Below are 55,469 nucleotides of genomic sequence, written 5' to 3'. Positions count from 1 at the left end.
CGGGGCCCGTACGGAGGCGAGCCTGGCGAAGACGGCCGCCGAGGTCGATCCCGGCGGGACGAGCACCGCGTACCGGGGCACGGACATCCGCGACGAGGCGCAGTGCGAGGCGCTGGCGGGGCTGGCGCGGGAGCGGTTCGGGGGCCTCGACGCGGTGGTGCACGTGGCGGCGCTCGACGGCTACTTCGGCGGACTGGAGGACGCCGACTTCGAGTCCTGGCGGTCGGTGCTGGACGTGAACCTGCTGGGCACGCTGCGGATGACCCGGGCCTGTCTGCCGTCACTCAAGCGAGGCGGCGGGTCGGTGGTGTTCGTCGGGACGCAGTCGGCCGTGGCCGCCCCCTCGCAGGTGCGGCAGGCGGCGTACGCGGCGTCGAAGGGAGCGCTGACGAGTGCGATGTACTCGCTGGCCCGGGAGCTCGGGCCGCACCGGATCCGGGTGAACACGGTACTGCCCGGCTGGATGTGGGGGCCGCCGGTGCAGGCGTACGTGCAGTTCGCGGCCCAGTCGGAGGGCGTGCCCGAGGAGACCGTCCTGGAGCGGTTGACCGGGCGGATGGCGCTGCCCGAACTGGCCACGGACACGGACGTGGCCGACGCGGTGGTGTTCCTGGCGTCGGACCGGGCGCGGTCGATCACCGGGCAGTCGTTGCTGGTCAACGCCGGGGAGTTGATGCGTTGAGTTCATATAGGTGAACCAAGGCCATCACGTCGAACATTTTTGCCTCCCCTTGACCTTACCCTCACTTGTCGTGTTCACGCGGCAGCGCCCACGATGAGCGCCGGGCTGATCCCTGGGAGGGCGCACATGAACGGTCTCGACTGGGCCGTGCTCATCGGCTACTTCGCCGTGATGGTCGCGATCGGCGTCTGGTCGCACAAACGCGTCGACAACGTCAGCGACTTCTTCACCGCCGGCGGCAAGATGCCCTGGTGGCTGTCCGGCATCTCGCACCACATGTCGGGCTACAGCGCGGTGATGTTCACCGGGTACGCGGGCATCGCCTACACCTACGGCGTCACCTCGTTCGTCACCTGGTCCTTCCCCATCGCCCTCGGCATCGCCATCGGCTCGAAGCTGTTCGCCCCGCGCATCAACCGGCTGCGCTCCCGGCTCCACGTGGCCTCCCCGCTGGAGTACCTGAAGAACCGCTACGACCTGAAGACGCAGCAGGCACTGGCCTGGTCCGGGATGCTCCTGAAGATCGTGGACGTCGGCGCCAAGTGGGCCGCCATCGCCACCCTGCTGTCCGTCTTCACCGGCATCTCCCTCAACCAGGGCATCCTCATCACCGGCGGCATCACGGCGGTCTACTGCACGATCGGCGGCCTCTGGGCGGACGCGCTCACCGAACTCGGCCAGTTCATCATCCAGTTGCTGGCCGGCGTCGCCATGTTCGTGGCGGTGTCGGTACGCCTCGACGACCACGGCGGCTTCTTCGGCGTCTGGGACGCGCCCGAGCTCCAGGGCCATGAGAAACCGCTGGTCGGCCCGTACGGCACGGTGTTCCTGCTGGCGTTCCTCTTCATCAAGCTCTTCGAGTACAACGGCGGCATGCTCAACCAGGCGCAGCGCTACATGGCCACGCCGAACGCCAAGGAGGCCGAGCGGTCGGCCCGCCTCTCGGCGATCCTCTGGCTGGTCTGGCCGCTGGTGCTGTTCTTCCCCATGTGGATGTCGCCGCTGCTGGTCGAGTCGCAGAAGCCGGACGGCTCGGACTCCTACGCGCTGATGACCGAACAGCTCCTCCCGCACGGGCTGCTGGGCCTGGTCATCGTCGGTTTCTTCTCGCACACCATGGCCATGTGCTCCTCCGACGCCAACGCCATCGCTGCGGTGTTCACCCGGGACTGCGCGCCGGTGATCTGGGCGCGGGCCCGGGCCTGGAACCAGAGCCAGGGCCTGCGGGTCGCCCGGATCGCCACGGTCGTCTTCCTCGGCCTGTCCATGGCGGCGGCGACCCAGGTCGACTCCCCCGCGTTCAAGGACATCATCACGGTGGTCATCAAGTGGGTGGCCGGCCTGATGGGCCCGATGGCGATCCCCATGATGCTGGGCCTGCTGCGCGCGTTCCGCCGCTCCGGCCCCACGGCGGCCCTGGTCAGCTGGTCGATGGGGCTGCTCGCGTTCTGGCTGGTGAACTACCCGGTCAACTGGAACGTCGAGGGCGGCGTGCCGCTCCAGTACCAGGTGTCGATCCCGCTGGCGGTGTCGCTGGTGCTGTACGTCCTCGTCGGCTACATCCGGCCCGAGGACACACCGGAGCGGCTGGCGCTCATCGAGAAGATCAACACGGACGGCGACGGAACGGCGGCGGCCAGGGTCCCGGCACCGGCCGGCCCCACCGACGAGGTGGTGCGGACGACCGTCAAGGACTGAGACGACGGACGGGGGCCCGGGGCGACGGTCCGGGACCGAGCGGGCTCACGCTCTCGGATATCTGGCGAGCCAGCCCGGCGACGATCCTCCGGGCCCGTGCAGGGCGGGCCCCTGGGTCATCTCCATGGCGAAGTCGTCGGCCAGCTCCAGCATCGTGGGACGGCCCTCCAGCTCGGCCAGCCAGGCCGGGGGGAGGGCCGTCTCGCCGTGCAGGGCGCCCAGCAGGCCGCCGGTCAGCGCGGCGGTGGCGGCGGAGGGGCCGTCCTGGTTGACGGCGAGGCACAGCCCGTGCCGGACGTCGGCCGCGACCAGCGCGCAGTACACGGCGGCGGCGACGAGCCCCTCGGCCGTGCCCGCCCCGCTCAGCTCGGCCACCCGCTCCGGGCCGGGCATGCCCTGCCGCACGGCGCCCAGCGCGTGCTGCAGCGCATCCGACACGGGCTGGTGCCCCGGCCGGGCGGCCAGCAGCGCAAGGGTCCGCTGCGCGGCGGCATCGAGGCTCTCGCCCAGCGCCAGCGCATGCACGAGCACGGCGTACGCGCCCGCCGCGAGCGACGCCGTGGGATGGCCGTGGGTCTGCGCGGCGCACTCGACGGCGAGCTGGGCGACCAGCTGCGGCTCCCAGCCCACGAGCAGGCCGAAGGGGGCGGACCGGGCCGCGGGCTCGGGCCCGGCCTCACCGGGGTTCTTGGGCGCCTCGGGCGTCCCCATGGTCTCGTCGCCGAGTCCCAGCAGCAGGGCACGGCTCGGGTCCCGCCGCGCGTACAGCCACTCCTCCCGCGCCAGCCACCCGTCTTCCTTGCGGCGCTCGTCCGGCCCCCAGTCGCGCTGGGTCGCGGCCCAGCGCAGATACGCCCGGTGCAGGTCGGTGGGCGGGTGCCAGGCGCCGGTGTCCCGTCTGACCTGGGCCCGGATCAGCCCGTCGACGGAGAACAGGGTGAGCTGCGTGAGATGCGTGACGGCGCCGCGTCTGCCGTAGGCGGGGGCCAGGTCCACCAGGCCCTCCGCCCCGTGCGCCTCACGGATCCCCTGCATGGTCAGCCCGTCGACCGGCGTCCCGAGGGCGTCTCCCACGGCCACGCCGAGCAGGGTCCCCCGCACCCGGCTGCGGAAGTCCTGCTGCTCCGTACGGCCCCAGACGGCGCCGGCAGTCGCACCCACCTCGACCTCCCAGGGACCGTCCACACGTACGACGCCCAGCACTGTAATCGAACGGGACCGGTGGGCCCCCTTCGAGGACCGGCCCCTACGGCACCAGCTCCGCCCACACCGTTTTCGCCCCGGCCGGTGCGTCCGCCACCCCCCAGCGGTCCGCGTACGCCTCGACGATGCGCAGGCCCCTGCCGCCCTCCGCGTCCTCCTCCCCCGGGTCCGGGACGCGCGGGAGCCGGTCGCCCCGGGCGTCGGTGACCTCGAGACGGAGCGTGCGGTCGGCGGCCAGCTCCACCCGCAGCCGGAAGTCCCTGCCCGGGACGCGTCCGTGCCGGACGGCGTTGGACGCCAGCTCCGCGACCACCTGCGCGGCGGCCTCGTGCGGCTCGCCCCACTCGTCGAGCTGGCGTTCGGTGAGCAGGCGGGCCAGTCGAGCACCTCTTCGAGTGCTGGACAGCTGCACGCCGAAATGCCGGGTGGGCAGCGGGGTTCGCGTGGGGGATTTCTGACTCATGTCACCCAGCGTGCTCGTCCGTCCCTACCCTGAACAGCGACGGCCTCGGTACGGAGCGTGACTGTCCGGACGCGTTGCGGGGTCGTACGGCTCGTACGTCATGAGGGGAACGCGTGGAGGACGAGGAAGCGGCGGCCGTGCTGCGGACGGTCGGGCGGCAGATCAAGATGTGGCGCGAGGCCGCCGGGCTCAAGCAGACGGAGCTGGGCTCGGCCATCGGATACGGGGAGGAGATGGTCTCGTCCGTCGAGCGGGCCCGGCGCATCCCCAAGCCGGATTTTCTCGACAAGGCGGATGAGGTGCTGGGGGCGGGCGGCAAGATCTCCGCGATGAAGGAGGATGTGGAGAGGGCTCGGTATCCGAAGAAGGTGCGGGACCTCGCCAAGCTGGAGGACGAGGCCCTCGAACTCGGGGCTTATGACAACCACCAGATCAACGGGATGCTCCAGACACCCGAGTACGCCCACGCGTTGTACGCCATGCGCAGTCCTGCCTACACGGAGGACGAGATCGAGCGTCATGTCGCCGCCCGCATGGCACGGAAGTCGGTCTTCGACCGCCTGCCGCGACCGCTCATCACCTTTGTCCAGGAAGAGTCGACGCTTCGGCGGCCCATCGGGGGCAAAATGGTGCTGCGCCACCAGCTCGAACACCTATTGGAAGTCGCCGCGTTGCGGCACGTTTCGATCCAGGTCATGCCGATCAACCGCGAGGACCACGCGGGTATGGCGGGCCCGTTCCGGCTCCTGAAGTTCCAGGACGGCAAGACGCTGGGACACTGCGAAGCCCAGCTGCACAACCGCGTGATCAGCGATCCCAAGGACGCCCAGATCCTCGACATGCGCTATGGAATGATCCGGGCGCAGGCCCTCTCACCCCGAGAGTCCCTGGCCTTCATTGAGAAAGTTCTGGGAGACGAGACGTGACCACTGAACTCGCCTGGTTCAAGAGCAGCTACAGCAGCAATGACGGGCCCGACTGCGTCGAGGTCGCCATATCCTCGCCCTCCATCCACATCCGCGACTCCAAGAACAAGGACGGCGCCCGGCTGACGTTCACCGGCGGCGCCTGGTCCGAGTTCCTGGGGTTCACGGCAGAACGCTGACGTCCGCGAACCTCTCCAGCGCCCCGGGATCGAGTTCCCGGACGCGCGCCATGTCCGCCCTGGCCTCCTCCGGGTGCCCCATGGCCGTATGCAGCACGGCCCGGCGGCACAGGGCCCAGACGTAACCCGGCCGCGTTTCCACCGCCCGGTTCAGATCGGCCAGGGCCTCCGCGTGGCGGCCCAGGCGGGCCAGGGACTCGCCCCGGCTCGCGTAGGCCGACGTGTACGCGGGGTCCAGGGCCAGTGCGATGTCCAGGTCGGCGACCGCCTCCTCGTCGCGGCCGGCGGCGCGCAGCGCGTCGCCGCGTTCGCAGCGGGCCCACGGCCAGTCCGGGATCTGCTCCAACGCCCGCCCGAGGTAGGCCAGTTGACGCCGGGAGTCGCCCAGTGCCCGCCACACCCGGGCGCGGCGGGCGAGAGCCCAGGCGTAGTCCGGGTCGAGGTCCAGCGCACGGTCCAGGTCGGCCAGGGCCGCGTCCAGGTCCCCGGCCCGCTCGTACGTGGCGCCCCGGGAGGCCCGGGCGAACGCGGAGGCGGGGTCGAGCCGTACCGCCTCGGTCAGGTCCCGGAGCGCCTCGGCGTCCCGCCCGGCGATGCGGTGGTGCTCCCCGCGCAGTGCGAGTTACCAGGCGTTGCCCGGGTCCAGTGCGACGGCCCGGTCCAGGTCGGCGATGGCCCCGTCGTGGTCGCCGAGGTCGCCCCGGATGCCGGACCGGTGCCGGTAGGCGAGGGCCAGGTCCGGATCGAGCGCGACAGCCTCGTCGTACTCGGCCAGGGCCTGCGTGTACGCGCCCTCGCCGCGCAGTTCGTCGCGGTCGTCATTCTCGCTCAACTGCCGCGGGATACAACGGAAAGCGGTGCGCGGGGAGAATGATCGTCATGGCCACCTCCACTTCACGCGGCACGCTGTCGCTCGCCGCCACCCTGCTCACCGCGACCATCGCCCTCTACATGGCGCTCGTCGCCTTCGGGAACATCACCGACTTCGGGACCAACCAGCAGTTCGTCCGCCATGTGCTGGCCATGGACACCACGTTCAAGGACGAGGACCTGATGTGGCGGGCCGTCACGAGCCGCGGGCTGCAGGACGCCGCCTACGTCGGGATCATCGTCTGGGAGACCGTCGCCGCGCTGGTCCTCATATACGGCAGCTGGCTGTGGGTCCGGCGCGACGACCTGCGGGCCCGGCGGATGTCCACGTACGGGCTGCTGATGGTGATGCTGCTGTTCGGGGCCGGGTTCATCGCGATCGGCGGCGAGTGGTTCTCGATGTGGCAGTCGGAGGACTGGAACGGGCTGGACGCGGCGACGCGGATCTTCCTGTTCAGCGGGGTCGTGCTGATCGTCAACCAGTTGTCGGGCCCGCGGACGCAGACCCCCGCTACCTGACGACGGTCACGGTCGTGCCGACCGTGCCGAACGCCCACAGGGCCGTGCCGTCCGCCTTCCGCATCCTGACCCCGCCGGTCCTGGTGCCGGAGGCGGCGGGCGGCGGCGAGGCCCCGTCGACCGCGTTGGAGAAGGCGACGGAGACCCCGTCCTTCGCCGCGAAGTACAGGATGTGCTCGATCTGGACGCCGTCCGACCCGGTCGTGGCCGGGTTGCGTGAGGACACGGTGTAGCGGCCGGGGTCGGGGCTGACCGAGCCGGGCCAGACGGTGAACGTCCGGCGGGCCGCCTCGCTCGCGTCGACCAGCCACACCCGCTTCTCGCCCAGGGAGTAGACGACGCGACGGCCGGTGCCGGAGCCGTCGGGCACCCGCGCCGGGGCCGAGGCCGTGGGGGTGGGCTGCGCCGAGGCCGTGCTGCTCGGCTCGGCCGAGGTGGCCGTGGGGTGCGAGCCCTGGTCCGCCCGCACACCCAGGACCGTCACCGCGGCTATCGCTCCCACGGTCAGCCCGGCCACCCAGGCCCACGAAGGAAGTCGGGCAGGCACCGGCACGCATCTCCTCAGTCACGGGACCCCGCAGCGAAGCGGGGTTCCGATCATCGTACTGCGCACCCGCCGCCCCCCGGATCCCTCAGGGGCCCCCGGCGGCCTTGCGGACCGGGACCGGGCCCGTGCCCGCGCCGCGGGCGGCGTAGCGCGGGGTGCGCAGGGGGGCCGGGTAGGAGAGGTGCACCAGGCGGGTCTGTTCCTGGCGCATGTGCATGAGTGATTCGAGGATGTAGCCCACGAGCAGGACCAGGGCCGCGATGGTCATGATCGCGGCGGCGAGGATCGCCGTGGGTACCCGGGGCACGGTGCCCGTCTCGACGAACTCGGCGATGACGGGGATGCCGAGGATGAGCGAGACCAGGGCGAGGACACCCGCGAGCACGGTGTGGACCAGCGAGGGGCGCTCGCGCCGGGCCAGGTCGAGGATGACCCGCAGGATGCGCCAGCCGTCCCGGTAGGTGCGCAGCTTGCTCTCGCCGCCGGCGGGCCGGACCCGGTAGTCGGTGAGGACCTCGGCGGTGGGCAGCCGCAGGTGCAGCGCGTGGATCGTCATCTCGGTCTCGGTCTCGAACTCGCGGGCCAGTGCCGGGAAGGACTTCACGAAGCGCCGTGAGAAGACCCGGTAGCCGCTGAGCATGTCGGTGACGTCGTTGCCGAACAGGGCCCGCACGGCCCCGGTGAGCAGTTTGTTGCCGACCGCGTGCCCCGCCCGGTAGGCCCCGTCGACGGTCACCCGGCGGGCGCCGACGACCTGGTCGTAGGGGCCTTCGAAGAGCAGGTCCACCAGGTCCCGGGCGCGGGAGGCGTCGTAGGTGTCGTCGCCGTCGATGATGAGCAGCGCGTCGGCGTCGACGTCGGCGAAGGCACGGCGGATGACGTTGCCCTTGCCCTTGCGGCTCTCCTGCCGGACGATCGCGCCGGCCGCCCGGGCGACCTCCACGGTCCGGTCGGTGGAGGCGTTGTCGTACACGTAGACGACGGCTTCGGGCAGGGCCGCGCGCAGGTCGCGGACGACCTTGCCGACGGCCGCCTCCTCGTTGTGGCACGGCACGACACACGCGATCGTCGGTTCCACGACCACTCCTCACTCGACCGGTTCCTCACACCGTCAGCACCTCATACATCAGCACCTCACATAGTCGGACATCATGCGATATGAGCGCGCCTGACCGGATGGGGCACGCCGGGTCGCTACGCTCGCCGTGTGCCGGTCCTCGAGTCTGTGACGCTGCGTGCGCGTGACGCCATCCAGGGCATCTGGCGCGAGGCCGCCAAGTTCGGTGTCGTCGGAGTCCTGGCCTTCGTGGTCGACAACGGCGGGTACAACCTGCTCGTCTTCGGCCTGCCCGGCGGCGCGGCGGGCGGGGTGATGCGGAGCACTCCCGTGCAGGCCTCCGTCGTCGCGACGGCCGTCGCCGCGCTCTTCAGCTGGGTCGGGAACCGCTACTGGACCTACCGCGGCCGGCACCGCGAGAAGGTGGCCCACGAGCTGGCGCTGTTCCTCGTCGCGAACGGGGTCGGGCTCGCCATCACCGCGGGCACGGTCTTCGCCTCCCGGCAGTTGCTCGGGCTGGACTCGGCGCTCAGTGACAACACCGCCCGCATCACCGGCTGGGTCCTCGCGACCCTGTTCCGCTTCTACGCCTACCGGCGCTTCGTCTTCGTCGCCCCCCGGCCGGCCGGCCCCGACCGAACCCTTAACATCCGGAATATGGGACAAACGGGATGGATGCGGCGAGAGCGGCAGCACTGGACCTGGGGGCTGGCCGCCGTCGCCGCGGTCTGCTGGCCGGCCACGGTCCTCGTCTTCGCCCCCGGATATCTGAGTCCCGACAGCCTCGACCAGTTACGGCAGGCCCGGGGCATGACACCGCTGACCGACTGGCACCCGCCCGTGCTCGCCCTGGTGTGGCGGGCCCTCATCGCGGTGACCGGCTCGATCACGTCCATGCTGGTCCTGCAGTCCTTCGTCTTCTGGGCGGCGCTGTGGGTACTGGCCCGCTGCGTGTGGCGGCTGACCGCGAGCCGGGGCGGTTCGCTCGCCGTGCTCGGTCTCGGGCTGCTGCCGTACGTCCTGACCTTCGTCGGGGTGGTGTGGAAGGACGTGCACGCGGCGTTCGCCCTGCTCGCCGCCTGCGCGGTCGCCTTCACCGGCCTGCTGCTGCGGGACCGCGACCCCCGGAGCGCCGTGCGCTGGGGCCTGCTCGGGCTCGGCGTGCTGTTCCTCGCCTACGCCATGCTGGTGCGCAAGAACGCCTTCCTCGCCGCGATCCCCGTCTTCGTCATGCTGGTCCTCGCGCTGTGGGGCGCCCCCCAACGCCGTACGTGGGTGACGTGCACGGCGGCCCTCGCGGCCGCGCTCGTCGTCCCCGCCGCCGCCATCTCCCTGTTCGCCGCGCCGCTGCAGACCAAGCAGGGCGCGCAGATCATGCTCGACGACCTCGTCCACGTGCTGACCGTGGACGAACTGCGCTCGGCGGAGGTGTCACCCGCCCTGCGGGACCGGCTCGTGGCCTCCGCGCGGGAGTGCGAACGCGCCGGCGCCCTCTCCGACGCCTACTGGGCCTGCTACCGCCGACCGGCGGACGGGCTGCGCGGCGACTCGGGCGAGATCACGTCCCTGTGGCTGCGGGAGATGAGCGGGCACGTGCCGCAGTACCTCCAGTACCGGCTGCTGCTCTTCACGACCCTGCTGTTCGAGACCGACTACCCGTACAAGGCGGGGATCACCCGCAACGACCTGGGCGTCGAGGTGGCGCACCCGCGTCTGGAGGAGATGCTCGCCACGTACGTCAAGGGCACGGCACAGGACCTGCCGTGGCTGTTCCGCGGCTGGTTCTGGCTCGCCGTCGCGCTGGTGCTGACGATCCGTCCCGGCCGGGGCGTGTTCGCGATGCCCGTCCGGGCGCTGGGCGTCAGCTCGGCGGCCTACATCCTCGGCTATCTGCCGATCATGCCCGCGACGGACTACCGGTACGTCTACTGGCCGGCGATCGCCTGCTCCCTCGGCCTGCTGCTGCTCCTGCTGGGCCGGGGCAGGCCCGCGCCGCCCCCGACGGCCCCCGGCACCACGGCCGGCCGCACCCTGACGGCGCACGAGCCGGCGGACGCCGGGAGCCAGTAGGCCACCGGCCGGACGCGCACCGGCCGGACGCGCACCGGTCAGTCGAGCACCGGCAGCAGCTCCGGCAGATGCCCGTCCGACGCCGTCGCCGCCCGCTGCCGCTCCTCGGGGACCTCGCCGTAGAGGGTGTTCCGGGGCCGGGCCGGACGGCCCGCGGCGTCCGCCACGGCGATCAGGTCCTTCACCGACTTGTACGAGCCGTACGACGAGCCCGCCATGCGGGAGATCGTCTCCTCCATGAGCGTCCCGCCGAGGTCGTTCGCGCCCGAGCGGAGCATCTCGGCGGCGCCCTCGGTGCCGAGCTTCACCCAGCTGGTCTGGATGTTGGGGATGTACGGGTGCAGCAGCAGCCGGGCCATGGCCGTCACCGCGCGGTTGTCCCGCATGGTCGGGCCCGGACGGGCGATCCCGGCGAGGTAGACCGGCGCGTTGGTGTGCACGAACGGCAGCGTCACGAACTCCGTGAAGCCGCCGGTGCGCTGCTGGATGCCCGCGAGGGTGCGCAGGTGCCCGAGCCAGTGCCGCGGCTGGTCGACGTGGCCGTACATCATCGTCGAGGACGAGCGGATGCCCAGCTCGTGGGCCGTCGTGACGACGTCGATCCAGTCGGCCGCGGGGAGCTTGCCCTTGGTGAGGATCCAGCGGACCTCGTCGTCGAGGATCTCGGCGGCCGTGCCCGGGATGGTGTCCAGGCCCGCCTCCCTGGCGGCGGTCAGCCACTCGCGGATCGACATGCCGGTGCGGGTCGCGCCGTTGACGACCTCCATCGGCGAGAAGGCGTGCACGTGCATGCCGGGGACGCGTTCCTTCACGGCCCGCGCGATGTCGAAGTACGCCGTGCCGGGCAGGTCCGGGTGGATGCCGCCCTGCATGCACACCTCCACCGCGCCCACGTCCCAGGCCTGCTGGGCCCGGTCGGCGACCTGGTCGAGGGAGAGGGTGTAGGCGTCGGCGTCCGTGCGGCGCTGGGCGAAGGCGCAGAAACGGCAGCCGGTGTAGCAGACGTTGGTGAAGTTGATGTTGCGCGTGACGATGTAGGTGACGTCGTCGCCCACGGCGGACTTCCGCACGTCGTCGGCGACCCGGGCGAGGGCGTCCAGCGCCGGGCCGTCCGCGTGCAGCAGGGCCAGGGCCTCGTCGTCGGTGAGCTTCGTCGGATCGTCGGCGGCCGTGCGCAGGGCCTCGCGTACGTCGGTGTCGATGCGCTCGGGGGCCATGCCCGGGGCGGCGGCCTCGCGCAGGGCGCCCCAGTCGCCGTACACCTCGTCGAAGTCGTCCCGGCGGTCCGACGTACGGCCCTCGGTGTCGATGGAGCTGTGCAGGTCGGTGCGGCCGGACGCCGTGAAGACCTCCTCCGGCTCCTGCCACGGCAGGCCCCGCGGGAGGGCCTCGGGCCGGGCCAGGCCGGTCTCGGGGTCGGCCAGCGCGGCCACGTGCGGGCGCAGCCGCGGGTCCAGCCAGGGCTCGCCGCGCCGCACGAACTCCGGGTACACGCACAGCCGTTCACGCAGTTCGAACCCGGCCGCCCGGGACTTCTCGGCGAGCTGCTCGATCTGCGGCCAGGGGCGCTCGGGGTTGACGTGGTCGATGGTGAGCGGGGAGACGCCGCCCCAGTCGTCGATGCCGGCGCGGATCAGCCGCTCGTACTCGTCGTCGACGAGGTTGGGCGGGGCCTGGATGTTGCCGCTCGGGCCCATGAGGAGCCGGGCGACGGCCACCGTGGCGACCAGTTCGTCGAGTTCGGCGTCGGGCATGCCGCGCATCGCGGTGTCCGGCTTGGCGCGGAAGTTCTGGATGATCAGTTCCTGCACGCCGTGGTAGGCCCGGGAGACCTTCCGCAGCGCGAACAGCGACTCGGCGCGCTCCTCGTAGGTCTCGCCGATGCCTATGAGGACTCCGGAGGTGAAGGGGACGGACGAACGCCCGGCGTCCTCCAGGACCCGCAGGCGGACGGCCGGTTCCTTGTCGGGAGAGCCGTGGTGCGGGCCGCCCGGCTCCGACCAGAGGCGGGTCGCGGTGGTCTCCAGCATCATGCCCATGCTGGGCGCGACCGGCTTGAGGCGCTGGAAGTCGGTCCAGCTCATGACACCCGGGTTGAGATGGGGCAGCAGGCCCGTCTCCTCCAGGATCCGGATGGAGACGGCCCGGACGTAGGCGAGGGTGTCGTCGTAGCCGTGCGCGTCGAGCCACTCGCGCGCCTCCGGCCAGCGGTCCTCGGGCTTGTCGCCGAGGGTGATGAGGGCTTCCTTGCAGCCGAGGGCCGCGCCCTTGCGGGCGATGTCCAGCACCTCGTCGGGCGACATGAACATCCCGTGGCCCTCGCGGCGCAGCTTGCCCGGGACGGTGACGAACGTGCAGTAGTGGCACTTGTCCCGGCACAGCCGCGTCAGCGGGATGAAGACGGACTTGGAGTACGTGATGACTCCGGGCCGCCCGGCCGCCTCGAGGCCCGCGTCCCGCACCCGGGCGGCCGAGGCCGACAGGTCCTCCAGCTGCTCCCCCCGGGCCTGGAGCAGCACCGCCGCCTCGGCGACGTCGAGCGAGACGCCGTCCCTGGCCCGTTTCAGGGCGCGACGCATGGAGTTCTCGGTGGGGCCGGTTCCGGAGGTCGCGGGAGTCGTCATCCTCCGAGCATACGAGTGCGCTGATCAGGCTCGGGGAAGCCCCGTCAGTGAAAGGCCAGCCACCCGATGCCGACGGCCGAGGTGAGACCCGCGGCGGCTATCGCGGCCGGCCGGTTGCGGTGCAGGGTGAACCAGGCCAGCGCGGCGGTCACCAGCACGGCCGTCGTGCCGATCGCGGCGCGCAGCAGCCCCTGGCTGTAGCCGTACTCCGTGAAGTGACGCAGGAGCCAGGAAAACCAGACAAGCCTCAAGACACTCTCCCCCGGGGAATCAGTGAGCCGAACCCTCACACCGTTTCGCGCGCGGTGGTCAGCCGCGCACCGGTGTGCTCCCGGCCCGGTTGTTGACCCGCAGTTTAGTAGGGGGCACCAAACAGACTGACACGCAGGGGAGTTGTCAGAGGAGGTCGGCGAGGCCGTCCAGGGCCTTCAGCACCTCCGCCTCCCCCGCCGGGGGCAGCTGCGCCACGACCTCCTCGATGCCGAGGTCGGCGTAGTGGGCGAGCTTGCCCGCGGTGGGGTGGACGGCGTAGGGGACGACCTGGAGGGCCCCGGGGTCACGGCCGGCGTCGGCCCAGACGGTGCGCAGGAGCGGCAGGGCCTCGCCCAGGCCCCGGCCGCCGATCGGCAGCCAGCCGTCGGCGTACTCGCTGATGTGGGCGAACAGCCTGGGTCCGGCGGCCCCGCCGACGAGCGTGCGCGGGCCGGTGACCGGGCCGCGCGGCTCGCGCACGGGCTTCGGGAACGCGTGACTGGCCCGGACGCCGCCGAACTCCCCCTCGTAGCCGACCGGTTCCCGCGACCACAGGGCCCGCATCAGCGCCATCCGGTCCCGGACCAGCTCGCGCCGGGTGCTCCAGCGCACGCCGTGGTCGGCGGCCTCCTCGACGTTCCAGCCGAAGCCGACCCCGAGGGTGAACCGGCCGCCGGAGAGGTGGTCGAGGGTCGCGACCTGCTTGGCCAGGCCGATCGGGTCGTGCTGCGCGACGAGCGTGATGCCCGTGCCGAGCCCGAGCCGCCCGGTGACGGCGGCGGCCTGGCCGAGCGCCACGAACGGGTCGAGGGTACGGCCGTACTCGGGCGGCAGCTCACCGCCCGCCGGGTACGGGGTGGTCCGCTCGACCGGGATGTGGGTGTGCTCGGGCAGGTACAGCCCGGCGAAACCGCGCTCCTCCAGCTCCCGGGCGAGCCGGGTCGGGGTGATCGTCTCGTCGGTGAGGAAGATCGTCACGGCGATGCGCATGACGTATCTGTACCCGGAGGCGGCCCGAATGTCGATACCGACCGGTCGGACCTTCACCTGACCGGAGTGGGCGCCGGACGACCGACAGCCGGAACCTCCACCACGGCTCCCTGATGGCCACCGTCCAATTCCCCTGTCTTGCACGCCTGTTCACGGCTGACTACAAGGGTGCACACGCACCACCCCGCACCAACCGTGCCACGTCACCGACGACACCTGGGGAGCAGCAGCATGTGCGAGGACAGCCACGGCGGGCTCGGCCGGCGCGCCCTGTTCGTGACGGGAGCGGCGGCCGCGCTTACCTTGGGAAGCGTGAGCTTCGCTTCAGCGGGCGACGGGGACCAGGAGAGCAGGACCGTGCGCGGCACGCTGCCGCCCGGCTCCCCGGACTTCGTGTACGTGCCCGTCGAGGTCCCGGCCGGGGTCCGCGAGCTGAAGGTCGCCTACACCTACGACCGGCCGTCCGTCCCGGCCGGCACCGCGGGCAACGCCCTCGACATCGGCGTCTTCGACGAGCGCGGCACCGAGCCGGGCGGCCGGGGCTTCCGGGGCTGGTCGGGCGGGGCGCGCACGGAGTTCTTCGTACGGGCGGACGACGCGACGCCCGGCTACGTCCCGGGTCCGGTGCGCGAGGGCACCTGGCACATCGCGCTCGGCCCGTACACCGTCGCCCCGCAGGGCCTGTCGTACGAGATCACGATCACGCTGGCCTACGGGGAGCCGGGCGAGGCCGCCCGGCCGGTGTATCCGCCGCAGCGGGCGAAGGGCCGGGGGCGGGCCTGGTACCGGGGCGACTGCCATCTGCACTCCTGGCACTCCGACGGCCGCCGCACCCCCGCCGAGATCGGCGGCCTGGCCAGGGCCGCCGGCCTGGACTTCATCAACTCCTCCGAGCACAACACGCACGCGGCGCACGCCCACTGGTCCGACGTGGCCGGGGACGACCTGCTGGTCATGCTGGGCGAGGAGATCACCACGCGCAACGGCCACGTGGTGGCGCTGGGCACCGACCCGGGCACCTTCGTCGACTGGCGCTACCGGGCCCGCGACAACCGCTTCGGCCGGTTCGCGCGGCAGATCCGCCGGGCCGGCGGCCTGGTCGTCCCGGCCCACCCGCACGCCACCTGCGTGGGCTGCAACTGGAAGTTCGGCTTCGCCGAGGCGGACGCCGTCGAGGTGTGGAACGGCCCCTACACGCCCGACGACGAGGTGGCGCTGGCCGACTGGGACGGCATGCTCGTGGCGGCGGTGCGGGACGGGCGCGGCTGGCTCCCGGCGATGGGCAGCAGCGACGCCCACCGCTCCCCGGACGCGGTGGGCAGCCCCCAGACGGTCGTCCTGGCCGACGACCTCACCCGGGAGGCGATCCTGGAGGGCATCCGGGCGGGGCGGTCCTACGTCGCGGAGTCCGCGAGGGTCGCGCTGTCGCTGCGGGCGACCGGCGGACGCGGCGAGCACGCCGGCATCGGCGAGCGGCTCGCCGTCGGCCGCGACACCCCGGTCACCGTCCGCCTGGAGGTCACCGGCGCCCCGCGCTGCACGGTCCGCTTCGTCACCGACCAGGGCGTCCTGCACACCAGCGCACCGCTGCCGGTCTCCGGCTCCGGCGTGGTCGAGTGGCGGACGACACCGTCGTACGCGGCGTACGTACGGGCCGAACTGCGGCACGAGGCGGCCGCGGGACCACTGCCCGGGCCGCTGGCGGCGTTCACCAACCCGGTCTTCCTGGGGCGCGACTAGTCGGTGCCCGCCAGGTCGGCGACGACCGCCGCGTGGTCGGAGGGCCACACCCCGTCGACCGGGGCGTCGCAGGCCCGCCGGACGGACCGTACGTGGCCGAGTCCGCCGGGGCCCGGCGGGCCCACGTGGATGTAGTCGATGCGCACGCTGGGCTCCAGCGTGCGTGCCACGTACGGGTTGGCCGTGTCCCAGGTGGCGGAGGGGGCGGCCGGGTCGGCGTACTCCCAGGCGTCGAGGAGGACCTGCCCCGGCACGGCCGGGGCGGTCTTGCAGCCGCCGAGGAGGCGGACCTCGTCGGAGTCGGGCCAGGCGTTGAGGTCGCCGGTGACCACGGGCGGGAACGGGGTGTCGCCGACGTGCCGGGCGACGAACCCGGCGAGCGCGGCGGCCTGCCCGCAGCGGATCGCCGAGCCGTGCAGGACGGAGCTGAAGTGGGCGGTGAAGAAGGGCACTTCGTGGCCGGGGGCGGCCAGGCGGGCGTAGAGGGCGAGGCGGCCGTCGTCCGCTTCGGCCGGGGCGGGCAGCGCCAGCACGTCCTGGTCGACGACCGGCCATCTGCTCAGCACGGCGTTGCCTATACCGACCGTGGGGTCCCCGATCCGCCGCTGCCAGCGCTCCGGAGCGGGCGAGGCGCCCCAGGCCCAGTGCAGGCCCAGCTCACCCGCGAGCCACTCGGCGAGGTTCTCGCCGTCGGCCGCCCACACCTCCTGCAGTCCGACGACGTCGGGCCGCAGCTCCCGCAGGGCCGTGAGAATCGCCTTCTGCCGCGTCTGCCACGGCCCGAAGCGCCACCACAGGTTCCAGGTCACGATCCGCATCCGCAGCCACCCGCTCTCCTCGTTGCCGCGTGGGGGATCATTGAAGCAGGCCGCGTTGCACAATCCGTGTGAGCTTCGTGCGAAGGAGACCCGCCGACGATGTCCCGCCGCACCGACCTGAGGTTCCGCGCGACGACGGCCTTCCAGCGCCGTCTCAACCCGATCCTGCGCCGCCTCCCCTTCCAGACGGTCCTGGAGACGACGGGCCGCGTCTCCGGGCTGCCCCGCCGCACACCGGTGGGCGGGCGCCTCGTCGGCGGCTCCTTCTGGCTGGTGTCGGAGTTCGGCGAACGGTCGCAGTACGTGCGCAACATCAAGGCCGATCCGCGGGTGCGGGTGCGGATCCGCGGCCGGTGGCACGAGGGCACGGCGCATCCGATGCCGCAGGACGATCCGGTGGCACGGCTGCGGGGTCTGCCCCGGGTCAACAGCCTGGGGGTGCGGGCCCTCGGGACGAACCTGCTGACCGTGCGGGTGGACCTGGACGCCTGAGAGGTCTCAGCCCGGCCACACGATCGACTGCACCTCGCTGTAGGCGTGCAGGGCGTACGAGCCGACGTCCCGGCCCACACCGCTCTGCTTGAAACCGCCGAAGGGCGCCTCCATGTTCCGCCCGACCGTGTTGATCCCGACCCCGCCGGCCCGCAGCCGCCGGGCCACCCGGAAGGCCCGGGCCACATCGCCCGACCAGACGTAGTCGATCAGCCCGTAGTCGGTGTCATCGGCCAGCGCGATGCCCTCCTCCTCGTCGTCGAAGGGGATGACGACCACCACCGGCCCGAAGATCTCCTCACGGGCCACGCGCATGTCGCTGCCGCAGTCGGCCAGGAGCGTCGGGGCGACGTAGAAGCCGGTCGGCAGGTCGGGGCGTTGCCCGCCCGTCACCAGCACCGCCCCCTCCTTGCGGCCCAGTTCGACGTACGCCTCCACACGGTCGCGGTGCGCCGCCGAGATCACCGGCCCGACGACGGTGTCCGGCTCCCGCGGATCCCCGACTTTCAACCGCTGCGCACAGGCCGCCAGTCGCTCCACCAGCCGGTCGTACGTCCCGCGCTGGGCCAGTACCCGCGTCGGTGCCGTGCAGATCTGTCCGCTGTAGAAGGAGAAGGTGGTGCCGATCCCGGCCACGGCCGAGGCGAGGTCGGCGTCGTCGAAGACGAGCGCGGCGCCCTTTCCGCCCAGCTCCATCAACTGCCGCTTCATGCCCCGCCCGCACACCTCGGCGATGCTCCGTCCGACCGCCGTGGAGCCGGTGAAGCTCACCATGTCGACGTCCGGCGAGGCGACGGCGGCCTCGCCGACCTCCGTACGCGCGCCGCTGACCACGTTCACCACACCCGGAGGCACGCCGGCCGCCTCCAGCGCCTCGGCCATCCGGTAGACCGACAGCGGATCCTGCGGAGCCGGCTTCACCACGACCGTGTTGCCCATGGCCAGGGCGGGGGCGACCTTCCCGGCCGGGTTGGCCCAGGGGTTGTTGTACGAGGTGATGCAGGTGACGACCCCGACGGGCTGCCGGACGGCCAGGGCGCCCATCACACCCGCCTTCCCCATCGGCCCGGCCTCGTTGATCTGCGGGGGGACCGCCCACTCGGCGGGCTCCACCCGCGCATAGCGCCGGAAGCGGGCGGCGGCGACCCCGACCTGCATGGCGCGTGCGGTGCGCAGGGTCGCTCCGGTCTCGGCCCCGGCCAGCTCCGCGTGCTCCTTCAGCCGGGCGGCGATGAGCCCCGCCGCCCGGGCGAGCACCGCGGCCCGCTCCTCCGGCGCCGTGCGCGACCAGGGCCCGAAGGCCTCGCGGGCCGCGGCGCAGGCCGCCCGCACCTGATCCCGCGACGCCTCCGGCGCCCACCCGACGGTCCGCTCGGTCGCCGGGTCGATCACCTCGTAGTGCCCGCCGTCCGGCTCCACCCAGGAGCCGCCGACGAACAACGGCTGCCGTGCCGTCACCTCGTACTCACCGTCTGCGTGTCCCGCCCCGAGCGGAGCACCCGTCCCGGCACCGCCCCGCTCACCACGTCGTCCCGGATCGCCTCGACCCCGTTGACCCATACGGCCCGCACGCCCCGCGCCCGGGAGTCCAGCCGCGGGCTGCCGCCCGGCAGGTCGTGCACCAGGGTGGCCGGGCCCGCGTCGATCCGCTCCGGATCGAGCAGTACGAGGTCCGCGTGCCAGCCCTGCTCGATCCGGCCCCGCTCCCGCAGCCCGAAGAGCCGGGCCGGGTCGTCGGTCAGCATCTTCACGGCCTGCTCCAGACCGACCAGCCTCCGCCCCCGCAGGCAGTCCCCGAGGAACCGGGTCGTGTACGGCGCCCCGCACATCCGGTCCAGGTGGGCGCCCGCGTCGGACCCGCCGAGCAGCACGTCCTCGTGCTGCCAGGTCTCCGCGCGCAGCGCCCAGGACGCCGGGTCGTTGTCGGCCGGCATCGGCCACAGCACCGTGCGCAGGTCGTCGTGGGAGCAGATCTCCACCAGGCACGCGAAGGGCTCCTGCCCGCGCTCCTCGGCGATGTCCCCCACCACGCGCCCGGTCAGCCCGGCGTTCGCCTCGCTGTAGGTGTCTCCGACGACGTACCGCCCGAAGTTCGCGAGCCGCCGGAAGACCCCGGCCTCCTTGGAGTTGGCGCGGCGCAGCAGTTCGGCCCGCACGTCCGGGTCCCGCAGCCGCTCGATGCGCTCCGGCACGGGCAGCCCGAGCACCGGCCCCCAGCCGGGAATCAGATTGAGCGCGCAGAAGGTCCCCAGTGACATGTTCATCGGCGTGAGGATCGGCATGGTCAGCGCCACGACCCTGCCGCCCGCCTTCCGCGCCTGCTCGCTCGCGAGCAACTGCCGGGGCACCCGCTCGGGAACGGCCGCGTCGATCGTCAGCACGTTCCAGTTCAGCGGCCGCCCCGCCACCGCGCTCATCTCCACGAACAGATCGATCTCCGCGTCGCTGAACTGATCCAGACAGCCGGCGACGATCGCCTCGATCTGCGTGCCCTCGCACTCCCCGACGGCCCGCGACAGCGCCAGCAGTTCGGCCGGCTGGGCGTGCCGGGAGGCGACCGGCTGTCCGTCGCCGTCGGAGTGGCTGGTCGACTGGGTGGTGGACAGCCCCCACGCCCCGTCGTCCATGGCCTCCCGCAGCAACCGCACCATCGCGGCGAGCTGCTCCTGGCTCGGCTGCCCGCCCACGGCCTCGGGCCCCATCACGTACCGCCGCAGCGCGCAGTGCCCCACCATGAACCCGGCGTTGACGGCGATCCGCCCCTCCAGGGCGTCCAGGTACTCACCGAAGGAGTGCCAGCTCCACGGCGCCCCCTGCTCCAGCGCCACCAGCGCCATGCCCTCGACCCGGGACATCATCCGCCGCGTGTAGTCGGCGTCCTCGGGCCGCCCGGGATGCAGCGGCGCGAGCGTGAACCCGCAGTTGCCGCCGACGACGGTGGTGACACCGTGGTTGAGCGAGGGCGTGGCGTACGGATCCCAGAAGAGCTGGGCGTCGTAGTGGGTGTGGGGGTCGACGAAGCCGGGCGCGAGGACGAGACCGGTGGCGTCCTCGGTGGTGCGGGATTCCTGGGTGACACGACCCATGACGGCGATCCGGCCGTCTCGTATGCCGACGTCGGCGGTACGGCCGGGCGCACCGGTCCCGTCCACGACGGTCGCCCCTTTGATCACATGATCGAGCATGACCACTCAACTCCTCTGAGTACGTCGCCTTGAGGGGCGCGGGGCTGTGTCCCTGTACGGCTCCGCCGCGTGGGCGCGAACAGCCCCCCCACGGACCCGCACCCGCCGACGAACGCTCAACCACCCCGGCGGAACCGCGAAGTCCGGTGCACGGGATCCGTATCGATCTTGGGAATCACGTACTCCCCGACCAACCGGATCGTCTGCAGCGTCTCCTCCTTCGGCACTCCCACCGGCAACCCGAAACTCAACTGGTCCGCCCCGGCCCGCTCCCACCGCTCGCACTGCCGCAGCACCTCGTCCGGGTCCCCGCAGATCAGCAGCTCCTCCTCGATCAGCACCTCCACGAACTCCTCGGTGTACTCCGGCAACGTCTCCGGCCACACCGGGAACCCCTCGGGCCGGGGAAACGTGTCGTGGTACCGGAAGACCAGCGAGGGAAGATAGTGCAGCCCCCCGCTCGCCGCGATCCGCACGGCCTCAGCATGGGTCGGCGCACAGATCGCGGTCGTCGTCACCATCACGTTGTCGTTGACGAAGTCCCCGACGGGCTCCGCGTCCACGATCGCCGTCTTGTACTGCTCCAGCACCCACTCCATGTCGGAGACCTTCTGCACGCTGAAGCCGAGCACGCCGAGGCCCTTCCTCGCGGCCATGGCGTACGACGGCGGCGACCCGGCCGCGTACCACATCGCCGGGTGGGAACCGCCGTACGGCTTGGGCAGGACCTTCCGCGGCGGCAGCGACCAGTGCTTGCCCTGGAAGCCCTGGTACTCGTCCTGGAGCCACATCCTGGGGAACTCGGCGATGGTCTCCTCCCAGAGTTCCTTGGTGTGGTTCATGTCGGTCACCCCCGGCATGAACCCGAGGATCTCGTGGGATCCGGCGCCCCGGCCGCTGCCGAACTCGAAGCGGTTGCCGGTGAGGTGGTCGAGCATGGCGACCTTCTCGGCGACCTTCACCGGGTGGTTGACCGGGGCGAGCGGGTTGAAGATGCCCGAGCCCAGGTGGATCCGCTCGGTCGCGTGCGCCAGGTAGCCGAGGAAGACGTCGTTGGCGGAGAGGTGCGAGTACTCGTCCAGGAAGTGGTGCTCGGAGGCCCAGGCGTACTTGAAGCCGGACTTGTCCGCCTGGATGACGTACTCGGTCTCCTCCATCAGCGCCTTGTGCTCGGCGAGCGGGTCGGTCTCGGCCCGTTTGCCGACATATCCCTGAACGAAGATGCCGAATTCCAAGGAGGTTCACCGCCCCACGGTCGATTCTGACGGTACGTCAGATTATGGCTCCGACTGTTCCACCGGCCCCTGAGGGCGTCAATAGCTGATGGGGCGTCAGATGACATTGACCCCGGCCAGCCACCCGCCGTCGATCACGAACGGCTGCCCCGTGATGTACGAGGAGTCCTGCGAGGTCAGGAACAGCGCGAGCCGGGCCACCTCCTCGGGGCGGCCGGCCCTGCCCAGCGGTACGAGCTTGCGGTACAGCCGGTCGAGGCCCTTCGCCGTCCCCTCCGGATCGGCGTCCGGGTCGAGCCGGGCCGGGTTGGCCATCGCCGTGTCGATCGCCCCCGGGCAGACGGCGTTGACCCGTATCCCGCGCCCCGCCAGCTCCAGGGCCGCGACCCGGGTCAGACCGACCACGGCGTGCTTGGTCGCCGCGTAGGAGCCCACCGCGGCCATCCCGGTCAGCCCCGTGCAGGAGGCGGTGTTCACGATCGTGCCCCCGTCGGTCATCTCCGGGGCGACCGCCTTGATGCCGAGCAGGCAGCCCACCTGGTTGACCTGCACGACCTGCATGAACTCGTCGAGGGGGGTGTCGAGGAGGGAGTTGAAGCGCAGGATGCCGGCGTTGTTGACCAGCCCGTCGACGTGGCCGTAGGCGTCCTTGGCGACGGTGACGGCGGCCTCCCAGTCGTCCTCCCGGCCCACGTCGAGATGGACGTACCGCGCGCCGATCTCCTTCGCGAGGGCCTCGCCCTGGTCGTCGAGGACGTCCGCGAGGACCACCCGGGCGCCCTCGGCCGCGAACAGCCGGGCCTCCTGCTCGCCCTGGCCGCGTGCGGCGCCGGTGACGATGACGACCCGTCCGTCGAGCTTGCCCATGGGGTCTCCTCACAGCTCGGGGGCGACCTCGGCGCCGAACGCCGCAATCTGGTCGGTGAGTTCACTGCGGCTCCGGCTGCGGAACCGCACCTGGATCTGGTGCACGCCCATCGCCCGGTACGCCCGCAGCGACTCGGCGAGCTCCCGCGGACCCCCCGTGAGGGTCCGGCGCCCCACCTCCCAGCGGGGCGTGCCGGCGTACAGCGGCTCGGTGATGGCCCCCACGGTGAACGGGTCGCGCGCACCGGCCCGCTCGCGCAACTCCCTGATGCGGGCGATCTGCGCGGGCAGCCGGTCCCTCGGATCGCCCTGCGGCAGCCAGCCGTCGCCCTTGAGCGCGGCCCGTCGTACGGCGGCGGGCGAGGAACCGCCGACCCACAGGGGGACGGGGTCCTGGACGGGCCGGGGCCGCTGCCCGAGACCTTCGAAGGCGTACAGCTCGCCGCGGTGCTCGGGGAACTCGGCGGGTCCGAGGGCGGCGCGCAGGGCGTCGATCGACTCGTCCAGCACGGCCCCGCGCCCGCGGAAGTCGACGCCCAGGGCCTCGAACTCCTCCTGGACGTGCCCGGCGCCGACCCCGAGGACCAGCCGGCCTCCGCTCAGGTGGTCCAGGGTCGCGTACTGCTTGGCGGTGAGCAGGGGGTGCCGCAGTCCGACGATCGCGACGTGGCTGAGCAGCCGGACGCGTTCGGTGGCGGCGGCCAGGAAGGCGAGAGTGGCGACGGGGTCGTACCAGACGGTGCTCATCGCGGCGGCGAGCCGGCGGGGGATGCCGACGTGGTCGCAGCTCGCGAGGTAGTCGAACCCGGCCCGGTCGGCGGCGCGGGCGATCTCCAGCAGGTCCTCCGGCCCGGCGGCCGCCTCCCAGCCCTCGGCGTACAGGGTGCTCTGCGACTGGACGGGAAGCTGCATCCCGTACCGCAGGCTCACCGCGCACCACCGCCGGCGCCCGGCCACAGGCCCCCGGGCGTCAGCCCGAGCAGCTCGATGGCGTTGCCGCGCACGATCCGCTCGACCACCTCGGGCGCCAGGTGGCCCATCTGCGCCTCTCCGACCTCGCGGGACTTGGGCCAGGTGGAGTCGGAGTGGGGGTAGTCGGTCTCGTAGAGGACGTTGCCGACGCCGATGGAGTCGATGTTGCGCAGCCCGAAGGCGTCGTCGAAGAAGCAGCCGTACACGTGCTCGGCGAAGAGTTCGGACGGCGGCCGGTGCACCTTGTCGGCGACGCCGCCCCAGCCGCGGTTCTCCTCCCACACCACGTCGGCCCGCTCCAGGATGTAGGGGATCCAGCCGATCTGCCCCTCGGCGTACATGACCTTGAGGTTCGGGAAGCGCTCGAACTTGCCGCTCATCAGCCAGTCGACCATGGAGAAGCAGCAGTTGGCGTACGTGATGGTGGAGCCGACCGCGGGCGGGGCGTCCTCGGAGGTGGAGGGCATGCGGCTGCTGGAGCCGATGTGCATGGCGACGACCGTGCCGGTCTCGTCGCACGCCGCGAGGAAGGGGTCCCAGTCGTCGGTGTGGATGGACGGCAGTCCGAGGAAGGGCGGTATCTCGGAGAAGGCGACGGTGCGGACGCCGCGGGCGGCGTTGCGCCGGACCTCCGCCGCGGCCAGCCCGGCGTCCCACAGGGGGACGATGGGCAGGGGTATCAGCCGCCCGTGCGCGGCGGGGCCGCACCACTCCTCCACCATCCAGTCGTTGTAGGCCCGCACGCAGAGCAGGCCCAGCTCGTGGTCCTTCGCCTCGGTGAAGGTCTGGCCGCAGAAGCGCGGGAACGTGGGGAAGCACAGGGCGGACTGGACATGGTTGACGTCCATGTCGGCGAGCCGCGCGGTGACGTCGTAGGAACCCGGGCGCATCTGCTCGTAGGTGATGACCTCCAGCCGGATCTCGTCCCTGCCGTAGCCGACGGCGGTGTCGAGCCGGGTCAGCGGCCGCCGCAGGTCCTCGTAGACCCACCAGTCCCCGACGGGACCGTCGTCCCCGGCCTGCCCCATGACCGGTTTGAAGCGCCCCCCGAGGAAGGTCATCTCCTTCACGGGGGCCCGTACGATCCGCGGCCCGACGTCCCGGTACTTCCCCGGAAGCCGCTCCTGCCAGACGCCGGCGGGCTCCACGGTGTGGTCGTCCACGGAGATGATCAGCGGAAAGGTGCTGTCGTGGGTGTCCATGGCGCTCACGGTAGCGCTGATCTGACGGGGCGTCAGCTATGCGGTACTGGAGTGCCTGGGCCCCGGCCACCTCTCCGCACCCGGCAGGCCTCGGCGGCCTGTGGACAGCCCCGGACACACCTCGGCCGCGACGGCTCCCCCTCCGCGCCGCCGCGGCCGAACCCCGTGTTCCGGTGGCTTACTTCGTCGGCTTGAAAGGCTCCGACGTGGCGTGCAGGTCCTTGGTCTCCAGCGGCTCGTCCGTGGCGTGCAGGTCCTGCTTCCTGACGGCACCCTCGTCCGTCGCGTGCAGGTCCTTGGTCTCCAGCGGCTCGTCCGTGGCGTGCAGGTCCTGCGGCTTGAGCTCGTCGCCCATGTTCGTCAACTCCCCTTGGGATGGATCAGGCAGTCAGGTCGGCGGGCCCGTCCGGTCACTCCCCCGAGGGTGGCCGGGCGGGCCCACCCGGGCCTCACCCAGGACAACAGGGCGAGGCCCGTGCGACGACCCGTCTGCCCCCCGACGCGACGGATCGACTGCGTCCATCATGGCGGGAGGCGATAAACGAATGATGAACGCCCCGGCGAACCCTCAGGCCGCCTGCACCGGGGCCAGCAGCGCCCGCACCTCGGCGGCCTCGGGCGAGCCCAACTCCTCGTAGATCCCGACTGCTTCCTGCCAGCAGACCTGGGCCCGGCCGGTCTGGCCGATGCCGCTGAGCGCGCGCCCGAGGACCGTGAGGACATTGCCCCGCCGCCACTCCCCGCCGATCCCGCGCAGCACCGTGAGCGCCATCTCGGCATTCGCCGCGGCCAGCGCCGCACGCCGGGCGGCGAGATCCACCTCGGCCAGCCGGAACAGGCTCATGCCCTCCCAGAGGCGCTGCCTGCTGTCGCGGAACACCTCCAGCGCCTCCCGGAGCCGGTCGGCCGCTTTGCCCAGTTCGCCGCTCTGGGTGAGAGCGAGGCCGAGGGCGTAGCGGGCGTTCGCCCCGCGCATCGAGTTGCCCAGGCCGTCATAGATGTCGATGCCCTGCCGGGCCAGCGCGACAGCGCTCTGGGTCCGTCCGGTCGCGAGGTGGATCCGGGAGAGGTTGCAGAGCGCGGCGGCCTCGCCCGGGCGGTCGCCCAGGGCCCGGAAGTGCTCGATGGCCCGGGAGAGGTGCTCCTCGCCGTCGGTGTGCCGGTTCTGGTACAGCGCGATGATGCCGCGCGCGTTGCGGGCCCAGCAGACGGGGAGCAGGTCGTCGGACTCCTGCGCGAGCAGGATGGCCCGCTCCGCCTCCTCCTCGGCCCGCTCGAAACGGCCGCTCACGTGGTGGACGTTGACGAGCGTCATGAGGGCCCGTGCCTCCGCCCGTCCGAGGCCGTGTGAGCGGGCCGCTCCGACGAGCGTCTCGGCCGTCGCCTCGTACTCCCGGGAGTTGGCCCCCGACTCGGACAGGTCGTGCGCGGCCCACAGCATGTCGATGGCCCGGGGAAGGCTCTCCGGCTGCCCCGCTGACTGCCGTGCGCAGGCGAGGAGGCTCATGGCCTCCGCGTACAGCCAGTCCTGCGCCGCGTGCCGGTCGTCGAACCGCAGCCCCGGATACGACGTGGGCTGAAGATGATCCACCAGCCGGTCGCCCGGCCGCTCGATCGCGTACACCCCCGCCGCCGACGCCAGGTAGAAGTCCAGCAGCCGGGACAGCGCCGCCCCCCGTTCGCTCGGGGGCAGTTCGTCCCGTTCCGCGCAGGCACGCGCGTAGAGCCGCACCAGGTCGTGGAAGCGGTAGCGGCCGGGGGCCGCCGATTCGAGGAGGGAGGTGTCCACCAGGGACTCCAGCAGGTCCTCCGTCTCCTCGGCCGGCAGGTCCAGGACCGCCGCGGCGGCGGTGAGGGAGATGTCGGGGCCGTCCGCAAGACCGAGCAGCCGGAACGCGCGGGCCTGGGCGGGCTCCAGCTGGCCGTAGCCGAGTTCGAAGGTGGCCTTGACGGCCAGGTCGCCGGCCTGGAGTTCGTCCAGGCGGCGGCGTTCGTCGGCGAGCTTCGCCGCGAGGACCGACACCGTCCAGGTACGGCGGGCCGCCAGGCGGGAGGCCGCGATGCGGATCGCCAGCGGCAGGAAACCGCAGGCGGCCACCACGTCAAGGGCGGCCTTCCGCTCGGACGCCACCCGCTCCTCGCCCACGATCTTCGTGAACAGCGCCAGCGCCTCGTCCGGGGACATCACGTCGAGGTCGATCAGGTGGGCGCCCGCGAGGTCCACCATCCGCACCCGGGAGGTGACCAGTGCGGCGCAGCCGTCCGTGCCGGGCAGCAGGGGACGTACCTGGGCGGCGTCCCGGGCGTTGTCCAGCAGGACCAGTACCCGGCGTCCGGCCAGGACCGAGCGGAACAGGGCCGCGCGCTCCTCCAGGGAGTCGGGGATCGCCGAGTCGGCCGTGCCGAGGGCGCGCAGGAAGGAGCCGAGGACCGTCTCCGGCTCCGCCGCCCGGGCGCCCGCACCCTGGAGGTCGACGTACAGCTGCCCGTCCGGGAACGCCGTGCGGGCCTGGTGGGCCACGTGCACCGCGAGGGTCGTCTTGCCGACGCCGCCGATACCGGCCAGGGCCGAGACCGCCATGACCCGCCCCTCCGAGGAGGAGAGGATGTCGCCGAGTTCGCGGACGAACGCCGATCGGCCGGTGAAGTCCGGGACGGTGGCGGGCAGTTGTGCCGGGCGGACCGGGACGGCAGCCGGCTCGGGCGCCGGGGAGGAGGGCTCCGCCAGCGAGGGGTCGGCCTGGAGGATCCGCTGCTGCAACTCGCTCAGGCCGGGGCGCGGGTCCACGCCGAGCTCGTCGGCGAGCAGGCGCCGGGTGTCGGCGTACACGGCGAGTGCCTCGGCCTGGCGGCCGCTGCGGTAGAGCGCCAGCATCAGGAGCTCGCGCAGCCGCTCGCGCAGGGGGTGGGCGGCGGTGAGGGCCGTGAGTTCGGAGACGGCCTCGGCGTGGCGGCCCTGCTCCAGGTCCATGTCCAACCGGGATTCGACCAGTTGGAGCCGCCACTCCTCCAGACGGACGCGCTGGGCCTCCGCGTAGGGGCCGGGAACACCGGCCAGCGTCTCCCCGTCCCACAGGGCGAGGGCGCGGCGCAGGGTGGTGCGGGCGTGGCAGAGGTCGCCCGCGGAGCGGGCCTTCTCCGCCTCGGTCGCGAGGTCCTGGGCGACGGTGAGGTCCAGGGCGCCCTCGGCGAGGTCGCGGACCGCGTAGCCACCGGACTCGCTGACCAGGACGGCGGTGGCGGTGCCGCCCGACCGGCGGGCCTCGCCGCCCGGGTCCAGCACCTTGCGCAGGCGGGAGGCGTACGTCCGTACCGCCGCCAGTGCCTGGGAGGGCGGTTCCTCGCCCCACAGGGCGTCGATCAGCTCCGCCGCCGTGGCGGTGCGGCCCTCGCGCAGCAGCAGGGCGGCGAGCAGCGCGCGTTGCTGGGGGGACCCGGTGCTGACGGGCTCGTCGCCGCGCCAGGCGCGCACGGGGCCGAGCACCCCGAAACGCAGCGCCGCGGCCTCCGCCGGTCCGGCCGGCCCGGTCGTCTCCGGCGTGGAGTCGGGACGCCGCTGCTCCGGTACGCGCGGCACACCCTTCGGTACACCGTCCATGCAGTCCCCCTAGACATCCTGAGCAACCAGCCCAGTTTGCCCTGTGGGCGGCGGATACGTCAGCCGTGGGAGACACCGATCACAGGGCGACGCGAGGGAGTCCACCATGTCTGCACAATCTCCGAGCGCATGGGCAGCCACGAACCGCCTACGAGGGGGAGCTGGAGCGTTCGGGAGATGCGGCTGGGCTCCGGGCCCGGGTCGGCAAACCTGAGGACCGCCCAACTGCTCCGGTCGACGACTGGTGTCGCCGGGACGCGTCCGGGGGGCGTCGCGCGATAGTGGTTCCCGGTTCAGGTTCCCGAAGCGAAGGCGGACCCCATGCCCGGCGAGCAGCCCCACCTCTACGAGACCCTCGACGAGCGTTTCCGGACCGGCAGGTGCCAGGCGGGGGACTCGCGGCTGGAGACGCTGTACGAGGGGTGCCGGTGGGCGGAGGGGCCGGTGTACGTGCCCGCGGGGCGGTATCTCGTGTGGAGCGACATCCCCGACGACCGGCTGCTGCGGTGGGACGAGACCACCGGGGCGGTCGGCGTCTACCGCTCCCCCGCCGGGTACCCGAACGGCAACACCCTGGACACCCAGGGCCGTCTCATCACCTGTGAGCAGGGCAATCGGCGGGTGACCCGGACCGAGCACGACGGTTCGGTCACCGTGATCGCCGAGCGGTTCCGGGGCAAGCGGCTCAACAGCCCGAACGACGCCGTCGTGAGGTCGGACGGGTCGGTGTGGTTCTCCGACCCCGAGTTCGGGATCGCCACCGACTACGAGGGACATCGCGCCGAGAGCGAGATCGGGGCCCGCAACGTCTACCGCGCCGACCCCGCGAGCGGCGAGGTGCGGCTGGTCGCGGACGGTTTCCAGGGGCCCAACGGGCTGGTCTTCTCGCCGGACGAGCGGCGGCTGTACGTGTCCGACAGCCTGGCCAACCACATCCGCGTCTTCGACGTCGGCGAGGACGGGACCTCGCTCTCCGGCGGCGAGGTGTTCGCGGCGTGCGCACACGGCACCTTCGACAACATCCGGTTCGACGACGAGGGGCGCCTGTGGGCCGCCGCCATGGACGGGGGCGTGCACTGCTACGACCCCGACGGCACGCTGCTCGGCCGCATCCTGGTGCCCGGCACCGTCGCCAACGTCCGCTTCGGCGGCGCCCGCCGCAACCGCCTGTTCATCGCCGCCGACACCACCCTGTACTCCCTGATGATGTCGGTCACCGGGACCCCGGCCCTGCCGCCCGGCCGGTGACCGCGTCCCGCAGCGCGCCCTTCACCACCTTCCCGCTCGCATTGCGCGGCAGTTCCGCGACGAACCCGACGCTTCTGGGGACCTTGTAGTTCGCCATCTCCCGGCGGGACCAGGCGATCAGGTCGTCGGCGGTCAGCAGGGCCCCGGGGCGTCGTACGACGTAGGCCCGGCCGACCTCTCCGAGGCGGGCGTCGGGTACGCCGATCACCGCCGCGTCGGCCACGTCCGGGTGGAGGCACAGGAGCTGCTCTATCTCGGCGGGGTAGGCGTTGAAGCCGCCGACGATGAACATGTCCTTGAGGCGGTCGGTGATGCGCAGGTTGCCCGCCTCGTCCAGCACGCCGACATCGCCGGTGTGCAGCCAGCCGTCCGGGGACAGCACATCGGCGGTGGCCCGATCGTCCTCGTGGTAGCCGGTCATGACGTTGAAGCCGCGGACCAGGACCTCGCCCGGCAGACCGGGTGGGAGGGGCAGGCCCTCAGGGTCCGCGACCCGTACCCGCGTGCCCGGGATGGCCCGGCCCGAGGTGGACGCGATCACCGTCGGGTCGTCGCCGCGCCGGCACATCGTGACGACGCCGCTCGCCTCGGAGAGGCCGTACGCCGTGAGGACCGTGCCGATGCCGAGTTCGGTGCGCAGGCGCTCCACCAGGCGCAGCGGTACGACCGCCGCTCCCGTCACGACCAGGCGGAGGGACGAGAGGTCGTGGGCGCCGCGTGCGGGATGGTCGAGGAGGGACTGGAGGAGGGTCGGGGGGCCGGGGAGGACGGAGACCCGCTCGGCGGCGATGTTGGCCAGGACCGTGTTCACGTCGGACACCGGCTGGGGGATCATCGTCGCGCCCCGCATCAGGCAGGCGATCACCCCGGCCTTGTAACCGAAGGTGTGGAAGAAGGGGTTGACGATCAGGTAGCGGTCGCCCCGGGTGAGGCCCGCCAGTTCGCCCCAGATGTCGTAGGCCCGCAGGGTCTGGCCGTGGGTGATGACCGCTCCCTTGGGGCGGCCGGTCGTGCCCGAGGTGAAGATGATGTCCGAGGGCCAGGTGTCCCGTACGGCAGCGGACCGCTCCTGTACGTCCGCCGCCCCCTCCCCCTCCCCTGCGGCCAGGAAGTCCTTCCAGGTGAGGAAGCCGGCCGGGGCGTCGTCCGAGAGGACGACCGCGTGGTGCAGGGCGGGCAGGCCGGGCAGGGGGCCGGTGCCCGGGCCGTCCCCGGCCGCCCTGCGCAGGGACGCCACGTACGAGGTGCCGAGGAACGTGCCGGTCACGAACAGCAGCCGGGCGCCGCTGCGGCGCAGTACGTCCGCCGCCTCGGCGCCCTTGAAGCGGGTGTTGAGCGGGACGAGCACCGCCCCCGCCGAGACCGCGCCCAGGGCGGCGACGATCCAGTCGAGCGAGTTCGGGGCCCAGATGCCGACCCGGTCGCCCGGTGCCAGGCCGGTCGCCAGGCAGGCTGCCGCCGCGCGCTCCACGCGTGCGCCGAGTTCCGCGTAGGTGATGCGGGTCCGGCCCTCGACGACGGCTTCCGTGTCCGCGTACCGCTCGGCCGCCGCCCTGACCAGGGCGGGAATGCTCTCCCATGCCGTATCCGCTCGCACAGTGCGCCTCCCGACGACGTAGGAGCTGACTGTCCGTCAGATTATCGGTAATCTGACAGCCTGTCAGCGACCGTTCGGCCCCGGAGGTGCGCGCAGCATGGCAGCAGGATCGGGAGGCCTCAAGGACGCCACCGCTCTCGTCGGCATCGGCCAGACGCCCTTCGCCAAACGGCTCCCGGAGGACGAACGCACCCTCGCCTGCCGTGCCGTCCTGGCCGCCCTCGACGACGCCGGGATCGCGCCCGGCGAGGTCGACGCCCTCGCCTCCTACACCATGGAGGAGACGGACGAGGTGGAGCTGGCGAAGGCGTGCGGCTTCGGCGACCTCACGTTCTTCAGCAAGGTCGGCTTCGGGGGCGGCGGTTCGTGCGCCACCGTGGCCCATCTCGCCGCCGCCATCGCCGCCGGACAGGCGAGCGTCGGGGTGGCCTGGCGCTCCCGCAAGCGGGGCAGCGGGCCCCGGCCCTGGACCAACACCACCGTCCAGCTCCCGACCCCGGCCCAGTGGACCCGGCCCTTCGGACTGCTGCGCCCCGCCGACGAGATCGCGATGCTCACCCGCCGCTACCTGCACGAGTACGGCGCCAGCCGGGACCACCTGTTCAACGTCGCCCTCGCCTGCCGCAACCGGGCCAACCAGAACCCCGGCGCGATCATGTACGACCGGCCGCTGACCCGGGAGATGTACATGACCTCCCGCTGGATCAGCGAGCCTCTCTGCCTCTTCGACAACTGCCTGGAGACCGACGGGGCGCTGGCCTGTGTGGTGGTCTCCGCCGAGCGCGCCCGCGACTGCCGGCACAGGCCCGTGTACGTCCATTCCGCCGCCCAGTCGCTGCCCGCCCAGCACCACGGCATGGTCAACTACTGGAACGACGACCCCCTCACGGGCCCCGCCTGGGCCGCCGCCCGGCACCTGTGGAAGCACGCCGACCTGACCCCCGCGGACATCGACGTCGCCCAGATCTACGACGCCTTCACCCCCCTGGTCCTGCTCAGCCTGGAGGGCTACGGCTTCTGCGGGCGCGGCGAGGGCGGGGCGTTCACCGAGGGCGGGGCACTGGAGACCGGCGGGCTGCTGCCGCTGAACACCGGCGGGGGCGGGCTGTCCGAGGCCTACGTCCACGGCTTCAACCTCATCAACGAAGGGGTCAGGCAGCTGCGCGGCACCAGTACCGCGCAGGTGCCGGGCGCCTCCGTCTGTCTGGTCACGGCGGGTGAAGGGGTCCCGACCTCCGCCCTGCTGCTGAGGAGTTGAGGAGCTACCGATGCTGCGTCCCGTCCCCGACACCGACGGCGCCCCCTTCTGGGAGTACGCCGCCCAGGGCGAACTCCGCGTCCAGGCCTGCGCCGCCTGCGGCGAGCTGCGCTTCCCGCCCCGGCCCTGCTGCCCGCACTGCCGGTCCTTCGACAGCGAGTGGCTGCCGGTGTCCGGCCGCGGCCGGGTCTGGTCGTACGTCGTCGCCCATCCGCCGCTGCTGCCCGACTACGCGGCGCAGGCGCCGTACAACGTGGTCGTCGTCGAGCTGGACGAGGCGCCCCGCATCCGGCTGGTGGGCAACCTGGTCCCCGGAGCCGGACAGCCCCTGGGCGCCTTCCCGGCGGAGAAGCTGCGCATCGGCACGCGGGTGCGGGCCGTCTTCCACGACGGGCTCCCCCAGTGGGTTCCGGAGCGGTCATGAGCAGTGTGCTCGTGCGGGCCGACCGGGACAGCGGGGTCGCCGTCGTGACGCTGAACCGGCCCGGACGGCTCAACGCCGTCGACCTCGCCATGGCCGACGAACTGGCCTCCACATGGGGCGAGCTGCGTTTCGACGACTCCGTGCGGGCGATCGTCCTCACCGCGGCCGGAGAGCGCGCCTTCTGCACCGGCATCGACCGGGACGTCGTCGTTCCGCAGCCCAACTCGCCCTACGCGCAGGACGATCCACTGCTCGGCATCGGGCCGAAGGCGAACGACCTGTGGAAGCCGGTCGTCGCCGCCGTGCACGGCATGGCCTGCGGAGGGGCCTTCTACCTGCTCGGCGAGGCGGAGTTCGTCGTCGCCGACACCACCGCCACGTTCTTCGACCCGCACACCACGTACGGCATGGTCAGCGCCTACGAGTCCGTGCTCATGGCCCAGCGCATGCCGTACGGGGAGGTCGCCCGGATGGCGTTGATGGGCACGGCGGAGCGGATCTCGGCCCGGCGGGCGTACGAGGTCGGCCTGGTGTCGGAACTCGTCGCGGAGGGCGGGGCGCCGGCCGCGGCGACCGCCTGCGCCACCGTCCTCGCCGGGTATCCGACCGAGGCCGTGCAGGGCACCGTGCGGGCGCTGTGGGCCGCGAGTGAGGCGGGCCGGGCGCAGGGCTTCGCACAGGCGCCCCATGTGATCGCACTCGGGAACGCGGCGGGTGAGCGGCAGGCCCGGTTGTTCGCCGGGAGGTCCCGGCAGTACCGGTTGCGCGAGTAAAAGTCGTTGCCCTCTACACGCGTATGCTCGGGGCGTGGTGGAGCATCGGATGATCGACGTCAATGGCATACAACTGCACATCGCCGAGCAGGGCGAGGGCCCGCTCGTGGTGCTGCTGCACGGTTTCCCGGAGTCCTGGCACTCCTGGCGGCACCAGTTCGGACCGCTGGCCGGGGCCGGGTTCCGGGTGGTGGCGCCCGACCAGCGCGGGTACGGCGGCAGCGACCGCCCCGAGGACGTGGCCGCCTACAGCATCCTCCACCTGGTGGGGGACGTGGTCGGGCTGGTCCACGCGCTGGGCGAGGAGCGGGCGTTCGTCGTCGGTCACGACTGGGGCGCACCGGTGGCCTGGCACACCGCGCTGCTGCGCCCGGACGTGGTGCGCGGGGTGGCCGGGCTGAGCGTGCCGCCGCCGTTCCGCGGCAGCCGGCCCCCGCTTCAGACCATGCGGGAGCGGTTCGAGGGCCGCTTCTACTGGAACTACTTCGAGCGGCCCGGGGCCGCCGAGGCCGAGCTCGGCGCCGACACCCGCACGGCGCTGCGCAAACTGCTGTACTCCACCTCCGGTGACGCGCCGGGCGCCGGGCGGCCCGAGCAGGCCCTGGTCGACCCGGAGCGCGGCTGGCTCGCGGACGCCCCGGACCCCGAGGTACTGCCCGCGTGGCTCACCGAGTCGGACCTCGACCTGCTGACCGAGAGCTTCGAGCCGGGCTTCACCGGTGCCCTCAACTGGTACCGCAACCTGGACCGCAACTGGGAGCTGACCGCCCCCTGGCAGGGCGCGGTCGTCTCCCCGCCCGCGCTGTACGTGTACGGCGACCGCGACCTGGTCCCGGGATTCCCGGGCACGCCCGAACTGATCGAGCGGCTGCCCGACCTCATGCCCAGCCTGCGCCGCAAGCCGCTCGTGCTGCCGGGCTGCGGCCACTGGACGCAGCAGGAGCGGCCCGCCGAGGTGAACGAGGCGCTGATCGAGTTCCTCACGGAGCTCCGGGACTGACGTCCCGTCGCCCGCGGCGCACGTCAGTCGTCGACGAGGGCCTGACGGTCGGCCTCGCAGTGGTCGACCGAGTCCACCAGGCCCGAGCCGCCCACCCGGACGTCGACGGTGGCCCTGCCGTTCGCGGGCACCGTGACGTCCCCGTACCGGCTGATGACGGTGAGTCCCTGGGCGTCCTCGAAGGTGACCGAGACGGAGAAGTCGGCCTTGCGGCCATTGGGGTTGCTGACTTCGACGGTCGCGTACGGCCGGGCGGGGGTCGCGCAGCTCACCAGCCGCGCCGTGCCGTCCTCCAGCGCCTTGCGGCCGCCGGAGCCGGAGGAGGACGTCGGCGTGGAGCCGTAGTCCGGCCTGCGGGTGTAGGAGCTGCCGCCGCTGGTTCCGTGGTCATCGTCGCCGGAGCCGTAGGACCCGCCGCTCGATCCGCCGGAGCCGTACGAGCCGCCGCTCGACGAGGACGACCTCGAACTGTCGTGGTCCTGGCTGGAACTGCTGCACCCGCCGCCTCCGCCGCCGTGACCGTGGCTGCCGCCTCGGCCCCGGCCTGACGAGAAACCGGTCAGTGCCAGTACCACCAGGACCAGCACCGCCGTGAACCTTAGTCTGCGCCCCCGTATCCGCATGGACGAGAGCCTAGTGCCGCGGCGCTAGTGATCGACTGTCACGGTCATGTCACCGCGTGGCGACCGGAGCGTGCCCGGCGTAGCGTCTGGGGTGGAGGCGGTGAACGGTCCGCTCCCCACGTGCGACGGCCGCCGTCCGGAGCCCCTTCCGCACGCCGGTGCGACGGCCGTCCCGGGCCGGGTCAGGCGGTGCGCGCCGTGCCCGTGCCCTTCTCCGCGTCCAGCGCGTAGACACAGCGGTCCTTGCTGCACGCGTACACCACCCCGTCCTTCACGACCGGGGAGCCGGTGATCTCGCCGCCGGTGGCGAGTTTCCAGCGGAGCCGGCCGTCGTCGGCCTTCAGGGTGTAGAGCAGGTGGTCGGTGGAGCCGAAGTGGATACGGCCCTCGGCGACCGAGGGGGCGCCCACGATGTCGCCGCCCGCCTGGAAGCGCCACTTGGGCGTGCCGGTGACCGCGTCGAGGGTGTAGAGGCCCTTGCCGCTGCCCACGTGGACATGGCCGGCGGCGACCAGGACGGGATCGACGCAGGAGCGGGACTCGGTGGCGATGCGCCAGCGGTCGCGGCCGTCGGCGGCGTCGAGGGCGTAGACCGTGCCGAGGTAGTCGGCGAGGTAGATGCCGCCACCCGTGACGGCAGGGCCGGGGACGAAGGTGGGCGGGCAGAGGAACACGGCCGGGGCCTCGAAGTGCCACTTGACGTGCCCGGCGGCCACGTCCAGGGCGAGGACACGCGTGCCGGCGCAGACGTAGACGTAACCGTCGTCGGCCTGGGTGAGCCGGACCGGGACACCGCCGCAGGAGGCCGCGTCGCCGATCGGGTACGACCAGCGCTCGTCGCCGGTGCGGGCGTCCAGGGCGCGCAGCCGGGCGTCCTGCCACACGTAGACCGTGCCGTCGTGCAGGGCGGGCCCGGCCTCGGGGGACTCGAAGTCGGTCTGGCAGCCGGTGACCTCCCAGAGCTTCTGGCCGCTCGACGCCTCCCAGCCCTGGACGCCGCCACCGCGGGTGCCCGTGACGACGGTGCCGCGGCCGGCCTTGAGCGAGTAGACCCAGGCGTCGGTCTGCAGGCGCCACAGGTCGCCGCCCTCACGGGCGTCCAGGGCGAACAGGGTGGGCCCGTCGGAGGCGTGGATCCGGCCCTCCGCGACCGCCATGGACCAGGCGACGTCCCGGGTCTTGAAGCGGCGGCGGCCGGTGGCGACGTCCAGGGCGTGCACCTCGAAGGAGGTGACGTAGACCAGGTCGTCGGCGACCGAGGGGGTGCCCCAGACGTCGTTGGACATGCGGAAGCGCCAGGGCCGCCAGCCGCCGGCCTGCTCCGGCGGCGCGGCGGGGGCCGGTGCGGCGACGGCGGGGCCCACGGCGGGGTCGGTGCCGTTGACGCCGGGGCGTGGCTTGGACCAGGAGGCGGCGAGGGCGGCTTCCGGGCGGGGTGCCGCGACGGCGGCGGCACGCACGTCGGCGACGCGCGGACCCGGGCCGATGGGCACCGGGGCGCCGGCCAGCCGGACGGGGCCGGTGTCGGGGCCGCCGGCCGGGGCGGCCACGGAACCGGCGGGCACGGGCGCCGGGACGACGGGGTCGTGCGCGGGCGGGGGCGGGACGGGGGCGGGACCCGGCGCCGGAGCGGGGCCGGGGCGTCCGCCGCCGCTGCGGCCCGTGCTCGGGGCGGGCTTGCCGGCCGGGCGGCCGTTGCGGCGGGACTCGATCAGGCCGACGGCACGCTCGGGCAGCCACGCGGAGGCCGTGCCGCTGTCGTCGGAGCCGGAGCCGAAGAGGTGGGGGGCCAGCTGCGCCTGGAGGTCGGCGGGGTTGGGGCGGGCCGTGGGGTCCATCTGCATACAGGACTCGATCAGCGGACGCAGTTCGTCCGGGAGCCCTTCGAGGTCCGGGCCCTCGCGCAGCAGCATGAAGACCGTCTCGACCGGGTTGGCGCCGTGGAAGGGCGGGTGTCCGGTGGCGGCGAAGACCAGCATCGAGCCCAGGGAGAAGACGTCGCTGGCGCCGGTGACGCTGCGGGAGTCCTTGGCCTGCTCGGGTGACATGTAGGCGGGGGTGCCGACGGCGACGTTCGTCATCGTCAAACGCGTGTTCGACACACCCGACGCGATGCCGAAGTCGATCACCCGCGGGCCGTCCTCCACCACGAGGACGTTCGACGGCTTGAGGTCGCGGTGCACCAGGCCGGCGCCATGGATGGACTGGAGCGCCTCGGCCACACCCGCCGCCAGCCAGCGCACCGCCTGGGCCGGCATCGGGCCGCAGTCGTTCACTATCTCCTCGAGGGAGGGCGCGGGGACGTAGGCGGTGGCCAGCCAGGGCACGGCGGCGCGCGGGTCGGCGTCCACGACGGCGGCCGTGTAGAAGCCGGAGACGGCACGGGCCGCCTCCACCTCACGCGTGAAGCGGACCCGGAACAGCTGGTCCTCGGCCAGCTCCGTCCGGACGGTCTTGATCGCCACGCGCCGGCCGGACGCCGAACGCGCGAGATAGACCAGCCCCATGCCGCCGGCACCCAGCCGTCCCAGCACCTCGAACGGCCCGATCCGCCGCGGATCGTGCTGCGTCAGCTGATCCACCACTCTGCCTGCCACCTCCCCGTACGAGCCGCGCCAAGCCACATGTTCCACGCGACCTTCGTGCAGCGTCTCACCACCGCACCGCCATGGCGGCACGCACCCTGATTCTTCCTGGCCGGAGCCCTGGTGGCGAACCCGCTGACAATTGGGATGTCTCGACATGGAAGTGATCAAAAGATGACCAAACAATGCCTGCTCAGCGGCGCAACAGCGCGAACGACGCCCCCTGATTGTCCGTGACGACGGCGACCTCTCCGTACGAGGTCCCGAAAGGCGGGGCCTGGACCCGGCCGCCGAGCCGCCGCACGTCCTCCAGGGCGGCCGGTACGTCCTCGACGGCGAAGTGCACGAGGAAGTGGGGCGGCATCCCCTCGGAGAAGACGTCCGTGACGGCGGCCCGGCCGAAGTCGGGCTCGGCGTCCGGCCCGAACAGGGCGTCCCGGAAGAGGTCGCCGTAGAAGGTGTTGGCCGCCTCGGTGTCCCGGGCGTACAGCTCGACCCAGGCGAAGGTGCCCGGCTCGTGCCGCTTGCCGAAGCCGGGGTGGTCCTCCGGCTGCCACAGGGCGAAGACGGCGCCCTCGGGGTCGGTGACGAGCGCGGTGACGCCCAGCTCACCGGCCGGCACCGGCGCCGAGACGACCTGTCCGCCCGCGTCCCGGATGCGCCGGGCCAGGGCCGGTGCGTCAGGGGTCGCGAAGTACACCGTCCAGACGCTGGGCAGCCGTCCGTCCACCTTGCGGACCAGAGCGGCCACGGGTTCGCCGTCCTTCAGCGCCTGCGCGAAGGAGCCGAACCAGTCCTCGAAGGTCCACCCGAAAAGTTCACCGTAGAACCGCTTGCCCGCCTCGACGTCCGGGAGCTGCGCGTCCACCCAGCAGGGGACGCCCTCTCCGTACACCGATGCCCTGTTTTCGGCCATGCCGACAACGTAACCGCGACTGCCGCACCCCGCAGACCAGGCACACCAGCCCCTGTACTCCCTCGCACCCCATTTGCAGTCGGCCGAATCGCGCCCCGATCACGCCTCGGTAAGCTGACGGCATGACAGGACAAGTGCGTACCGTCGACGGCCGCGTGGCCGGCCGGCGTGGGCAGGCGACCCGGCAGAAGCTGCTCGACTGCCTCAGCGAGATGCTCAGCTCCTCCCCGTACCGGGACGTCAAGGTCATCGATGTCGCCCGGAAGGCGGGCACTTCGCCCGCGACCTTCTACCAGTACTTCCCGGACGTCGAGGGCGCCGTCCTGGAGATCGCCGAGCAAATGGCGACCGAGGGCGCCGCGTTGACAGAGCTCCTGGAGGGCCGCTCCTGGGCCGGCAAGGCCGGCTGGCAGACGGCTCAGGAACTCGTCGACGGCTTCCTGGAGTTCTGGCGCAAGAACGACGCCATTCTCCGGGTCGTCGATCTCGGCGCCGCCGAGGGCGACAAACGCTTCTACAAACTCCGGATGAAGATCCTCAACTCGGTGAACAACTCCCTCGCGGACGCCGTCGCCGAGCTCCAGGCCAAGGGCCGGGTCGACAAGGACGTGAACCCGGCGGCCGTCGCCGGTTCGCTGGTCGCGATGCTCGCGGCGGTCGCCTCACACCAGAAGGGCTTCTCCTCCTGGGGCGTGAAGCAGGCCGAACTGAAACCGAACCTCGCCCTGTTGGTGCACCTCGGCGTCACCGGCCGGAAGCCGACGAAGTAACGCCGGGCGGCGGCCCCTCGCGCACCCAAATCCTGTCTGGCAGGCGGTGGTTCACCCAGGTGAACCACCGCCTGTCGCGCTTTTCGCCGGTCACTTGCTCGGTACGAGCCGGAACACCCGGATCTCCCGCTCCACCCGCGCCTGGTAGGCCGCGTACGGCGGCCAGAACGCCAGCAGCGCCTGCCACGCCGCCGCCCGCTCCTCCCCCGCCAGCAGCCGGGCCGTGACCGGGACGTCCCGGCCCTTCCAGCTGATCTCCGCGTCGGGATGCGCGAGGAGGTTGTGGCTCCAGGCGGGGTGCCCCGGCCGCCCGAAATTGGACCCGACGAGGATCCAGCGGCGCCCGCCGTCCTCCGGCATGCAGGCCAGGGGCGTACGACGGGGCAGCCCGCTCCTCGCCCCGGTGGAGGTCAGCACCACGCCGGGCAGCATCCGCGCGCTGAGCAGCAGCCGCCCTCCGGTGAGCCGGTGGACGGCCCGGTCGAGGGCGGGCACCACGTGCGGCGCCACCCGCGCGAAGCCCCTGGTCGACGACACCTTCTGCACCACACGCGCACCCCTCATGTGCCGGCCTCCTCGAAGACGTGTGCCACGTCGGCCGCGTGCGCCCGCAGCCGGTGCACCGGCCCGAACAGCAGCTCGTCGCCCGCGGCGCGCTTGAAGTACAGGTGGGCCTCGTGTTCCCAGGTGAACCCGATCCCGCCGTGCAGCTGGATCCCCTCGGCGGCCGCCCGGCGCAGCGCTTCGAGCGCCTGGGCGAGGGCCAGAGCGCCGGCCGTCTCCTCGGGGGCCGGGGTCGCGGCGGTCCAGGCCGCGTAGTACGCCGCCGAGCGGGCCGCCTGGACCTGGACGTAGGCGTCGGCCAGCCGGTGCTTGACGGCCTGGTAGGAGCCGACCGGCCGGCCGAACTGCTCGCGCTGCCCGACGTACCCGACCGTCCGCTCCAGCACCCGGGCGGCGGCGCCCACCGCCTCGGCGGCGAGGCAGGCGGCGGCGGTGCCGCCGAGCCGGGCGAGGGCGGGCAGGGCGTCGGCCTCCTCGTCGCCCAGCAACTCCGCGGGGGCGTGCCGCAGTTGGACGCGGCCCTGCGGGCGGGTCGCGTCCAGCGCGGTCTGCCGTGCCCGGGTGAGACCGGCGGCGTCCCCGCGCACGAGGAACAGCAGCACCCGGGAGCGGGCGAACCCCCCGGTGTGCGCGGCGACGACGAGCAGCCCGGCGCTGTGCCCGTCGAGAACCTGGTCCGCCTGCCCGTACACCTGCCAGCCGTCGTCGGTCCGCCGGGCCTGGACGCCCCCGGCCCGTCCCCCGCCGGCCCATTGCCCGCGCCGGTCGTGGCCGGTGAGCGCGAGGGCGGTGGCGAGGGCGGGCCCCGGTACGGCCAGGGCGGCGGTGAGTTCGCCGGAGGCGATGCGCGGCAGCAGCTCGGCGCGCTGGGCGCCGGTGCCGAGGGCGAGCAGCAGCGGGGCGGCGAGGACGGCGGTGGCGAGCAGGGGGGTGGGGGCGAGCACCCGGCCGGTTTCCTCGCACGCCAGGGCGAGTTCGGTCGAGGTGCAGCCGGCGCCGCCGTAGGCGTCGGGGAGGGCCAGTGCGGGCAGGCCGAGGTGTCCGGCGAGGGTGACCCACAGGGCGGGGTCGTGCCCGGCCGGGGTGCCGACGGCGGCCCGCAGCTCCTGCGGACCGCACCGCTTGACGAGCAGTTCGCGCAGGGTGCGGCGGATCTCGTCCTGTTCGTCGGTGAAGCGGGCGTCCATGGGGCACCTCTCTCCGCAAGCACCTCTCGCCATATCTGACGGTGCGTCATATTAGGGCGGGGAGACGAGGAAGCCCAGAGCCCTGCCGTGGCGGCACAGATCTGATGTACCGTCAGATTCATGGTGGCCCGGAGAAAGGTGGCCGTCGTCGGCGTGGCCCTCTCGGACTGCGGCCGCGTGGACGACGCGACCCCGTACGCCCTGCACGCCCAGGCGGCCCGGCGCGCCCTGGCCGACGCCGGCCTGGACCGGTCGGTGGTCGACGGCTTCGCCTCGGCGGGCCTCGGCACCCTGGCGCCCGTGGAGGTCGCCGAGTATCTGGGCCTGCGCCCCACCTGGGTCGACTCCACCTCGGTGGGCGGCTCCACCTGGGAGGTCATGGCGGCCCACGCGGCGGACGCGATCGCGGCAGGGCACGCCCGCGCGGTGCTGCTCGTCTACGGATCGACGGCTCGCGCCGACGTCAAGGCCGGCCGCCGCACCGGGACCCTGTCCTTCGGCACGCGCGGCCCCCTGCAGTTCGAAGTCCCCTACGGCCACACCCTGATCGCCAAGTACGCCATGGCGGCCCGCCGTCACATGATCGAGTACGGCACGACGATCGAGCAGCTGGCCCAGGTCGCCGTGCAGGCCCGGGCCAACGCGGCCCTCAACCCGGAGGCGATGTTCCGCACGCCGGTCACGGTCGACGAGGTCCTGGCCGGGCCCATGATCGCGGACCCCTTCACCAAGCTGCACTGCTGCGTCCGCAGCGACGGCGGGGCGGCGGTGCTGCTGGTGGCGCAGGAGTACGCACGGGACTGCCGTACATCCCCGGTGTGGGTGCTGGGCAGCGGGGAGTCCCTCTCGCACGCCGCGATGTCCGAGTGGCCGGACTTCACGGTGACGCCGGCGGCGGTGAGCGGGCGGCTCGCCTTCGGACGGGCCGGGATACGGCCGTCGGAGATCGACTTCGCCGAGATCTACGACGCGTTCACCTACATGACCCTGGTCACGCTGGAGGACCTGGGCTTCTGCGGGAAGGGCGAGGGCGGGCCGTTCGTGGAGAAGGGGCGGTTGCGGGTCGAGGGCGGAGAGCTGCCCGTGAACACCGACGGGGGCGGGCTGTCGGCGCAGCATCCCGGGATGCGGGGGCTGTTCCTGCTGGTGGAGGCGGTGCGGCAGCTACGCGGGGAGTGCGGGGAGCGGCAGGTGCGGCGCACCGGCGGCGCGCTGCCGCGGCTGGCCGTGGCGTCGGGGACGGGGGGCTGGTTCTGCTCGTCCGGGACCGTGGTGCTGGGGGCGGAGTGAGCGGCCCGCGCCCCTCCTGGACTCCGCGCCCCGCCGGGGAGGCCTGCCGCCCTGCCCGCCGCCCTCGCGCGTGACCGGTGACAATCGAGGCATGGCAACCGATCTTCACGAGCTGCTGAGGTCACTGCGGGTCTGGGACCCGAAGGTCACGGACCTGCCCCCCTTCGAGCCGGACACCGCTCCGGCCGCGCCCCTGCCCCTGTTCACCGAGTGGTTCGCGGCGGCGGTGGCGGCCGGCCAGACCGAGCCGCACACCATGTCGCTGGCGACGTCGGACGAGTCGGGGCTGCCCGACGTGCGGATCGTGATGCTGCACGGTGCCGACACCGACGGCTGGTTCTTCGCGTCGCACGCCGGCAGCCGCAAGGGCCGGCACCTCGCCGGCCGCCCGTACGCCGCGCTCGGCTTCTACTGGCCGGCGCTGGGCCGCCAGGTCCGGGTCCGCGGCCCGGTGACCGCGGCTCCGTCCGAGGAAGCCCAGGGAGACCTGCACGCCCGGTCGACGGGCGCGCTGGCGGCGGCGCTGACCGGACGGCAGAGCGAGGTCCTGCCCTCCCTGGACGACCTGGCCCGGGCCTCGGAGTCGGCGTGGGAACGAGCGTCCCGCGAGCCGGAGGCACCGGTGCCGTCCTGGACGCTGTACCGGCTGCGGGCCGAGGAGGTGGAGTTCTTCCAGGGCGACGAGCGCCGCCGCCACGTCAGACTCCGCTACCGGCGGCAGGAGGAGCGGGACGGCGAGGAGTGGTCACGGGAGCTGCTGTGGCCGTGAGGCCGGTTGCGCCGCACGTGCGTCGTGACCGTCCGGGGTCGTGCTCGGGCGACCGGGCGTGATCGGAGCCCATGTGAAGTCGTACACCGCGAAGTCGGCCACCGGGCGGTAGCCGATGCGCTGGTAGAGGCCGTTGCTGGTGGGGTTGGACAGGTCCGTGAAGAGGAGGACCTCGTCTGCTCCGGCGGCGCGGGCGGCGCGGCTGACCTCGGTCGTCGCCGCACCCGCGTAGCCGCGGCCGCGCAGGTGGGGCGGGGTGTAGACGGGGGCGACGCGGACCTGGCCGGCGACCTGGGGAGTGCTGCCGGCCATCGCGACGGGCGTGCCGTCGGGGGTCTCCCAGAAGGTGATGCCGCCGTTGTCGATCCGGGCGTCCGCCCACTCGGCGGAGTCGCGGGCGGTGCCCAGGCCGACGGATGCGCTGAACTCGTCGTGCCAGTGCCGGAGCCGCTCGCGGTCGGACGTGACGGCCACCCTGGGGCGGCCGGGCGGCACGGGCCCGGGCGCGGTCAGCGTGCCGAGCCGGTAGAGCCGCTGGCGCCGGCGCAGGGCTGCCGGGGCGCCCGTGTGCCGCTGCCAGGCTTCGGCGAAGGCGGCCGCGGTGTCGGTGTCCGCGTTCACACCGGGCAGGCGACGCCCGAGGGCGGCCAGGCGCGCGGCGAGGGAATCGGCGTCCCCGGGGGTCAGGGCCGTGAGGTTCAGCCAGTGCGGCGGGGTGCGGAAGAAGGCCGCCCGGACCTCCCCGTCCCGTTCCAGTACGCCGAACTCCGGTGCCCCCTCTCCGTACACGCACCGGCCGCGCGTCCGCAGGGTCTCCGTGACGGTCAGCGGCACGGTGTGCGGCGCCGGCCGGGAGCGGAGGAAGGGGCCGGCGCGGGCGAGGAAGTCGTCGAGGTCATGAGTGAGGTGCCAACTGGCTCTCCCACTGCGGGTGTTCGTATCGGTGTCCATGGTTCATGGTGCCGTCCGCCGACCACCGGACACTCCTGATCTTCGGCAGCCCCCGTCGGATCACGTGCCACTGTCCTCGGCGAGCGTGTACGCCACCAGCGCGTTGGCGTGGCCGTGTCCCACGCCGTGCTCGGTCTTCAGCCAGGTGACGAGCTCCATGTGCCGGGTCAGCGGCGAGGTGCGGATCAGCTCCTGCCAGTCGGCGACCGGCCGGCCGTACTTCTTCTCGATGGTCGGGAAGTAACTGGCGGGGCCCTTCACGGGTGCGGTCATCTCGGGCGGTCCCTTCGCTGCACGGCGGTGGCGCTTCGGTCGCCGGTTATGACCGGTGGCGCGGACGGGACTGATCGGCCGAGCGGAGTGACGTGCATCACATCACCGCTCTCGCCCCCTCCTGTGGATCCCGCGGTTCCGGGTCCGTGGCCAGGCGGGCGTGCAGATGGGCGTCCCGGAAGGCGTCATACCGGTCCTCCTGGAAGATCGCGCCGCGCAGGGTGCCCTCGTAGGGGAACCCGCACCGCTCGGCGATCCGGCACGAGGCGTCGTGGCCCACCGCGTGGTCCAGCTCCAGCCGGTGCAGGCCGAGTTCCGTGAGGGCCCAGCGCGCGGCGAGCAGGAGAGCGCGCGTGGCGACGCCCTGGCCGCGGGCCTCCGGCAGGACCCAGTAGCCGACCCGGGCGACCTTCAGGTGGTACTTGATCTCGTTGACGCCGATGTGTCCCAGCGGGGCGTCGCTGCGCGCGTCCGCGATCCGGAACGACACCGACGCCCCCTCCAGGGCGCTCTGCGCCCGCGCGAGCAGGGACTCCCGCGCACTCGCCCGGTCGGTGACCGGCCGCAGCGGGGTGTTCCAGCGCCGGAACTCCGGGTCGCTCAGCCCTCGCAGCCATGTGTCCACGTCGGCACCCGACCCCGCGTTCCAGGGTCGCAGGCGGAGGCCGTGACCGTGCAGGTCCGGGCGTGGGCCGGTCAGGGACTGGTCGCGTATGGGGGCCATGGGCCCATTCAATCCCTCGGCGCGCGATCCGGGACGCCGTGGCGGGAAGAAGTCGCCGCCCCTGAGCACCCGGGGCCAGGGACGCCGGGCTCCTCGGCCGTTCAGCCCCTCCGCACCCTCCGCACGGGCCGTTCAACCCCTCCGCACCCTCACACACCGGCCGTTCAACCCCTCCGCACCCCCACACACCGGCCGTTCAACCCCTCCGCACCCCCACACACCGGCCATTCAACCCCTCCGCACCCCCACACACCGGCCGTTCAACCCCTCCGCACCCCCACACACCGGCCGTTCAACCCCTCCGCACCCCCACACACCGGCCGTTCAGCCCCTCCGCACCCTCACACACCGGCCATTCAGCCCCTCCGCACCCTCACACACCGGCCGATCAACCCCTCCGCACCCTCACACACCGGCCGATCAACCCCTCGGCGCCGGTCGGAACACCGGGATCCCCTCCCGGAACACCACCTCCAGGTCCGCCCCGTCCGACAGCCCCGGATCCTCACCGGACCGGCGGGCCTGCGCCCCCACGATCTCCGTCATCATCCGCGGCCCCTCCGCCAGTTGGACCACGGCGGCGACGTACGGGACCCGGTCCCGGAAGGGCGGCAGGTCGTTGCGGTGGACGACGGACCAGGTGTAGAGCGTGGCGCGGCCGCTCGCCGTCTCCCACGACACGTCCTCGCTCCAGCAGTGGGGACAGAACTCGCGCGGGTAGTGGTGGGCCCGGCCGCACGCCCCGCAGCGGCGGATCAGCAGCCTGCCCTCGGCGGCCGCGTCCCAGTACGTCCGGGTGAAGGCGTCGGGCTCGGGCAGGTCGAGGCGGCCCGTCATCGGAACAGCCCCAGGGCGCTGTCCACCGACCACGTCTGCCAGGACATCCCGAACAGTCCGACCACCGACATCAGCGCCATCATCGAGTTCTGCCCCTGCTCGGCGACGTCGTGGACCATGAGCGTGAAGTAGAGCGCGTTGAGCAGAAGGCCGCCGACCAGGGCGACCGGGGTGAGGAAGCCGGTGATCAGCCCCAGCCCGAGGGCCAGTTCAGCGTGGACGACGACGTACGCCATCACGCGCGGGCGCGGCGCCACGACCGCTTCGAAGCCCGAACGGACCGCGCTCCAGCGGTGCTCGGCGGCTATCCCGGCGGCCCAGGCGATGCCGGCGCCCCGCTCGAACCAGGCCTTGCGGTCCTTGTGCCGCCAGCTCTCCAGCCACCACAGCCCGAGTCCGATCCGCAGCACGGCCAGCCATTCCGCCCCGGTGAGCCAGATCGCGTCCATGCGACCTGACGGTACGTCAGTTACGCGGATACGCAAGACCCCGGCGGCGACCCGCCCCGGCAAGCACCCCCTGGCAGCGCCCGGCGCACACGACCGGCCACACGGCCAGGAACGATCACCGTGCCGCCACAACTCGGCCCGCCGCACCACGAGCCCCGCCCCCTCTCCCTACAGCCGTGATCATTCCGTAACCAATTCCGGTCTTGACCGAGACCCATCAAGCGGTCCCGTGATTACGCTCCCGCTCATGGCCGACTCCACACCCCCCACACCCGCCTCCGCACAGCCCCCACCCGACCGCCCCGTCTACGTCATCGGCGGCGGCCCCGGCGGACTGTCCGTGGCGTACGCGCTGCGCGCCCGGGGCGTCCGGGCCGTCGTCCTGGAGAAGTCCGACCGCGTCGGGGCGTCCTGGCGCCGCCACTACGACCGGCTGCACCTGCACACCACCCGCCGCCTCTCCGCCCTGCCCGGACTGCCGATGCCGCGCCGGTTCGGACGGTGGGTGTCCCGGGACGACGTGGTGCGGTACCTGGAGAAGTACGCCGAGCACCACCGCCTGGAGATCGTCACCGGCGTCGAGGTGACCCGCGTCGAGCGCGGCCCCGACGGCACGGGCTGGCTGCTGCACGCCACCGGCGGCCGGGAACTGGCCGGCGCGGCCGTGGTCGTCGCCACCGGCTGCAACCACACCCCGCGCCTGCCGGACTGGCCCGGCCGCGCCGACTTCACGGGCGAGCTCCTGCACGCCGGCCGGTACCGCAGCGGCAAGCCCTACGCCGGCCGGGACGTCCTCGTCGTCGGGGTGGGCAACACCGGCGCCGAGATCGCCGTCGACCTGGTGGAGAGCGGTGCCTCGCGGGTCCGGCTCGCCGTGCGCACCGTCCCCCACATCGTGCGCCGTTCGACCGCCGGCTGGGCCGCCCAGTACAGCGGCGTGCTGGTGCGCCGGCTGCCGGTCGGCCTGGTCGACCGGATCTCCCGGGTGCAGGCCAGGGTGGCAGTGCCCGACCTGTCGGCGCACGGGCTGCCGCGTCCCGACACGGGGCTGTACTCGCGGGTGAGGCAGGGGGCGATCCCGGTGCAGGACGTCGGCCTGATCGACGCCGTACGCAAGGGCAGGGTGGAGATCGTGGCCGCCGTGGAGGGCTTCGAGGACGGCGGCAAGGTCGCCCTGGCCGACGGCAGCAGGATCTCCCCGGACGTGGTGATCGCCGCCACCGGATACGTCCGCGCCCTGGAGGACCTCGTCGGCCACCTCGGCGTCCTCGACGACCGCAGCAGGCCCGTCACCCACGGTGCCCGCACCCCGAAGGCCGCCCCGGGCCTGTACTTCACCGGCTTCACCAACCCGATCAGCGGCAACCTCCGTGAGATGGCGCTGGACGCGGTGAAGATCGCGAAGGCCGTCGCACGGAACGGCGCGGGGGGCGTGTCCCGACTGCCGGGCTGAGACCCGCCCCGCCCGGCCCGGCGTACTGCCGGGCCGGCGCCCGTCCCCGCCCGGTCCGGCGACTGCCGGCTCGAAGCCCGCCCCCGCCCGGTGCGGTCCGGCGTATCGACAACTTAGCTCGCCCACACCGTTCCTGACGTCGCATCAGTTCAGTAATCTGACAATGCGTCAGTTAGCTGCTGTCTCACAGGAGCGGGCGGAAACGATGCTTGGATCGACCCACGGCACCCTCACCACCGACTCCCGCCGGACCCGGGCCATCGCCTGTGGCGAGCGGTCCGGGCCCGTCGTGCACGGCAGGCCGGCCCAGGCGGGCGACCTGGACGTCGGCGGACGGCCGCTGCACGCCGGCGTACCCGATCTCGACCGCTTCTTCCGTCCCCGGTCCGTCGCCGTGATCGGCGCCTCGGACACCGAGGGCCGCCCGAACACCGGCATCACACGGCAGCTGGCCGACTGGGCGGAGCGGGTCGGCGCCCGGCTGCACCCGGTGCATCCCAGTCGGCCGGCCGTCTTCGGCATCCCCTGTTCCCCTTCCGTCGCCGCCCTGCCCGAGCAGGTCGATCTGGCCGTGGTGCTGGTCGGCGACCCGTTGCCGGTGATCGAGGAACTGGCCGACGCCAAGGCGCGGTTCGCGGTCGTCTTCGCGTCCGGGTTCGCGGAGACCGGCCCGGAGGGCGAGGCCGCCCAGCGGCGACTGGCCGCCGCCGTGGAGCAGTCCGGGATGCGCCTGCTGGGGCCCAACACCAATCTCAACGCCTTCGAGCGGTTCCGCGACGACCTTCAGGGGCCGGCGATCGCGCTGATCACCCAGTCCGGACACCAGGGCCGCCCCGTCTTCGCCCTCCAGGAACTCGGCATCCGCCTCTCCCACTGGGCCCCCACCGGCAACGAGGCCGACCTGGACAGTGCCGACTTCCTGTCCTACTTCGCCGAGCAGCCCGAGGTCGGCGCCATCGCCTGCTACCTCGAAGGGCTGAAGGACGGCCGCGCCTTCCTGCTCGCCGCCGACCGGGCCGCCCGGCGCGGAGTGCCGGTCGTCGCCGTCAAGGTGGGCCGCACGGAGACCGGCGCCCGCACGGCCGCCTCCCACACCGGCAAACTGACCGGCGCGGACGCGGTGGTGGACGCGGCACTACGCCAGTACGGCGTGATCCGCGTCGACGGGCTGGACGAACTCCAGGACACCGCAGCCCTGCTGGCCCGGGCCCGGCCGCCGCGGGCCGACGGCGTCGTCGTCTACTCCATCTCGGGTGGCACGGGCGCGCACGTCGCCGATCTCGCGGCCGAGGCGGGCCTGAGCCTGCCGGTCCTGTCCGAGGCCAAGCAGGCCGAGCTGCACCAGTGGATCCCCGAGTACCTGTCCGTCGCCAACCCGGTCGACAACGGCGGGCACCCGGTCGGGGACGAGCGCGGCCGGAAGATCATCGACGCGATCCTCGACGATCCTGACGTGGGCGTGCTGATCTGCCCGGTCACCGGGCCGTTCCCGCCGCTCAGCGACCGGCTCGTCCGGGACCTGGTGGACGCGGCCGAGCAGACCGACAAGCTGGTGTGCGTGGTGTGGGGTTCGCCGGTCGGCGCCGAGCCCGCCTACCGCGAGGTGCTGCTCGGCTCCTCCCGCGTGGCCACCTTCCGCACGGTCGGCAACTGCCTCACCGCCGTCCGCGCCCATCTCGCCCACCACCGGTTCACGGCCGCCTACCGCTCCCCCTTCGACGAGGCCCCGCGCACCCCCTCGCCCTCCTACCGCAAGGCACAGGCCCTGATGCACCCCGGCGGGCAGCTGAGCGAGCACGCGGCGAAGCAGTTGCTGCGGGCGTACGGCATCCGCGTACCGCGCGAGCAGTTGGTGACCAGTGCGGCGGCGGCCGTCCGGGCGGCCGGGCTCGTGGGTTACCCGGTGGTGATGAAGGCCTCCGGCGCCCGGATCGCGCACAAGACCGAGCTGGGCCTGGTGAAGATCGGGCTGACCTCGGCCAGCCAGGTCCGTGACGCCTATCGCGAGCTGACCGACATCGCCCGCTACGAGGACGTCGCCCTGGACGGCGTCCTGGTCTGCCAGATGGTGGAGCAGGGCGTGGAGATGGTCGTCGGCGTCGCCCACGACGACCTGTTCGGCCCGACCGTGACCGTCGGTCTCGGCGGTGTGCTCGTCGAGGTGCTGCGGGACACCGCCGTGGGGGTGCCGCCCTTCGGGGAGGAGCAGGCGCGGGACATGCTCGCGGGACTCCGCGGCCGGGCCCTGCTCGACGGGGTCAGGGGGCGGCCGGCGGCGGATCTGGACGCGCTGGTGGAGGTCGTCCTGCGGGTGCAGCGCATGGCCATGGAACTCGGCGACCAGCTGGCGGAACTGGACATCAATCCGCTGATGGTGCTGCCGCAGGGGCAGGGGGCCGTGGCGCTGGACGCGCTGGCGGTGTGCCGCTGATGGCGGGGCCCGCGGTGCTGCACACGGCCACGGACCAGGTCCTCACCCTCACCCTCAACCGGCCCGAGAGCCTCAACGCCCTGACGCCCGGGCAGCGCGAGGAGGTCATCGGGCTGCTGTCGGAGGCGTCCGCCACGGCGGAGGTGCGTGCCGTGGTGATCACGGGGACGGGCCGCGGTTTCTGCGCCGGGGCGGACCTCAGGGGGGCCGGGGCCCCCGGCGAACGGCTCGTGGGGGACGTGGCGCGCACCCTGCGCACCGGGGCCCAGCGGCTGATCGCCGCCGTGCTGGACTGCGAGAAGCCGGTGATCGCGGCGGTGAACGGCACGGCGGCCGGCCTGGGCGCACATCTCGCGTTCGCCTGCGACCTGGTCCTCGCGGCCGAGTCCGCCCGCTTCATCGAGGTGTTCGTACGGCGCGGGCTGGTCCCCGACGGCGGCGGCGCCTACCTCCTCCCCCGTCTCGTCGGCCCGCAGCGGGCGAAGGAGCTGATGTTCTTCGGCGACGCGCTCACCGCCCCGGACGCCGAACGCCTCGGGCTGGTCAACCGGGTCGTACGGGACGAGGAGCTGGAGAAGACGGCACGCGCCTGGGCCGAGCGCCTGGCGGCCGGACCGACCCGCGCCCTCGCCCTGACCAAGCAGCTCGTCAACGCCTCCCTCGACACCGACCGCGCCGCCGCCTTCGCCGCCGAGGCCGCGGCGCAGGAGATCAACATGACGACGGCGGACGCACAGGAGGGCGTGCGGAGCTTCGTGGAGCGCCGGGGCGCGGAGTTCAGGGGACGCTGACCCTTCCTATCTGACGGTATGTCAGCTTCAATGGCGGGGTGATGGGACAAGCAGGGATGGCGGAAGCCGCCGTCCGCTACCTCAGGTCGGTCAGCACAGCCGCCCCGGAGCCCGTCGAGCCGCTGCCCCGCCCCGAGTTGAGGTGCGTCGGCGCCGACGAACGCGCTCCGCTCGACCCCCGGGAGTTCCGCAGGGTCCTGGGGAACTTCGCCACCGGCGTGGCCGTGATCACGGCACCCCCGGCCACCGGCGGCGGCTCCCCCGCCGGTTTCGCCTGCCAGTCCTTCGCCTCTCTCTCCCTCGACCCGCCGCTGGTCGCCTTCATGGTGGGCCGTACGTCGACGACCTGGCCGCGCATCGCCCGCGCCGGGCTGTTCTGCGTGAACGTCCTGGCAGCCGGCCAGGGCGAGTTGTGCCGGGCCTTCGCGGTGAGCGGCGCGGACAAGTTCGCGGGGGTGGCGTACGACGCGGCGCCGGTGTCGGGCGCCCCGCGGCTGTCGGGCACCGTCGCCTGGATCGACTGCACGATCCACGCCGTCCACACCGGCGGCGACCACCTCATCGTGGTGGGCCGGGTGAACGCCCTGGGCACGGGCGACGCCCCGGACGGGCCGCTCCTGTTCCACCGGGGGCAGTTCGCCCGGCTGACGCCGTCGCAGGGCTCACACCGCCGTCAGCCGCCACACTGACGTGACCTCGGCGGATCGCGCGGCAAGGAGCTGATCACCGGTGCCCCGTACGCGGGAGTGGCGTGGGCGGGTGTCCGGCCGCCCTGCGACGCACGGTCCCGCCGCCGCGACGGCGGCCCGCACCCTCGCCCCGGTCGCGCAGCCCCGGCCGTTCGGCGAGGCCGGACAGGACGAGCCGGCCCTCGCCGCCGGGCTGAAGCCGGCCGGCGAGCCCGCTCAGGAAGCCCTGAGCATCGCACCGCCCGCGTCGTAGCCACCGAGGTCGAGGCCGGAAGCCTGAACCCCGCCTGACGGGCGGCGGGTTCAGGCCGCCGCCGCGAGCACCGGCCGCCGCCGGATCACCAGCGCCATCAGCGCCGCCGCCGCGCACAGCGCCCCCGACGCGTACCAGACCACGTCGTACGTGCCGAACGCGTCCCTCGCGACGCCGCCGAGGAAGGCGACGAGGGCGGCCCCGACCTGGTGGGAGGCCAGGACCCAGCCGAAGACGATCGCGCTGTCCTCGCCGTACTGCTCGCGGCACAGGGCGAGGGTGGGCGGGACCGTGGCGACCCAGTCGAGGCCGTAGAAGACGATGAAGAAGACCATCGGCGGGTGGACCGCGGGGCCCAGCAGGAGCGGGAGGAACATCAGCGACACGCCTCGCAGCGCGTAGTACACCGCCAGCAGACGGCGCGGCTCGAAGCGGTCCGTGAACCAGCCGGAGGCGATCGTGCCGACGACGTCGAAGACCCCGATGACCGCGAGCAGGGACGCGGCGGCCTGGCCGGGCATGTGGTGGTCGTGGGCCGCGGGGATGAAGTGCGTCTGGATCAGGCCGTTGGTGGAAGCGCCGCAGATCGCGAAGGTGCCGGCGAGCAGCCAGAACGGGCCGGTGCGCACGGCGGACAGCAGCACGGTCACGGCCCGGCGGGCGGCGCCGGGGACGGGCGGGGGCTTCGGCACGAACTCGGTGGCCCCGTACGGCTTCTGGCCCACGTCCGCCGGGTGGTCGTGCAGCAGGAGCCACACGAACGGCACGACCGCGAGCGCGGCCAGCGCGACCGTCACGGCCGCCGGACGCCAGTCGTACCGGGCGATGATCCAGGACAGCAGGGGCAGGAAGATCAGCTGGCCGGAGGCCGAGGCGGCGGTGAGGATGCCGCTGACCAGTCCGCGCCGCTCGGTGAACCAGCGGTTGGTGACGGTCGCGGCGAAGGCCAGCGCCATGGAGCCGGAGCCGAGGCCCACCAGCAGCCCCCAGCACAGCATCAGCTGCCAGGCCGCGGTCATCCACACGGTGAGCCAGGAGCCGGCGGCGATCACGGTCAGGGCGACCGCGACGACCCGGCGGATGCCGAAGCGGTCCATCAGGGCCGCCGCGAACGGGGCCGTCAGACCGTACAGCGCGAGGTTCACCGAGACGGCGGCGCCGATCGTGCCGCGCGACCAGTCGAACTCCTCGTGCAGCGGGTCGATGAGCAGGCCCGGCACGGAACGGAAGGCGGCGGCACCGATGATCGTCACGAAGGTGACGGCGGCGACGAACCAGGCGCGGTGCACGCGGGCACGGGTCGGCTTCGGCGGCTGCTGGACGGCCGCTGCTTCGGTTGTCTGGGTCACGACATAGAGCTTCCGGCCTGCGGCGCGCTCCATCGAGTGGCCCGAAGGACAGCATTCGTTAGGATCGGGCCATAGGATCAGGGTATGAGCCGAGAGCCGGAGTTCCGCCCGCACCGCGTGGTCGTCCTCGCCCTGGACGGCCTGCTCCCCTTCGAGCTGGGCATCCCGCACCGCATCTTCGGCCGCCCCCGGGACGCCGAGGGACGCCTGCTGTACGACGTCGTCACCTGCTCGGTCCGCCCGCCGGGCCCGGTGCAGACCGACGCCGACTTCGCCATCCAGGTCGAGCACGGCCCCGAGGTCCTGGCCACCGCCGACACGGTGATCGTCCCGGCGTCGTACGAACTCGGCCCGGTCTTCGAGGAGGGCGTGCTCACGGGCGAACTGGCCGCCGCCCTCGACCGCATCCGCCCCGGCACCCGGCTCGCCTCGATCTGCACCGGCGTCTACGTCCTGGCCGCCGCAGGTCTCCTGGACGGCCGGCCCGCCACCACGCACTGGGCCGACGCCGACCGCTTCCAGCGGCTCTTCCCGCACATCCAGGTCGATCCGGACGTCCTGTTCATCGACGACGGCGACGTCCTGACCTCCGCCGGTGTCGCGGCCGGCATCGACCTGTGCCTGCACATGGTGCGCCGGGACCACGGCACGGCGGTCGCCAACGACGTGGCCCGCCGCACGGTCGTACCGCCGCACCGCGACGGCGGTCAGGCGCAGTACATCCACCGGCCCGTGCCCGACCCGCAGCAGGCGACCACGACGTCGGCCCGCGCCTGGGCCCTGGGCCGTCTCCACGAGCCCATCCAGTTGCGCGACATGGCCGCCCAGGAGTCCATGTCCGTGCGCACCTTCACCCGCCGCTTCCGTGAGGAGACCGGCGTCAGCCCCGGCCAGTGGCTCGCCCAGCAGCGCGTGGAGCGGGCCCGCCACCTCCTGGAGTCCACCGACCGCTCCGTCGACCAGGTCGCCCGGGACGCGGGCTTCGGCACGGCCCAGTCCATGCGCCAGCACCTCCAGTCGGCGCTGGGAGTCACGCCCACGGCCTACCGGCGCACGTTCCGCGCGCAGACCGCGAGCACCGCCGTCGAGGGCTGAGCACCCCCGCCCTCAGAACGTGAGCACCGCCCGCGCCACCCGCCCCGCCTCCGCGTCCGCGGCCGCCTTCTCGAAGTCCTCGACCGGGTAGGTCCTGGTCACCAGTTCGTCGAGCAGGAGGCGCCCCTGGCGGTACAGCTCGGCGTACAGGGCGATGTCCCGCTGCGGGCGTGAGGAGCCGTAGCGGCAGCCCAGGATGGACTTGTCGAGGTACATGGAGGAGACGCGGAAGGACGCCTCGGCCGTGGCGGGCGGGACCCCCAGCAGGACGGCCTGGCCGTGCCGGTCCAGTGCGTCGATCGCCTGCCGGATCAGCTCCACGCGGCCGACGCACTCGAAGGCGTGGTCCGCGCCCGTCGGAAGGAGGTCGCGCACGCCCCCGGCCGAGGTGAGGAAGTCGGTCGCGCCGAACCGTCGTGCCGCCTCCTCCTTCGCCGGGTTGGCGTCGACGGCGACGATCCGCCCGGCACCCGCGAGCCGGGCCCCCTGGAGCACGTTCAGGCCGATGCCGCCCGTCCCGATGACCAGGACGCTGTCGCCGCGGTCCACCCGCGCCCGGTTCAGTACGGCTCCCACGCCCGTCAGCACCCCGCACCCGATGAGCGCCGCCGACGTCAGTGGGACGCCGTCGGGGATCGGGACCGCCTGCACGGCCTTGACGACCGTGCGTTCGGCGAACGCCGAGTTGGACGCGAACTGGTGCACCGGCGAGCCGGCGTGGTGGAACGGCCGGCCCGGGCGTCCGATGGCCCGCCGGCACATGGTGGGCCGCCCGCGGTCGCACTCCGCGCACGTACCGCAGTTCGCCAGGGTGGACAGCGCCACATGGTCCCCGGGCGCGACATGGGTGACGCCCCCACCCACCGCCTCCACGACCCCGGCTCCCTCATGGCCCAGCACCACGGGAACGGGGAAGGGGATGGTCCCGTCCACCACCGACAGATCGCTGTGGCACAGCCCGGCCGCCGAGATCGCGACCCG

Annotated in this window: 53 protein-coding genes and 1 pseudogene (2 of these 54 running past the window's edge); 22 read left to right on the top strand and 32 right to left on the bottom strand. The window is 72.9% G+C overall.

The features are described 5' to 3' along the window. Both AB0937_RS11385 and AB0937_RS11380 read left to right on the top strand, forming a co-directional pair. On the top strand, positions 1 to 682 hold the 3' portion of the coding sequence (locus tag AB0937_RS11385) for an SDR family oxidoreductase (protein ID WP_366711074.1). 104 nt of this gene lie to the left of the window's left edge; 682 of the gene's 786 nt are visible here — the last part of the coding sequence; the start codon falls outside the window, past its left edge; its stop codon occupies positions 680 to 682. A 126-nt stretch (positions 683 to 808) separates the two neighbouring features. Continuing rightward, complete coding sequence (locus AB0937_RS11380) at positions 809 to 2,380, top strand: sodium:solute symporter family protein (RefSeq protein ID WP_366711073.1); 1,572 nt, start codon at positions 809 to 811, stop codon at positions 2,378 to 2,380. Positions 2,381 to 2,425: 45 nt separating this feature from the next. Here the strand turns inward: AB0937_RS11380 and AB0937_RS11375 are convergent, their stop codons facing one another. Further along, on the bottom strand, positions 2,426 to 3,541 hold the full coding sequence (locus AB0937_RS11375; protein WP_366711071.1) for an ADP-ribosylglycohydrolase family protein: 1,116 nt from the start codon (positions 3,539 to 3,541) through the stop codon (positions 2,426 to 2,428). 85 nt (positions 3,542 to 3,626) lie between these two features. Beyond that, on the bottom strand, positions 3,627 to 4,046 hold the full coding sequence (locus AB0937_RS11370) for an ATP-binding protein (RefSeq protein WP_366711069.1): 420 nt from the start codon (positions 4,044 to 4,046) through the stop codon (positions 3,627 to 3,629). A gap of 113 nt (positions 4,047 to 4,159) precedes the next feature. Here AB0937_RS11370 and AB0937_RS11365 point away from each other — a divergent pair, with 113 nt between their 5' ends. After that, positions 4,160 to 4,972, top strand: coding sequence for a helix-turn-helix transcriptional regulator (locus tag AB0937_RS11365; protein WP_366711068.1), 813 nt, complete (start codon positions 4,160 to 4,162; stop codon positions 4,970 to 4,972). Next, positions 4,969 to 5,151 carry a DUF397 domain-containing protein gene (locus AB0937_RS11360; protein ID WP_366711067.1) on the top strand — a complete coding sequence of 61 codons (183 nt, stop codon included), beginning with the start codon at positions 4,969 to 4,971 and terminating at the stop codon, positions 5,149 to 5,151. The genes AB0937_RS11365 and AB0937_RS11360 overlap by 4 nt, the downstream gene beginning before the upstream one ends. Here AB0937_RS11360 and AB0937_RS11355 read toward each other — a convergent pair. The 3 genes and pseudogenes from AB0937_RS11355 to AB0937_RS11345 form a co-directional block, all read right to left on the bottom strand. Next, complete coding sequence (locus AB0937_RS11355; protein ID WP_366711066.1) at positions 5,135 to 5,551, bottom strand: tetratricopeptide repeat protein; 417 nt, start codon at positions 5,549 to 5,551, stop codon at positions 5,135 to 5,137. The genes AB0937_RS11360 and AB0937_RS11355 overlap by 17 nt on opposite strands. Positions 5,552 to 5,590: 39 nt before the next feature. Then, positions 5,591 to 5,746, bottom strand: a pseudogene (locus AB0937_RS11350) (hypothetical protein); the annotation flags it as partial. Positions 5,747 to 5,773: 27 nt separating this feature from the next. After that, on the bottom strand, positions 5,774 to 5,983 hold the full coding sequence (locus AB0937_RS11345) for a tetratricopeptide repeat protein (RefSeq protein WP_366711065.1): 210 nt from the start codon (positions 5,981 to 5,983) through the stop codon (positions 5,774 to 5,776). A gap of 47 nt (positions 5,984 to 6,030) precedes the next feature. Between AB0937_RS11345 and AB0937_RS11340 the strand changes: the two genes are divergently transcribed. Beyond that, entirely contained in the window at positions 6,031 to 6,540 is a 510-nt protein-coding gene (locus tag AB0937_RS11340; RefSeq protein ID WP_366711064.1) for a DUF2165 domain-containing protein, read from the top strand. Here the strand turns inward: AB0937_RS11340 and AB0937_RS11335 are convergent. Further along, the gene (locus AB0937_RS11335) at positions 6,533 to 7,087 is read right to left on the bottom strand and encodes a hypothetical protein (protein WP_366711062.1); all 555 of its coding nucleotides are present in this window, start codon (positions 7,085 to 7,087) and stop codon (positions 6,533 to 6,535) included. The genes AB0937_RS11340 and AB0937_RS11335 overlap by 8 nt on opposite strands. Positions 7,088 to 7,172: 85 nt before the next feature. Further along, positions 7,173 to 8,171 carry a glycosyltransferase family 2 protein gene (locus AB0937_RS11330; protein ID WP_366711061.1) on the bottom strand — a complete coding sequence of 333 codons (999 nt, stop codon included), beginning with the start codon at positions 8,169 to 8,171 and terminating at the stop codon, positions 7,173 to 7,175. Positions 8,172 to 8,294: 123 nt separating this feature from the next. On the opposite strand from AB0937_RS11330, the gene AB0937_RS11325 reads away from it, so the two are divergent. Further along, positions 8,295 to 10,214: a GtrA family protein gene (locus AB0937_RS11325; RefSeq protein ID WP_366711060.1), complete on the top strand. Its 1,920-nt coding sequence runs from the start codon at positions 8,295 to 8,297 to the stop codon at positions 10,212 to 10,214. A 38-nt stretch (positions 10,215 to 10,252) separates the two neighbouring features. Here AB0937_RS11325 and AB0937_RS11320 read toward each other — a convergent pair whose 3' ends face one another. The 3 genes from AB0937_RS11320 to AB0937_RS11310 form a co-directional block, all read right to left on the bottom strand. Beyond that, complete coding sequence (locus tag AB0937_RS11320) at positions 10,253 to 12,838, bottom strand: bifunctional FO biosynthesis protein CofGH (RefSeq protein ID WP_366711059.1); 2,586 nt, start codon at positions 12,836 to 12,838, stop codon at positions 10,253 to 10,255. Between the two features lie 44 nt (positions 12,839 to 12,882). Continuing rightward, positions 12,883 to 13,089, bottom strand: coding sequence for a hypothetical protein (locus AB0937_RS11315; protein ID WP_366711058.1), 207 nt, complete (start codon positions 13,087 to 13,089; stop codon positions 12,883 to 12,885). Positions 13,090 to 13,234: 145 nt separating this feature from the next. Then, positions 13,235 to 14,080: a TIGR03619 family F420-dependent LLM class oxidoreductase gene (locus AB0937_RS11310; RefSeq protein ID WP_366711057.1), complete on the bottom strand. Its 846-nt coding sequence runs from the start codon at positions 14,078 to 14,080 to the stop codon at positions 13,235 to 13,237. 231 nt (positions 14,081 to 14,311) lie between these two features. On the opposite strand from AB0937_RS11310, the gene AB0937_RS11305 reads away from it, so the two are divergent. Continuing rightward, entirely contained in the window at positions 14,312 to 15,820 is a 1,509-nt protein-coding gene (locus tag AB0937_RS11305) for a CehA/McbA family metallohydrolase (RefSeq protein WP_366711056.1), read from the top strand. Here AB0937_RS11305 and AB0937_RS11300 read toward each other — a convergent pair. Beyond that, positions 15,817 to 16,638 (bottom strand): endonuclease/exonuclease/phosphatase family protein, encoded by an 822-nt coding sequence (locus tag AB0937_RS11300; RefSeq protein WP_366711055.1) that lies wholly within the window; start codon positions 16,636 to 16,638, stop codon positions 15,817 to 15,819. The genes AB0937_RS11305 and AB0937_RS11300 overlap by 4 nt on opposite strands. Before the next feature lie 99 nt (positions 16,639 to 16,737). Between AB0937_RS11300 and AB0937_RS11295 the strand changes: the two genes are divergently transcribed. Further along, a complete protein-coding gene (locus AB0937_RS11295) occupies positions 16,738 to 17,130 on the top strand; it encodes a nitroreductase/quinone reductase family protein (RefSeq protein WP_366711054.1) in 393 nt (130 codons plus the stop codon). A gap of 6 nt (positions 17,131 to 17,136) precedes the next feature. On the opposite strand, the gene AB0937_RS11290 is transcribed toward AB0937_RS11295, so the two are convergent. The 8 genes from AB0937_RS11290 to AB0937_RS11255 form a co-directional block, all read right to left on the bottom strand. Further along, positions 17,137 to 18,588: an aldehyde dehydrogenase family protein gene (locus AB0937_RS11290; RefSeq protein WP_366711052.1), complete on the bottom strand. Its 1,452-nt coding sequence runs from the start codon at positions 18,586 to 18,588 to the stop codon at positions 17,137 to 17,139. Then, a complete protein-coding gene (locus AB0937_RS11285) occupies positions 18,585 to 20,315 on the bottom strand; it encodes a D-aminoacylase (protein ID WP_366711051.1) in 1,731 nt (576 codons plus the stop codon). Before AB0937_RS11285 ends, AB0937_RS11290 begins: the two co-directional genes overlap by 4 nt. 116 nt (positions 20,316 to 20,431) lie before the next feature. Further along, on the bottom strand, positions 20,432 to 21,550 hold the full coding sequence (locus tag AB0937_RS11280; protein WP_366711050.1) for an LLM class flavin-dependent oxidoreductase: 1,119 nt from the start codon (positions 21,548 to 21,550) through the stop codon (positions 20,432 to 20,434). A gap of 96 nt (positions 21,551 to 21,646) precedes the next feature. Then, complete coding sequence (locus AB0937_RS11275; RefSeq protein ID WP_366711048.1) at positions 21,647 to 22,417, bottom strand: glucose 1-dehydrogenase; 771 nt, start codon at positions 22,415 to 22,417, stop codon at positions 21,647 to 21,649. 9 nt (positions 22,418 to 22,426) lie between these two features. Continuing rightward, positions 22,427 to 23,329 (bottom strand): TIGR03619 family F420-dependent LLM class oxidoreductase, encoded by a 903-nt coding sequence (locus tag AB0937_RS11270; RefSeq protein ID WP_366711106.1) that lies wholly within the window; start codon positions 23,327 to 23,329, stop codon positions 22,427 to 22,429. Between the two features lie 14 nt (positions 23,330 to 23,343). Beyond that, a complete protein-coding gene (locus tag AB0937_RS11265; RefSeq protein ID WP_366711047.1) occupies positions 23,344 to 24,591 on the bottom strand; it encodes an amidohydrolase family protein in 1,248 nt (415 codons plus the stop codon). Positions 24,592 to 24,769: 178 nt separating this feature from the next. After that, complete coding sequence (locus tag AB0937_RS11260) at positions 24,770 to 24,946, bottom strand: hypothetical protein (protein WP_366711046.1); 177 nt, start codon at positions 24,944 to 24,946, stop codon at positions 24,770 to 24,772. 213 nt (positions 24,947 to 25,159) lie between these two features. Further along, on the bottom strand, positions 25,160 to 28,189 hold the full coding sequence (locus AB0937_RS11255; protein WP_366711045.1) for a BTAD domain-containing putative transcriptional regulator: 3,030 nt from the start codon (positions 28,187 to 28,189) through the stop codon (positions 25,160 to 25,162). A 321-nt stretch (positions 28,190 to 28,510) separates the two neighbouring features. On the opposite strand from AB0937_RS11255, the gene AB0937_RS11250 reads away from it, so the two are divergent. Further along, entirely contained in the window at positions 28,511 to 29,437 is a 927-nt protein-coding gene (locus AB0937_RS11250) for an SMP-30/gluconolactonase/LRE family protein (protein ID WP_366711044.1), read from the top strand. Here the strand turns inward: AB0937_RS11250 and AB0937_RS11245 are convergent. Beyond that, positions 29,403 to 31,034, bottom strand: coding sequence for a FadD3 family acyl-CoA ligase (locus AB0937_RS11245; RefSeq protein WP_366711043.1), 1,632 nt, complete (start codon positions 31,032 to 31,034; stop codon positions 29,403 to 29,405). The genes AB0937_RS11250 and AB0937_RS11245 overlap by 35 nt on opposite strands. 97 nt (positions 31,035 to 31,131) lie before the next feature. On the opposite strand from AB0937_RS11245, the gene AB0937_RS11240 reads away from it, so the two are divergent. Genes AB0937_RS11240 through AB0937_RS11225 form a run of 4 tightly spaced genes read left to right on the top strand, consistent with a single transcriptional unit; the run spans position 31,132 to position 34,489 of the window. After that, positions 31,132 to 32,292 carry a lipid-transfer protein gene (locus AB0937_RS11240; RefSeq protein ID WP_366711042.1) on the top strand — a complete coding sequence of 387 codons (1,161 nt, stop codon included), beginning with the start codon at positions 31,132 to 31,134 and terminating at the stop codon, positions 32,290 to 32,292. Positions 32,293 to 32,302: 10 nt separating this feature from the next. Continuing rightward, complete coding sequence (locus AB0937_RS11235; RefSeq protein WP_366711041.1) at positions 32,303 to 32,716, top strand: OB-fold domain-containing protein; 414 nt, start codon at positions 32,303 to 32,305, stop codon at positions 32,714 to 32,716. Continuing rightward, complete coding sequence (locus AB0937_RS11230) at positions 32,713 to 33,489, top strand: enoyl-CoA hydratase/isomerase family protein (protein WP_366711040.1); 777 nt, start codon at positions 32,713 to 32,715, stop codon at positions 33,487 to 33,489. Before AB0937_RS11235 ends, AB0937_RS11230 begins: the two co-directional genes overlap by 4 nt. A 49-nt stretch (positions 33,490 to 33,538) precedes the next feature. After that, a complete protein-coding gene (locus AB0937_RS11225) occupies positions 33,539 to 34,489 on the top strand; it encodes an alpha/beta hydrolase (protein ID WP_366711039.1) in 951 nt (316 codons plus the stop codon). 23 nt (positions 34,490 to 34,512) lie between these two features. Here the strand turns inward: AB0937_RS11225 and AB0937_RS11220 are convergent, their stop codons facing one another. The 3 genes from AB0937_RS11220 to AB0937_RS11210 form a co-directional block, all read right to left on the bottom strand. Next, entirely contained in the window at positions 34,513 to 35,112 is a 600-nt protein-coding gene (locus AB0937_RS11220; protein WP_366711037.1) for a hypothetical protein, read from the bottom strand. Between the two features lie 182 nt (positions 35,113 to 35,294). Beyond that, positions 35,295 to 37,697 carry a serine/threonine-protein kinase gene (locus tag AB0937_RS11215; RefSeq protein WP_366711036.1) on the bottom strand — a complete coding sequence of 801 codons (2,403 nt, stop codon included), beginning with the start codon at positions 37,695 to 37,697 and terminating at the stop codon, positions 35,295 to 35,297. 193 nt (positions 37,698 to 37,890) lie between these two features. Then, complete coding sequence (locus AB0937_RS11210; protein WP_366711034.1) at positions 37,891 to 38,613, bottom strand: VOC family protein; 723 nt, start codon at positions 38,611 to 38,613, stop codon at positions 37,891 to 37,893. A 122-nt stretch (positions 38,614 to 38,735) separates the two neighbouring features. Here AB0937_RS11210 and AB0937_RS11205 point away from each other — a divergent pair, with 122 nt between their 5' ends. Next, the gene (locus tag AB0937_RS11205; RefSeq protein ID WP_167345935.1) at positions 38,736 to 39,383 is read left to right on the top strand and encodes a TetR family transcriptional regulator; all 648 of its coding nucleotides are present in this window, start codon (positions 38,736 to 38,738) and stop codon (positions 39,381 to 39,383) included. Between the two features lie 90 nt (positions 39,384 to 39,473). Here the strand turns inward: AB0937_RS11205 and AB0937_RS11200 are convergent, their stop codons facing one another. Next, positions 39,474 to 39,947, bottom strand: a complete 474-nt coding sequence (locus tag AB0937_RS11200) for a nitroreductase/quinone reductase family protein (protein ID WP_366711033.1) — start codon at positions 39,945 to 39,947, stop codon at positions 39,474 to 39,476. Then, on the bottom strand, positions 39,944 to 41,134 hold the full coding sequence (locus AB0937_RS11195; RefSeq protein ID WP_366711032.1) for an acyl-CoA dehydrogenase family protein: 1,191 nt from the start codon (positions 41,132 to 41,134) through the stop codon (positions 39,944 to 39,946). Before AB0937_RS11195 ends, AB0937_RS11200 begins: the two co-directional genes overlap by 4 nt. Before the next feature lie 120 nt (positions 41,135 to 41,254). On the opposite strand from AB0937_RS11195, the gene AB0937_RS11190 reads away from it, so the two are divergent. Together AB0937_RS11190 and AB0937_RS11185 are read left to right on the top strand one after the other, a co-directional pair. Next, complete coding sequence (locus AB0937_RS11190) at positions 41,255 to 42,424, top strand: acetyl-CoA acetyltransferase (RefSeq protein WP_366711031.1); 1,170 nt, start codon at positions 41,255 to 41,257, stop codon at positions 42,422 to 42,424. 91 nt (positions 42,425 to 42,515) lie between these two features. Then, a complete protein-coding gene (locus AB0937_RS11185; RefSeq protein WP_366711029.1) occupies positions 42,516 to 43,193 on the top strand; it encodes a pyridoxal 5'-phosphate synthase in 678 nt (225 codons plus the stop codon). Here the strand turns inward: AB0937_RS11185 and AB0937_RS11180 are convergent. The 5 genes from AB0937_RS11180 to AB0937_RS11160 all read right to left on the bottom strand — a co-directional run bounded on the left by AB0937_RS11180 (position 43,170) and on the right by AB0937_RS11160 (position 46,427). Next, the gene (locus tag AB0937_RS11180; RefSeq protein ID WP_366711028.1) at positions 43,170 to 44,144 is read right to left on the bottom strand and encodes a GNAT family N-acetyltransferase; all 975 of its coding nucleotides are present in this window, start codon (positions 44,142 to 44,144) and stop codon (positions 43,170 to 43,172) included. The two genes, AB0937_RS11185 and AB0937_RS11180, sit on opposite strands and share 24 nt — an antisense overlap. Positions 44,145 to 44,204: 60 nt before the next feature. Further along, a complete protein-coding gene (locus AB0937_RS11175) occupies positions 44,205 to 44,417 on the bottom strand; it encodes a DUF4287 domain-containing protein (protein ID WP_366711026.1) in 213 nt (70 codons plus the stop codon). Positions 44,418 to 44,514: 97 nt separating this feature from the next. Continuing rightward, positions 44,515 to 45,141, bottom strand: a complete 627-nt coding sequence (locus AB0937_RS11170; RefSeq protein WP_366711024.1) for a GNAT family N-acetyltransferase — start codon at positions 45,139 to 45,141, stop codon at positions 44,515 to 44,517. A gap of 420 nt (positions 45,142 to 45,561) precedes the next feature. Continuing rightward, positions 45,562 to 45,978, bottom strand: coding sequence for a Zn-ribbon domain-containing OB-fold protein (locus AB0937_RS11165; protein ID WP_366711023.1), 417 nt, complete (start codon positions 45,976 to 45,978; stop codon positions 45,562 to 45,564). Continuing rightward, positions 45,975 to 46,427: a DoxX family protein gene (locus tag AB0937_RS11160; RefSeq protein ID WP_366711021.1), complete on the bottom strand. Its 453-nt coding sequence runs from the start codon at positions 46,425 to 46,427 to the stop codon at positions 45,975 to 45,977. Before AB0937_RS11160 ends, AB0937_RS11165 begins: the two co-directional genes overlap by 4 nt. A 247-nt stretch (positions 46,428 to 46,674) precedes the next feature. Here AB0937_RS11160 and AB0937_RS11155 point away from each other — a divergent pair, with 247 nt between their 5' ends. The 5 genes from AB0937_RS11155 to AB0937_RS11135 all read left to right on the top strand — a co-directional run bounded on the left by AB0937_RS11155 (position 46,675) and on the right by AB0937_RS11135 (position 52,044). Next, the gene (locus tag AB0937_RS11155; RefSeq protein ID WP_366711020.1) at positions 46,675 to 47,880 is read left to right on the top strand and encodes an NAD(P)/FAD-dependent oxidoreductase; all 1,206 of its coding nucleotides are present in this window, start codon (positions 46,675 to 46,677) and stop codon (positions 47,878 to 47,880) included. A 205-nt stretch (positions 47,881 to 48,085) separates the two neighbouring features. After that, the gene (locus AB0937_RS11150) at positions 48,086 to 50,311 is read left to right on the top strand and encodes an acetate--CoA ligase family protein (protein WP_366711018.1); all 2,226 of its coding nucleotides are present in this window, start codon (positions 48,086 to 48,088) and stop codon (positions 50,309 to 50,311) included. Beyond that, on the top strand, positions 50,311 to 51,102 hold the full coding sequence (locus tag AB0937_RS11145) for an enoyl-CoA hydratase-related protein (protein WP_366711017.1): 792 nt from the start codon (positions 50,311 to 50,313) through the stop codon (positions 51,100 to 51,102). The genes AB0937_RS11150 and AB0937_RS11145 overlap by 1 nt, the downstream gene beginning before the upstream one ends. Positions 51,103 to 51,158: 56 nt before the next feature. Further along, positions 51,159 to 51,791, top strand: a complete 633-nt coding sequence (locus AB0937_RS11140; protein ID WP_366711015.1) for a flavin reductase family protein — start codon at positions 51,159 to 51,161, stop codon at positions 51,789 to 51,791. A gap of 40 nt (positions 51,792 to 51,831) precedes the next feature. Continuing rightward, positions 51,832 to 52,044 carry a hypothetical protein gene (locus tag AB0937_RS11135; protein ID WP_366711013.1) on the top strand — a complete coding sequence of 71 codons (213 nt, stop codon included), beginning with the start codon at positions 51,832 to 51,834 and terminating at the stop codon, positions 52,042 to 52,044. 50 nt (positions 52,045 to 52,094) lie between these two features. Here the strand turns inward: AB0937_RS11135 and AB0937_RS11130 are convergent, their stop codons facing one another. Beyond that, positions 52,095 to 53,393 (bottom strand): MFS transporter, encoded by a 1,299-nt coding sequence (locus AB0937_RS11130; protein WP_366711012.1) that lies wholly within the window; start codon positions 53,391 to 53,393, stop codon positions 52,095 to 52,097. Between the two features lie 84 nt (positions 53,394 to 53,477). On the opposite strand from AB0937_RS11130, the gene AB0937_RS11125 reads away from it, so the two are divergent. Further along, positions 53,478 to 54,488: a helix-turn-helix domain-containing protein gene (locus AB0937_RS11125; RefSeq protein ID WP_366711010.1), complete on the top strand. Its 1,011-nt coding sequence runs from the start codon at positions 53,478 to 53,480 to the stop codon at positions 54,486 to 54,488. A gap of 12 nt (positions 54,489 to 54,500) precedes the next feature. Here AB0937_RS11125 and AB0937_RS11120 read toward each other — a convergent pair whose 3' ends face one another. After that, positions 54,501 to 55,469, bottom strand: partial view of a Zn-dependent alcohol dehydrogenase gene (locus tag AB0937_RS11120; protein WP_366711008.1) — the 3' portion only. The gene runs 81 nt beyond the window's last position; the window shows 969 of its 1,050 coding nt (coding positions 82-1,050); its start codon lies off the right edge, out of view; its stop codon occupies positions 54,501 to 54,503.

It is taken from the genome of Streptomyces sp. NPDC047880, from assembly GCF_040706515.1.
Classification (GTDB): Bacteria; Actinomycetota; Actinomycetes; order Streptomycetales; family Streptomycetaceae; genus Streptomyces.
The sequence above is the reverse complement of the archived record's forward strand: the minus strand, read 5'-3'. Positions and strand labels throughout refer to the sequence as shown.

Coding starts and splice junctions, on each gene's coding strand:
- AB0937_RS11380 (WP_366711073.1), top strand. CDS start 809: ATGAACGGTCTCGACTGGGCCGTGCTCATCGGCTACTTCGCCGTGATG.
- AB0937_RS11370 (WP_366711069.1), bottom strand. CDS start 4,046: ATGAGTCAGAAATCCCCCACGCGAACCCCGCTGCCCACCCGGCATTTC.
- AB0937_RS11340 (WP_366711064.1), top strand. CDS start 6,031: ATGGCCACCTCCACTTCACGCGGCACGCTGTCGCTCGCCGCCACCCTG.
- AB0937_RS11320 (WP_366711059.1), bottom strand. CDS start 12,838: ATGACGACTCCCGCGACCTCCGGAACCGGCCCCACCGAGAACTCCATG.
- AB0937_RS11310 (WP_366711057.1), bottom strand. CDS start 14,080: ATGCGCATCGCCGTGACGATCTTCCTCACCGACGAGACGATCACCCCG.
- AB0937_RS11305 (WP_366711056.1), top strand. CDS start 14,312: ATGTGCGAGGACAGCCACGGCGGGCTCGGCCGGCGCGCCCTGTTCGTG.
- AB0937_RS11300 (WP_366711055.1), bottom strand. CDS start 16,638: ATGCGGATCGTGACCTGGAACCTGTGGTGGCGCTTCGGGCCGTGGCAG.
- AB0937_RS11295 (WP_366711054.1), top strand. CDS start 16,738: ATGTCCCGCCGCACCGACCTGAGGTTCCGCGCGACGACGGCCTTCCAG.
- AB0937_RS11285 (WP_366711051.1), bottom strand. CDS start 20,315: ATGCTCGATCATGTGATCAAAGGGGCGACCGTCGTGGACGGGACCGGT.
- AB0937_RS11275 (WP_366711048.1), bottom strand. CDS start 22,417: ATGGGCAAGCTCGACGGACGGGTCGTCATCGTCACCGGCGCCGCACGC.
- AB0937_RS11270 (WP_366711106.1), bottom strand. CDS start 23,329: ATGCAGCTTCCCGTCCAGTCGCAGAGCACCCTGTACGCCGAGGGCTGG.
- AB0937_RS11265 (WP_366711047.1), bottom strand. CDS start 24,591: ATGGACACCCACGACAGCACCTTTCCGCTGATCATCTCCGTGGACGAC.
- AB0937_RS11260 (WP_366711046.1), bottom strand. CDS start 24,946: ATGGGCGACGAGCTCAAGCCGCAGGACCTGCACGCCACGGACGAGCCG.
- AB0937_RS11255 (WP_366711045.1), bottom strand. CDS start 28,189: ATGGACGGTGTACCGAAGGGTGTGCCGCGCGTACCGGAGCAGCGGCGT.
- AB0937_RS11250 (WP_366711044.1), top strand. CDS start 28,511: ATGCCCGGCGAGCAGCCCCACCTCTACGAGACCCTCGACGAGCGTTTC.
- AB0937_RS11240 (WP_366711042.1), top strand. CDS start 31,132: ATGGCAGCAGGATCGGGAGGCCTCAAGGACGCCACCGCTCTCGTCGGC.
- AB0937_RS11235 (WP_366711041.1), top strand. CDS start 32,303: ATGCTGCGTCCCGTCCCCGACACCGACGGCGCCCCCTTCTGGGAGTAC.
- AB0937_RS11230 (WP_366711040.1), top strand. CDS start 32,713: ATGAGCAGTGTGCTCGTGCGGGCCGACCGGGACAGCGGGGTCGCCGTC.
- AB0937_RS11225 (WP_366711039.1), top strand. CDS start 33,539: ATGATCGACGTCAATGGCATACAACTGCACATCGCCGAGCAGGGCGAG.
- AB0937_RS11220 (WP_366711037.1), bottom strand. CDS start 35,112: ATGCGGATACGGGGGCGCAGACTAAGGTTCACGGCGGTGCTGGTCCTG.
- AB0937_RS11210 (WP_366711034.1), bottom strand. CDS start 38,613: ATGGCCGAAAACAGGGCATCGGTGTACGGAGAGGGCGTCCCCTGCTGG.
- AB0937_RS11205 (WP_167345935.1), top strand. CDS start 38,736: ATGACAGGACAAGTGCGTACCGTCGACGGCCGCGTGGCCGGCCGGCGT.
- AB0937_RS11200 (WP_366711033.1), bottom strand. CDS start 39,947: ATGAGGGGTGCGCGTGTGGTGCAGAAGGTGTCGTCGACCAGGGGCTTC.
- AB0937_RS11195 (WP_366711032.1), bottom strand. CDS start 41,134: ATGGACGCCCGCTTCACCGACGAACAGGACGAGATCCGCCGCACCCTG.
- AB0937_RS11190 (WP_366711031.1), top strand. CDS start 41,255: ATGGTGGCCCGGAGAAAGGTGGCCGTCGTCGGCGTGGCCCTCTCGGAC.
- AB0937_RS11185 (WP_366711029.1), top strand. CDS start 42,516: ATGGCAACCGATCTTCACGAGCTGCTGAGGTCACTGCGGGTCTGGGAC.
- AB0937_RS11180 (WP_366711028.1), bottom strand. CDS start 44,144: ATGGACACCGATACGAACACCCGCAGTGGGAGAGCCAGTTGGCACCTC.
- AB0937_RS11175 (WP_366711026.1), bottom strand. CDS start 44,417: ATGACCGCACCCGTGAAGGGCCCCGCCAGTTACTTCCCGACCATCGAG.
- AB0937_RS11170 (WP_366711024.1), bottom strand. CDS start 45,141: ATGGCCCCCATACGCGACCAGTCCCTGACCGGCCCACGCCCGGACCTG.
- AB0937_RS11165 (WP_366711023.1), bottom strand. CDS start 45,978: ATGACGGGCCGCCTCGACCTGCCCGAGCCCGACGCCTTCACCCGGACG.
- AB0937_RS11160 (WP_366711021.1), bottom strand. CDS start 46,427: ATGGACGCGATCTGGCTCACCGGGGCGGAATGGCTGGCCGTGCTGCGG.
- AB0937_RS11155 (WP_366711020.1), top strand. CDS start 46,675: ATGGCCGACTCCACACCCCCCACACCCGCCTCCGCACAGCCCCCACCC.
- AB0937_RS11150 (WP_366711018.1), top strand. CDS start 48,086: ATGCTTGGATCGACCCACGGCACCCTCACCACCGACTCCCGCCGGACC.
- AB0937_RS11145 (WP_366711017.1), top strand. CDS start 50,311: ATGGCGGGGCCCGCGGTGCTGCACACGGCCACGGACCAGGTCCTCACC.
- AB0937_RS11140 (WP_366711015.1), top strand. CDS start 51,159: ATGGCGGAAGCCGCCGTCCGCTACCTCAGGTCGGTCAGCACAGCCGCC.
- AB0937_RS11125 (WP_366711010.1), top strand. CDS start 53,478: ATGAGCCGAGAGCCGGAGTTCCGCCCGCACCGCGTGGTCGTCCTCGCC.